Annotated in this window: 59 protein-coding genes and 4 riboswitches; of the genes, 17 read left to right on the top strand and 42 right to left on the bottom strand. The window is 43.6% G+C overall.

All coding sequences use genetic code 11. The features are described from left to right. A partial coding sequence (locus tag H525_RS0108425) for a hypothetical protein (protein ID WP_211236966.1) occupies positions 1-314 on the top strand: 314 nt, incomplete at its 5' end. A 41-nt stretch (positions 315-355) separates the two neighbouring features. On the opposite strand, the gene H525_RS23330 is transcribed toward H525_RS0108425, so the two are convergent. From H525_RS23330 to H525_RS23345, 10 genes are all read right to left on the bottom strand, one after another. Next, positions 356-1,267, bottom strand: coding sequence for a cation diffusion facilitator family transporter (locus H525_RS23330; RefSeq protein WP_051330902.1), 912 nt, complete (start codon positions 1,265-1,267; stop codon positions 356-358). A 241-nt stretch (positions 1,268-1,508) separates the two neighbouring features. Further along, the gene (locus tag H525_RS23335; RefSeq protein ID WP_051330903.1) at positions 1,509-2,078 is read right to left on the bottom strand and encodes a ribonuclease H-like YkuK family protein; all 570 of its coding nucleotides are present in this window, start codon (positions 2,076-2,078) and stop codon (positions 1,509-1,511) included. 231 nt (positions 2,079-2,309) lie between these two features. After that, positions 2,310-3,101, bottom strand: coding sequence for an enoyl-CoA hydratase/isomerase family protein (locus tag H525_RS0108440; protein WP_027415851.1), 792 nt, complete (start codon positions 3,099-3,101; stop codon positions 2,310-2,312). A 32-nt stretch (positions 3,102-3,133) separates the two neighbouring features. Then, on the bottom strand, positions 3,134-3,574 hold the full coding sequence (locus tag H525_RS0108445) for a universal stress protein (RefSeq protein WP_027415852.1): 441 nt from the start codon (positions 3,572-3,574) through the stop codon (positions 3,134-3,136). Between the two features lie 194 nt (positions 3,575-3,768). Further along, on the bottom strand, positions 3,769-4,107 hold the full coding sequence (locus tag H525_RS0108450) for an ASCH domain-containing protein (RefSeq protein ID WP_027415853.1): 339 nt from the start codon (positions 4,105-4,107) through the stop codon (positions 3,769-3,771). Between the two features lie 232 nt (positions 4,108-4,339). Next, on the bottom strand, positions 4,340-4,621 hold the full coding sequence (locus tag H525_RS25475) for a hypothetical protein (protein WP_027415854.1): 282 nt from the start codon (positions 4,619-4,621) through the stop codon (positions 4,340-4,342). 422 nt (positions 4,622-5,043) lie between these two features. Further along, positions 5,044-5,691 (bottom strand): spore cortex-lytic enzyme, encoded by a 648-nt coding sequence (gene sleB / locus H525_RS0108460; protein ID WP_027415855.1) that lies wholly within the window; start codon positions 5,689-5,691, stop codon positions 5,044-5,046. A 100-nt stretch (positions 5,692-5,791) separates the two neighbouring features. Then, complete coding sequence (locus H525_RS29420) at positions 5,792-5,926, bottom strand: CorA family divalent cation transporter (RefSeq protein WP_155837200.1); 135 nt, start codon at positions 5,924-5,926, stop codon at positions 5,792-5,794. A 551-nt stretch (positions 5,927-6,477) separates the two neighbouring features. Beyond that, positions 6,478-7,404, bottom strand: a complete 927-nt coding sequence (locus H525_RS0108465; RefSeq protein ID WP_027415856.1) for a manganese-dependent inorganic pyrophosphatase — start codon at positions 7,402-7,404, stop codon at positions 6,478-6,480. 268 nt (positions 7,405-7,672) lie between these two features. After that, positions 7,673-8,206 (bottom strand): undecaprenyl-diphosphatase, encoded by a 534-nt coding sequence (locus tag H525_RS23345; RefSeq protein WP_051330904.1) that lies wholly within the window; start codon positions 8,204-8,206, stop codon positions 7,673-7,675. A 214-nt stretch (positions 8,207-8,420) separates the two neighbouring features. Between H525_RS23345 and H525_RS29425 the strand changes: the two genes are divergently transcribed. Continuing rightward, on the top strand, positions 8,421-8,570 hold the full coding sequence (locus H525_RS29425; protein WP_425387668.1) for a manganese efflux pump: 150 nt from the start codon (positions 8,421-8,423) through the stop codon (positions 8,568-8,570). On the opposite strand, the gene H525_RS26145 is transcribed toward H525_RS29425, so the two are convergent. The 4 genes from H525_RS26145 to crcB (H525_RS0108495) form a co-directional block, all read right to left on the bottom strand. Next, positions 8,567-8,692: a hypothetical protein gene (locus H525_RS26145; protein WP_425387667.1), complete on the bottom strand. Its 126-nt coding sequence runs from the start codon at positions 8,690-8,692 to the stop codon at positions 8,567-8,569. The genes H525_RS29425 and H525_RS26145 overlap by 4 nt on opposite strands. A 77-nt stretch (positions 8,693-8,769) precedes the next feature. Next, a complete protein-coding gene (locus H525_RS0108485; RefSeq protein ID WP_027415857.1) occupies positions 8,770-9,426 on the bottom strand; it encodes a DUF190 domain-containing protein in 657 nt (218 codons plus the stop codon). Between the two features lie 21 nt (positions 9,427-9,447). Continuing rightward, the gene (gene crcB / locus H525_RS0108490; RefSeq protein ID WP_027415858.1) at positions 9,448-9,810 is read right to left on the bottom strand and encodes a fluoride efflux transporter CrcB; all 363 of its coding nucleotides are present in this window, start codon (positions 9,808-9,810) and stop codon (positions 9,448-9,450) included. 3 nt (positions 9,811-9,813) lie between these two features. After that, positions 9,814-10,212, bottom strand: coding sequence for a fluoride efflux transporter CrcB (gene crcB / locus H525_RS0108495; protein WP_027415859.1), 399 nt, complete (start codon positions 10,210-10,212; stop codon positions 9,814-9,816). A gap of 77 nt (positions 10,213-10,289) precedes the next feature. Further along, positions 10,290-10,351, bottom strand: a riboswitch (Fluoride riboswitch). 184 nt (positions 10,352-10,535) lie between these two features. Here crcB (H525_RS0108495) and H525_RS0108500 point away from each other — a divergent pair. The 3 genes from H525_RS0108500 to H525_RS27160 all read left to right on the top strand — a co-directional run bounded on the left by H525_RS0108500 (position 10,536) and on the right by H525_RS27160 (position 12,350). Beyond that, positions 10,536-11,726, top strand: coding sequence for an MFS transporter (locus H525_RS0108500; protein ID WP_051330905.1), 1,191 nt, complete (start codon positions 10,536-10,538; stop codon positions 11,724-11,726). Between the two features lie 100 nt (positions 11,727-11,826). Next, the gene (locus tag H525_RS29430) at positions 11,827-11,982 is read left to right on the top strand and encodes a hypothetical protein (protein ID WP_155837193.1); all 156 of its coding nucleotides are present in this window, start codon (positions 11,827-11,829) and stop codon (positions 11,980-11,982) included. 56 nt (positions 11,983-12,038) lie between these two features. Then, positions 12,039-12,350, top strand: a complete 312-nt coding sequence (locus H525_RS27160) for a hypothetical protein (protein WP_155837194.1) — start codon at positions 12,039-12,041, stop codon at positions 12,348-12,350. A gap of 66 nt (positions 12,351-12,416) precedes the next feature. On the opposite strand, the gene H525_RS0108510 is transcribed toward H525_RS27160, so the two are convergent. After that, the gene (locus H525_RS0108510; RefSeq protein ID WP_027415861.1) at positions 12,417-12,647 is read right to left on the bottom strand and encodes a hypothetical protein; all 231 of its coding nucleotides are present in this window, start codon (positions 12,645-12,647) and stop codon (positions 12,417-12,419) included. A 190-nt stretch (positions 12,648-12,837) separates the two neighbouring features. On the opposite strand from H525_RS0108510, the gene H525_RS23350 reads away from it, so the two are divergent. Both H525_RS23350 and H525_RS27165 read left to right on the top strand, forming a co-directional pair. Further along, a complete protein-coding gene (locus H525_RS23350) occupies positions 12,838-13,497 on the top strand; it encodes an MFS transporter (RefSeq protein ID WP_281172590.1) in 660 nt (219 codons plus the stop codon). Beyond that, positions 13,494-13,730 carry a hypothetical protein gene (locus H525_RS27165; RefSeq protein ID WP_155837195.1) on the top strand — a complete coding sequence of 79 codons (237 nt, stop codon included), beginning with the start codon at positions 13,494-13,496 and terminating at the stop codon, positions 13,728-13,730. The genes H525_RS23350 and H525_RS27165 overlap by 4 nt, the downstream gene beginning before the upstream one ends. A 747-nt stretch (positions 13,731-14,477) precedes the next feature. Here H525_RS27165 and H525_RS0108525 read toward each other — a convergent pair. Continuing rightward, entirely contained in the window at positions 14,478-14,738 is a 261-nt protein-coding gene (locus H525_RS0108525) for a hypothetical protein (protein WP_027415863.1), read from the bottom strand. Positions 14,739-14,793: 55 nt separating this feature from the next. Further along, on the bottom strand, positions 14,794-16,125 hold the full coding sequence (locus H525_RS0108530) for an MFS transporter (RefSeq protein WP_027415864.1): 1,332 nt from the start codon (positions 16,123-16,125) through the stop codon (positions 14,794-14,796). Positions 16,126-16,700: 575 nt separating this feature from the next. On the opposite strand from H525_RS0108530, the gene H525_RS0108535 reads away from it, so the two are divergent. The 6 genes from H525_RS0108535 to thiC all read left to right on the top strand — a co-directional run bounded on the left by H525_RS0108535 (position 16,701) and on the right by thiC (position 24,303). Continuing rightward, on the top strand, positions 16,701-18,062 hold the full coding sequence (locus H525_RS0108535; protein ID WP_027415865.1) for an Nramp family divalent metal transporter: 1,362 nt from the start codon (positions 16,701-16,703) through the stop codon (positions 18,060-18,062). A gap of 177 nt (positions 18,063-18,239) precedes the next feature. After that, positions 18,240-18,390: riboswitch (FMN riboswitch) on the top strand. A 200-nt stretch (positions 18,391-18,590) separates the two neighbouring features. Next, on the top strand, positions 18,591-19,718 hold the full coding sequence (gene ribD, locus H525_RS0108545) for a bifunctional diaminohydroxyphosphoribosylaminopyrimidine deaminase/5-amino-6-(5-phosphoribosylamino)uracil reductase RibD (protein ID WP_281172591.1): 1,128 nt from the start codon (positions 18,591-18,593) through the stop codon (positions 19,716-19,718). Positions 19,719-19,722: 4 nt separating this feature from the next. Further along, entirely contained in the window at positions 19,723-20,373 is a 651-nt protein-coding gene (locus tag H525_RS0108550) for a riboflavin synthase (RefSeq protein WP_027415867.1), read from the top strand. Positions 20,374-20,420: 47 nt separating this feature from the next. Then, positions 20,421-21,614: a bifunctional 3,4-dihydroxy-2-butanone-4-phosphate synthase/GTP cyclohydrolase II gene (locus tag H525_RS0108555; RefSeq protein ID WP_027415868.1), complete on the top strand. Its 1,194-nt coding sequence runs from the start codon at positions 20,421-20,423 to the stop codon at positions 21,612-21,614. A gap of 85 nt (positions 21,615-21,699) precedes the next feature. Continuing rightward, positions 21,700-22,167 carry a 6,7-dimethyl-8-ribityllumazine synthase gene (gene ribH, locus H525_RS0108560; protein ID WP_027415869.1) on the top strand — a complete coding sequence of 156 codons (468 nt, stop codon included), beginning with the start codon at positions 21,700-21,702 and terminating at the stop codon, positions 22,165-22,167. Between the two features lie 81 nt (positions 22,168-22,248). Beyond that, positions 22,249-22,360, top strand: a riboswitch (TPP riboswitch). A gap of 161 nt (positions 22,361-22,521) precedes the next feature. Further along, positions 22,522-24,303: a phosphomethylpyrimidine synthase ThiC gene (thiC, locus tag H525_RS0108565; protein WP_027415870.1), complete on the top strand. Its 1,782-nt coding sequence runs from the start codon at positions 22,522-22,524 to the stop codon at positions 24,301-24,303. Positions 24,304-24,617: 314 nt separating this feature from the next. Here the strand turns inward: thiC and H525_RS0108570 are convergent, their stop codons facing one another. The 3 genes from H525_RS0108570 to H525_RS0108580 all read right to left on the bottom strand — a co-directional run bounded on the left by H525_RS0108570 (position 24,618) and on the right by H525_RS0108580 (position 27,075). After that, positions 24,618-25,769 carry an MGDG synthase family glycosyltransferase gene (locus H525_RS0108570; protein WP_027415871.1) on the bottom strand — a complete coding sequence of 384 codons (1,152 nt, stop codon included), beginning with the start codon at positions 25,767-25,769 and terminating at the stop codon, positions 24,618-24,620. Between the two features lie 73 nt (positions 25,770-25,842). Then, positions 25,843-26,358, bottom strand: coding sequence for a DUF1003 domain-containing protein (locus tag H525_RS0108575; RefSeq protein ID WP_081413304.1), 516 nt, complete (start codon positions 26,356-26,358; stop codon positions 25,843-25,845). Between the two features lie 174 nt (positions 26,359-26,532). Further along, positions 26,533-27,075 carry a YkoP family protein gene (locus tag H525_RS0108580; protein WP_035100437.1) on the bottom strand — a complete coding sequence of 181 codons (543 nt, stop codon included), beginning with the start codon at positions 27,073-27,075 and terminating at the stop codon, positions 26,533-26,535. Positions 27,076-27,286: 211 nt separating this feature from the next. On the opposite strand from H525_RS0108580, the gene H525_RS27170 reads away from it, so the two are divergent. Together H525_RS27170 and H525_RS0108585 are read left to right on the top strand one after the other, a co-directional pair. Then, a complete protein-coding gene (locus tag H525_RS27170) occupies positions 27,287-27,430 on the top strand; it encodes a hypothetical protein (RefSeq protein WP_155837196.1) in 144 nt (47 codons plus the stop codon). Positions 27,431-27,520: 90 nt separating this feature from the next. Then, positions 27,521-28,546, top strand: coding sequence for a cation diffusion facilitator family transporter (locus tag H525_RS0108585; protein ID WP_245590435.1), 1,026 nt, complete (start codon positions 27,521-27,523; stop codon positions 28,544-28,546). Positions 28,547-28,612: 66 nt separating this feature from the next. On the opposite strand, the gene H525_RS0108590 is transcribed toward H525_RS0108585, so the two are convergent. The 10 genes from H525_RS0108590 to H525_RS23365 form a co-directional block, all read right to left on the bottom strand. After that, a complete protein-coding gene (locus tag H525_RS0108590; RefSeq protein WP_027415875.1) occupies positions 28,613-28,936 on the bottom strand; it encodes a helix-turn-helix domain-containing protein in 324 nt (107 codons plus the stop codon). 249 nt (positions 28,937-29,185) lie between these two features. Beyond that, positions 29,186-29,650 carry a hypothetical protein gene (locus H525_RS27175; RefSeq protein WP_155837197.1) on the bottom strand — a complete coding sequence of 155 codons (465 nt, stop codon included), beginning with the start codon at positions 29,648-29,650 and terminating at the stop codon, positions 29,186-29,188. A gap of 211 nt (positions 29,651-29,861) precedes the next feature. Next, entirely contained in the window at positions 29,862-30,761 is a 900-nt protein-coding gene (locus H525_RS0108595) for a cation diffusion facilitator family transporter (RefSeq protein ID WP_027415876.1), read from the bottom strand. A gap of 372 nt (positions 30,762-31,133) precedes the next feature. Next, positions 31,134-32,111: an HD-GYP domain-containing protein gene (locus H525_RS0108600; protein ID WP_342664279.1), complete on the bottom strand. Its 978-nt coding sequence runs from the start codon at positions 32,109-32,111 to the stop codon at positions 31,134-31,136. A gap of 132 nt (positions 32,112-32,243) precedes the next feature. Continuing rightward, positions 32,244-32,329, bottom strand: a riboswitch (cyclic di-GMP riboswitch). Positions 32,330-32,397: 68 nt separating this feature from the next. After that, entirely contained in the window at positions 32,398-32,700 is a 303-nt protein-coding gene (locus tag H525_RS23355) for a GAF domain-containing protein (RefSeq protein WP_081413305.1), read from the bottom strand. A 140-nt stretch (positions 32,701-32,840) separates the two neighbouring features. Then, complete coding sequence (narI, locus tag H525_RS0108610; RefSeq protein ID WP_027415878.1) at positions 32,841-33,545, bottom strand: respiratory nitrate reductase subunit gamma; 705 nt, start codon at positions 33,543-33,545, stop codon at positions 32,841-32,843. A 13-nt stretch (positions 33,546-33,558) separates the two neighbouring features. Continuing rightward, complete coding sequence (gene narJ, locus H525_RS0108615; RefSeq protein ID WP_051330907.1) at positions 33,559-34,113, bottom strand: nitrate reductase molybdenum cofactor assembly chaperone; 555 nt, start codon at positions 34,111-34,113, stop codon at positions 33,559-33,561. Beyond that, on the bottom strand, positions 34,064-35,587 hold the full coding sequence (gene narH / locus H525_RS23360) for a nitrate reductase subunit beta (RefSeq protein WP_051330908.1): 1,524 nt from the start codon (positions 35,585-35,587) through the stop codon (positions 34,064-34,066). Before narH ends, narJ begins: the two co-directional genes overlap by 50 nt. Further along, entirely contained in the window at positions 35,577-39,263 is a 3,687-nt protein-coding gene (locus tag H525_RS0108625) for a nitrate reductase subunit alpha (RefSeq protein ID WP_027415880.1), read from the bottom strand. Before H525_RS0108625 ends, narH begins: the two co-directional genes overlap by 11 nt. A gap of 237 nt (positions 39,264-39,500) precedes the next feature. Then, the gene (locus H525_RS23365) at positions 39,501-40,697 is read right to left on the bottom strand and encodes an MFS transporter (RefSeq protein WP_051330909.1); all 1,197 of its coding nucleotides are present in this window, start codon (positions 40,695-40,697) and stop codon (positions 39,501-39,503) included. Positions 40,698-41,174: 477 nt separating this feature from the next. Here H525_RS23365 and H525_RS0108635 point away from each other — a divergent pair, with 477 nt between their 5' ends. Further along, the gene (locus tag H525_RS0108635) at positions 41,175-41,789 is read left to right on the top strand and encodes a DedA family protein (protein ID WP_027415881.1); all 615 of its coding nucleotides are present in this window, start codon (positions 41,175-41,177) and stop codon (positions 41,787-41,789) included. 12 nt (positions 41,790-41,801) lie between these two features. Then, positions 41,802-42,965 (top strand): FtsW/RodA/SpoVE family cell cycle protein, encoded by a 1,164-nt coding sequence (locus H525_RS0108640; protein ID WP_027415882.1) that lies wholly within the window; start codon positions 41,802-41,804, stop codon positions 42,963-42,965. A gap of 109 nt (positions 42,966-43,074) precedes the next feature. Here the strand turns inward: H525_RS0108640 and H525_RS0108645 are convergent, their stop codons facing one another. The 12 genes from H525_RS0108645 to H525_RS0108700 form a co-directional block, all read right to left on the bottom strand. Next, a complete protein-coding gene (locus H525_RS0108645) occupies positions 43,075-44,049 on the bottom strand; it encodes a metal ABC transporter solute-binding protein, Zn/Mn family (protein ID WP_027415883.1) in 975 nt (324 codons plus the stop codon). Between the two features lie 19 nt (positions 44,050-44,068). Beyond that, entirely contained in the window at positions 44,069-44,902 is an 834-nt protein-coding gene (locus H525_RS23370) for a metal ABC transporter permease (protein ID WP_051330910.1), read from the bottom strand. A 14-nt stretch (positions 44,903-44,916) separates the two neighbouring features. Beyond that, on the bottom strand, positions 44,917-45,720 hold the full coding sequence (locus H525_RS23375) for a metal ABC transporter ATP-binding protein (protein WP_051330911.1): 804 nt from the start codon (positions 45,718-45,720) through the stop codon (positions 44,917-44,919). A gap of 231 nt (positions 45,721-45,951) precedes the next feature. Continuing rightward, on the bottom strand, positions 45,952-46,392 hold the full coding sequence (locus H525_RS0108660) for a Fur family transcriptional regulator (protein WP_027415884.1): 441 nt from the start codon (positions 46,390-46,392) through the stop codon (positions 45,952-45,954). A 409-nt stretch (positions 46,393-46,801) separates the two neighbouring features. Further along, complete coding sequence (locus tag H525_RS27180; RefSeq protein ID WP_155837199.1) at positions 46,802-46,942, bottom strand: hypothetical protein; 141 nt, start codon at positions 46,940-46,942, stop codon at positions 46,802-46,804. Between the two features lie 39 nt (positions 46,943-46,981). Further along, complete coding sequence (locus H525_RS26150; RefSeq protein ID WP_081413307.1) at positions 46,982-47,263, bottom strand: TIM barrel protein; 282 nt, start codon at positions 47,261-47,263, stop codon at positions 46,982-46,984. 307 nt (positions 47,264-47,570) lie between these two features. Next, positions 47,571-47,852 (bottom strand): putative quinol monooxygenase, encoded by a 282-nt coding sequence (locus H525_RS0108675; protein ID WP_027415885.1) that lies wholly within the window; start codon positions 47,850-47,852, stop codon positions 47,571-47,573. 47 nt (positions 47,853-47,899) lie between these two features. Then, a complete protein-coding gene (locus tag H525_RS0108680; protein WP_027415886.1) occupies positions 47,900-48,862 on the bottom strand; it encodes an ROK family glucokinase in 963 nt (320 codons plus the stop codon). Positions 48,863-48,970: 108 nt separating this feature from the next. Continuing rightward, positions 48,971-49,951, bottom strand: a complete 981-nt coding sequence (locus H525_RS0108685; protein ID WP_051330912.1) for an ABC transporter permease — start codon at positions 49,949-49,951, stop codon at positions 48,971-48,973. Then, positions 49,932-51,428, bottom strand: coding sequence for a sugar ABC transporter ATP-binding protein (locus H525_RS0108690; RefSeq protein ID WP_027415888.1), 1,497 nt, complete (start codon positions 51,426-51,428; stop codon positions 49,932-49,934). The genes H525_RS0108685 and H525_RS0108690 overlap by 20 nt, the downstream gene beginning before the upstream one ends. 128 nt (positions 51,429-51,556) lie before the next feature. Then, positions 51,557-52,729, bottom strand: coding sequence for a levoglucosan dehydrogenase (locus tag H525_RS0108695; protein ID WP_027415889.1), 1,173 nt, complete (start codon positions 52,727-52,729; stop codon positions 51,557-51,559). Between the two features lie 56 nt (positions 52,730-52,785). Beyond that, on the bottom strand, positions 52,786-53,979 hold the full coding sequence (locus tag H525_RS0108700; RefSeq protein WP_245590433.1) for a substrate-binding domain-containing protein: 1,194 nt from the start codon (positions 53,977-53,979) through the stop codon (positions 52,786-52,788). Between the last annotated feature and the right edge of the window lie 327 nt (positions 53,980-54,306).

The raw sequence follows: 54,306 nt of genomic DNA on the forward strand, positions 1-54,306 counted from the left end.
TGCCAAGAACAAATAATGATCATGAACTTTTCTTCCGTACCATAAAGCGTAGGCACCGTCGTATAACGGGGTTAAGATCTTGGAATCGTTACATAATGCGGCACGGTGAATATATCGTTTTTGCTGAAGATGCAATTTCAGATCCTTGTATTCTCTCAAGATTAGCTACTGTACCTTTTGATGCCTACATCAATGAAATGAAAAAATGGGAAGAAAGAACAAAAGAGCATATTCAACGATTTCAATTTAAAAGAGATCCAGACCAATACCTTAAATGCGTAGAAGAAAAATGGCTTAATCAACGATTGTGTTAGTTAAGCCGTCTAAGAAAAAAAATGAACATTCCACTGGCATGTTAATGTACCTGTGGAATGTTCATTTTTTTACTCTGGTTTCTGTAGATGCCCTCGGTCTGAAGCTGTATCGTTGTGTGGGCTATTTTAAACTCTTTAAATAGAACCTCTTCAATATGGTTTAACAGCGCTGCCGTGTCTTTTACCTCCATATTTGCAATCTGGATATGGGCGCTGAGAGACAGATGTTCGTTTGAAAGGCTCCAAATATGCAGGTCAAGAACTTTCTTGATATCCTCTTCCTGCAGAAGGCGTTCCTCTACCTCTTGTATCGATACTTCCTGCGGGACAGCTTCCAGCAGAATAAGGCCGGCTTCTCTTGTAATTGTCCATGCATTTTTCAAAATAATAACGGCAAACAGGCTGCTTAACAGCGGGTCAATCCAGGTTAAGCCGGTAAGCCCAATGAGCAACCCTCCGGCAAGAATTCCGAGGTAAGAAAATACATCTCCCAAAAAATGGAGAAGGGAACTTTTTACGTTGATATTGTCCCCCCCGCTCTTTAACACGAGCACAATAATAAATGTGCCAATAAAACCAACGCCGGCGAGCGCCATCATTCCCGCGGAATGAACCGGAGCCGGGTGCAAAAACCGGAGTACCGATTGGTACACAATGAACAGGGAAATGCCAATCAGCGCAAGTCCATTGATAAGCGCAGCCAAACTTCCAAACCGATGGTACCCGAATGTATGTGTATCATCCGCCGGTTTCATCGTTTGCCGTATGGCATACCAGCTAAGGAAAAGAGCAAGCATGTCGCTCATCAGGTGCCAGGCGTCCGACATAATCGCGAGGCTGTTTGTCACAAGCCCGCCAATTAATTGGCTCACAAACATGAACACGGTAATCAACGCAGACAAACGAAGACGTTTTTCATTTCCCTGTGGCGTATAATGCGCATGATCCTTCATTTTTTGAATTCTCCTCTTTTACGTTTTTCCTATCCCGTCACTATCTTAATCGCTTTTTCAAAAGAAAACAAGAGTAAATTTAAGATATGACAAGATATACAGAGATAATGAGTATCAGTTTCTATAAATGGGGTTATTTAACCGAAAATGATAGTTATTATCGCTAAAAATGCGAATCGTTCTCATAAAAAACAAAACCGTCGACTAAACCTCCGTCAACGGCCTTCCATTCTATCTATCCTCACATATTCGAACTGACTTTAAGCCCGGACTGAACCTTGGTAAACCGGTTCGCATAACTTGAGGCAACATACGACTCCGGTTTTATCTTCGCGGTAAATCCGATCGCGTTTATCCGGCTAACCATCTCTTTAATTAAGTCTTTCGTAGCTCCATTTGTCCCAATGTCAAGATGAATCGAAAGACTAAAATCAGCCTCTTTATCGACATAAGGCAGTAATATATCAGTAATCGCATCCAACCTATCCGCTGTGAAATAACAGGCAATTTCCTCGCTTAGCGTTGTTTCCAGCGATATTTTCTCACGAAGGCTTTTCATTTTCCGGGGTACAATGTAATCCCGCAGGCATCCCCACGCCCCCCTTCCCACTCGATGGACAAGAATCGCTGAGGTAAACTTTGTATACTTCTGATACACTTGAGAATCTGTTCCAATCGCCATCGCATAACGGGCGGCCGGTTCCTGCTCCACAAATCGCAAAATCCGCTGAAACACTTCTTCAAATCCGATAAAGCGCTCGCTTGTGTTATAGAAAGCACCTTCCTCCGGACAGGGCCGTTTGCTTCTCATCAACAGACAACCTCCTGATCCAAGTATTAGGTAATAAAAAAGACCATCCCCACTGCGTTTGGGAATCGTCTATTTTGTCAACAAGAGGGGGATCAATCTTTACCCATTAGGCTTTCCCTCTCTACAAGCTCACCGATAATTCGTCTTGTATATATTCTATGTTTTGCAGATTGAAAGAAGTTAAACGTTTTATAAAGATTTTACAAATGTTTTCAGGATAGGCAAAGCCGTTTATTTCGTAAACCGCGGTTCACGTTTCTGGATAAAGGCCGCTACCCCTTCCGGAAAATCCACAGGGTCGACATACTGTGGAAATCCCCGGTGCCCGAAAGCCACTTCCGTAAAGGGGACGCAGCGGGCAACCGATTCTTTGGCCGCCTGAAGTGAATTAGGGGAAGCCTTCTTCATGGTTTCCGCCAGATTCAGTACAAAATCCGTCACGTTTTCTTCAGCCGTTATATAATTGAGCAAACCGAGTTGATACGCTTCTTCTCCTTTAAAAAAACGCCCGGTAAAAATCAAATCCTTTGTCCGGCTGGGTCCAATCAGATTGACCAAACGCTGCGCAAACCGCTGGCTGATCGTAATGCCTAAACGGCCAATCGGAATCCCCATGGTCGCTTCTTTTGTCCCAACCCGCAAATCGCAGGATAGGGCCAGTTCCAGCCCAGCTCCCAAAGCCGGACCGGTGATCACGGCTATTGTGGGAATACGTAAATACTCGAAGGTGGTAATCGCCTCCTCCATATACCCAAAAGCCGCGTCCGCCTCCTGAATCGACATCGTGTGAAAGGCTTTAATATCCGAACCGACTGTAAATTGCTGTCCTTCTCCACGGAGAATGACGACCTTAATTTTTTTATTGTCTTCAATTTTTCGGCCAATATTGGCGAGTGATTGCCACATGACCGGGGTCATTGCATTTTTTACGTTTTCCCTCTTTATCGTAACAATCGAAATTCCTGCTGTTTCCTGCCAGACAATTTTAGCTCCATCGTCGAATACAATATTTTCAATTTTCAAGTAATCACCTTGTTTCTTTGTATCATCAATTTTTATTGATTGGAATCAGACGGCACAATCATAACCGGACACGGCGCTTCATGGAGCACCCCATAGCTCACACTCCCTAGCACACCGCCTATAACCGGAGTCATTCCGCGTGAGCCCATAACAATGCAGCGGACATCCCCATCCCTTGCTTCGCCGCATATTTCATCTTTTTCAATCCCGATACGCACCTTAGAAGTAAAAGGAACCCCGGATTGCTTTAGCGTTTCAATGGCAGATTGAAGAGCTTCCTGGCCCAAATCGGCCTCGTACTCTTCAATTTCTTTATCGGTAACAAATCTCCCTGTGTGAATCATCGTATAATCCGATTGAACGGTCAAAAGTATGATGCTGTCGCGAAACGCCTCTGCCATAGCAATGGCAGTTCGAAGCGCGTGATTTGCGTGTTTCGAACCATCTGTTGGAACTAAAATATTTTTCGCCATTTCTTTTATCCACCTCAACTGTAATAATGTAATATACCCATTACCAAGAAGTATGCACGTATACTCATAATACTCATCCATACTTTATTCTACATTCGGCCTTTTAACCCTTTAACAGGTTTATCATCATTAACAAAAGCCCGTTTCCTCAACAGGAAGCGGGCCTCGCACCATTTGGGCAATGGTGAAAAGAATCAATCATGTCTTTCTTCTTCAAATTCATGCACCCACATCGGCATTTGCGGCATCCACGGCATTCCGGGGTGCATGGACAATATGTATTGTTTGTATGTCTCCACGTCTTGATAACCTTCCCGCTCTGCATCCGCATCGGTAAGTTCGCCAATAAGCTGCCGATATACATTGGTCACTTTGTATCTTTTTCCCCCCAGCTCCATAATTTCACCAGGGTCAGCGTAACGGCCGTTTCGGCGCGTAGCGGTTTTCTTTCCTTCCATCACAAGCTTAACATCCTCAAGCTGCGTAATCATACGGTCAATCGAACACGTTTTCGGCGGTAAATTTTCACTCATAGAACACACTCCTATTTTAAATAACATTTATATCTTAATTATACGTTAAAAACCGTTTAATACCTGTGCTTTATTGCTTCATTGCTTTAGCTGCTTTGAAACGGATGTGAACGTATCACGAACCAGTGCCCCGGGAATCGTCAGTTCCCAATTGGTATGCCCTGAGAAGAAGATCACTTCTGGATGCCTGGAGAAGATGCTTTTTAATTTGGCATGCTGAATAACTGCCCTTTTATTTCCCCAAACAAAAAGAACCTGAAACGGTGTCGGGTAACGGCTGATGCAGAAAAATAAAGGTTGGCCGCTTCCTATCTCCTTCTTTAAGCTTTGTCCGCAGCCAATCTAACTGCTCGTCCGATAAGTACGCATCTTCATAATTATATGGATTGGACTGCCTGTATTGTTCGGACCCTAAAAAAATAAAATGGTAGCCTTTGATCCACTTATCATAGAACAATTGATGATACCCCGCAAAATCAAGGAATCGTCGGATCGAATCCTGCTCCGTTTCCACGTTTGGGAAAGCTTTCTCATTTCTTTTTCCTGTCTCATCGAACCAGGCTTTATGAAATTCATGATTGCCAATTGTATAAAATGTATTCTCAGGTTGCTGTTAGTATGCCACAACGCTACGGGACGCATCGAAATCCGTTGTATTTTTGCGAGTTTTCCCTTGCGGGGAAGCGTTGACTGTCCGTGCTTCTCTTTCGTTTGGGGACAGGGTCTCCCTTTTTGGCAGAACACGGACAGATTAGATTACACTTACCCGTAAGGAAAGATCTCGCAAAAAAGAAAAATGGCCCATTCCATGAACGTTGAGGGTAAATCAAAAAAGATAGCCCGTCATCACTATAGAAGCAAAAGTGATACGGGCTATCTTCGTAATGAATTGTCAAAGTTAATTTGGGCTTGGTTCGCCACATTGGCATATCGTTTTCAGCGGGCAAAAATATGGTGCCCAATTCTCACTGTCTGTGGACGGGACCAAATCCAACCGGATGTGGCTGTAGCCGGATTAAAATAATACAGCGAATGATGGGAAGGGTCCCATCCACGAACAGCTTCTAATGCGGCCTTATAGGCTTCCGCATTAGGTGTAAGCCAGTATTGGCCGTCATCAACCGCGGTAAATGCCCACCGTTGAAAGATTACACCTTTCACAGATTCAGGGAATACGTGGGACTGAACGCGATTCATGACGACAGATGCTACAGCTACTTGTCCTACAAACGGTTCACCACGTGATTCGCTGTAAACAAGCCTGGCGAGAGCATCTAATTCCGATGCATTCACAGAAACTTTCTTTAACTTATCCCGCATTTGCGGACCGGCTATTCCATCGATTCTCAGCCCGTAATTGCGCTGGAAATTACGAACCGCTGCCGCCGTGCGTGTATCATAAACACCTGTTATCTTCCCGGAGAAATACCCGCGGGTACGTAAGCGAAATTGCAGGTCCCAAACATCTCCTGATTTACTTCCGTAGCTGAGAGCAGGCGTGGCAGCTTCCACTTTACCAATGGGAATAAAAGAAAAGGACACTAACAAACCCAATAGAATAGGGACCAAAGTAAATTTTTTCATTTTGCTCAGACCTCCTTCTATCTTTCCTCATTTTATAGAGGACAAAATACGGATTCAATCTGAGATCATAGGAAAGAAAGGAAGTACATGCTATTCGGGTTCACCACCAACCTTTTTCCTTGAAATAAAGGACAATCGAACGACCGACAGTCAGAAGCAGAAGGAGGACATAAGCATAACCAAACCGCCATCTTACTTCGGGCATATCAAAATTCATGCCACCCTGCGTCTTCATTAATAAAAGGAACGTCGGAACGGCCAATTTTCTTTATCACGATTTCTTCCGCCTCAACGATCTGCCTTAAATTATGTAATCTTCCCTTCCATTCAAAATTTTATCCCAAAGGTATCTGCGCTAATGTTTGCGGGCAATGTCGTTATACCTAATAGTCGGTATGCAGTTTCCACGTTTATTGTCAGGTACTATACGAGTACTATACGAGCCTTCGGTTGTAGCATAATATAGTCCTATTGTTTCTTTGCTTAAGCCCAGTACAGTACAGTAGAATAGAAAATAGGTAATATCGTCTGTATCATATCTTGACCTAAACCATTGAAAAAGGCTATCCAGCCTAAAAGTTTAATTCATAATTAATTTGCGGGTGGTACAAATGTTGGCGATACCCCTACTTAGGATCTGCTGAACTGTCCAGTTAATGAGATTGCTTGTTTAACAGACACTAAATAGCTTACCATAAATGAAATTAGATATTTTTCCTACTTTTCACCCATGCTTTTTTGAACAACTTTATTTTACTAGAGAAGGAGTTTATTTAACGTATACAGTTAGTTCAAAATATTGGTTAGTACAGGCACAATTTGCAATTTGCGCGATACAACGCCTTTTAGAAAGGCTTTGTTTTCGACCAACGTAACATTGAAAGCTTTCTCAACAACATCTGCTGCGCGGCCAAGAGCTAATGCAACAGAATCATTATTTAAAATATCTGTCACAACGAAGACAAATAAGTCTAATCCCTTCTCCGAGATAAGATTTGAAAGGGCTTCCTCCAATTCTGATTGGCGTGCAAGAACATCTTTCGTATCCACAGCATTTACTTGCGCAATTTCAACCTTGAAGCTGCCCATTTGGAATGCTTTGCAATCAAGGGAAATCAGTTGGCTAATCGTTTTATTGCTTAAATCGGCACCGGCTTTCAGCATGTTTAAACCGTAGCTTTCGGCATTCACCTCGGCGATTTCAGCCAACTCACGAGCTGCCACCACATCTTCTTCGGTACAAGTCGGCGATTTGAATAGAAGAGAATCAGAAATAATCGCAGATAACATTAAACCGGCAATTTCTTTTCGGATAGTAATCCCGTTTTCCTTATATAATTTTTTTAGAATCGTCGCTGTACATCCGACCGGTTCCGCACGATAATACAAAGGACCACTTGTTTCAAAATTTGCAATACGGTGGTGGTCAATTACTTCTAACACGCGAACTTGATCAATATCGATCGCACTTTGTTGGCGTTCATTGTGGTCGACGAGAATGACGGCATTCACTTCATTTGCTACCGTTTCAACAAGGCGAGGTGCCTCTACCTGGAAATGGTCCAATGCAAATTGCGCTTCCCCATTAATGCTCCCTAAACGGACAGGTTCAACATTGAGTCCCAACCTCGTTTTTAATTCGGCGTACGCAATGGCAGAACAAATCGAATCTGTGTCTGGATTTTTATGCCCGAAAACAAGTATCTTCTCCATCATTTTTCTCCTTATTCATTGTTTTAGCGAAACCATATTCCATAGAAAGTTATTTGCAAATTAGATTATACCGTGAAATTTTCAATATTCCCATTCATTTAATGGGAATATTGTGCACTTTTGCGTAAATTCTAATTATATTTAATACATCAAAGCCCTCTCTGCTACAGACCAACCTGCCGATTGTCCCATGTTCTTGCTAATAACATTTTAGGATTTGGAAGTACTTCAAGAACATAGGGCAGGGAAAATAAAACGACCTCGGACGTCAACCCTCCAAATAAGCCTTTCTTCTTTTCATTAAATTGGAGAATACTTGCAAGGTAATCTGCGCCGAGATTGCCCCAACTACAAATCCTCCTATTACATCTGTAGGATAATGGTGGCCAACAAATATACGTGAAATTCCAATCATGATCGAGATAAATAAACATATTTTTCCTAACATCGAATTAAATCGCCATAAAGCAAATGTAATTGCGAAAGCCCCTGTGGTATGGTCACTCGGAAACGAAGAATCAGGTGCATGGGATAATAAAAGATGAACATGATGTGTTATAAAAGGACGGGAACGATAAAAAATATGCCCGATAATAAAATTTGCCCCCAATCCAATTACTCCAGAAACACCCCCGATTAATCCGGCTATTCTCACTACTTTGGATTTCGAAAAGACAATCATGACAAGTAATATCAGCGCAAATACATAAGGGCCATAAGATGTGAAGCCTTTCATAATCCCATCCGTAATACTATTTTTCCCAGCAAGACCGTTTATTAACATAAATAAATGATAATCCATAATTTCCTCCAACCATCTTTAAACTCAATTCTAATAAAAAGACTAATGAATGACTCAAGAAGTTCATTAACTCATAAAAAGTTTTTATTTTGGTCTCATTTTGAAGTTAGCTTCAAAAGGATAAGACGAATGATGGAGGTCTTTGGAAACAATACTTTCCTTTTCCGTCGGGCTAAGATTAGGAACCTCTCATAGTCCGGTGTAAATTACAATTATCTTTTTTGGTGTGTCAAGTGGATTGTTAACGGCAACCGGTCTTTATATCGGCAAGAAAATTGGCCGATTTTTCGGAAGCTATGCTGAAGTCATTGGGGGTATAATAATTTTATGGGTACGGCAAAGATGGGAATTTTATTCAATTTAATAAGCAAATGGATGATCGAATCGTAAAGAATTTAACTCTTCTTCGATTCGTAAAAACTGATTGTATTTTGAAACCCGCTCGGAACGAGCCACAGCCCCGGTTTTAATTTGGCCAGCGCCCATTCCGGTTGCAAAATTATTTTACCATCCTTTTTGTTTTAGTCTACGTCAAATTTTACTGCTAAGTATTGCCCAGCCGTTCAACTATCCAATTCCACATCGACCGGAATGGTTATCACTAGTCCGTCTTTGATTCTCTTCTTAAGTTCAGGGATTAGCTTTTTAATCACATCGGTTTTTCCTACCGATTCAATTAACACCGGAACCTGTGAGGATAAGGAAAATAATGAGGATTTATGAATGACATGATCTCTGCCGAATCCCTCGATTCCACGGCTTAAAACTGACCATCTTAAGTCGTGTTTTTGCAAAAACTCAAGAAGTTCCTCATACAAGGTTCTTCCCAACCAATTAGACTTTTCCTTCACATAAATTTTCAGCATAAGAAAATCATGATCTTGCATCGAATCCTCCTCCTCAAAAAGGCTATAAGCGGGCATGATTACTATTCGGCCATGAAACCCTTTATTTTTTAACTTTGGTAAAACAGCCTGAATCTTATCCTGATTCTCGAAAGTCTCAATGACAATGGGAAGATTATTAAATGAGATATTTTCTAAAACTAAAGAGCGTAGGCGATTCTCTTCATCAAGTCCTTCATCCGCACGACAAGCGGTGAGGCCGGAAAAGCCCTCACGCCATAACAGTTGGACAATATCCTGGTATAACAACCTCCATTGTGTTTCACCTTCTTGAAATTCACCCAGCACCACTTTCAATAAAGCCGATTTCGTCATTTTTATTCCTCCCTCGCCTCCCTATTTTTTCAATTCATTTCCAAGAAAAAACCCGAGTGCCGCCAATAAAATCCCGGCTATCACACTGACCCCCACATAAAGAAATACAGTTTTCCAATTTTTCTTTTTGCCCAATTGAACATTTTCGTATTGAAAGGTGGAAAAAGTAGTGAACGCCCCTAAAAACCCAGCTCCTAACATTGCTGTTACATGGTGATTAAGTTTAGTGCCGTAAAGAAACCCCAGCAAAAATGAACCGATAAGATTAACCGTTAAAGTTCCAAAAGGAAAGGGCGATGATGTTCTCTTCCCCACACTTTCAACAACAACAAAACGACTGATGGCGCCGATAAAACCACCGAGGCCAATTAAAAATATATCCATTTTCTACTCACTTTCCTGTCGTATTTCCGCTTTTTCATACTCGCCTAATGAAATTCCCAAAAATGTAAATAAATAACCTCCGAGCAGACTTGCCGCTATGTAGACACACGCAGTTAAATAATGGCCGGCAATAAAGAGTGTGTTGGTCTCCTGGCTAAATGTAGAAAAGGTAGTGAAGGAACCAACAAACCCTGTGCCAAACGAGGTTCGAAAATGCGGATGGACCGTAATTCGTGTAGTGGTGAGTGTATAGAAAAAAGAAAGAACAAAACAGCCTATCAGGTTAATAACCAACGTAGGAAAGGGAAAAGAATAGTTTTCGTGCCCCCCAACCCAGGCTCCCAGCAAAAATCGGCAAATAGCGCCAATCACTCCGCCAATCCCAACAAAATAATAAATCATGTGCAATCACCCTTCTTATTGTCGACAACATGTTTGTAAATGTTACCCAAAAATAAACAAACTCCTACCAGAAAAATGATCTGGTAGGAGTCATTAGCTAAAATTAGCGGTTATGGCGAACTCCATCACCTATAGGTTTATGCTAATAATACCCAAGTACAAAAGAAAAATCAATTACAGATTATATTTTTACGACTTTCAAATTAAAATAAGTTCAACCCCGATGTCTGCTCTTGACAAAAATTAAATCATCTCATACTCTTGGTTACATTCAAAGTAAGGGAAATAATTTATAGCAGTTAATTTAAGATATGAGGTAAACCATGAAAACTGACACAGAAAACGGACAAAAGGGGATTTTAGGCATCCATCCAGTCGTTTTTGTCACCGGCTTAGTAAGTTTATTTACCGATCTATCCAGCGAGATGATTGTTCCCATTCTCCCACTATTTCTTACTTCCATACTCCACGTTCAAGTCTCAGAGGTTGGTATCATTGAAGGAATTGCAGAAAGTACTGCGAGTGTACTCAAACTGTTTTCCGGCTGGATTTCTGACCGGCTTGGGAGAAGAAAGCCCCTCATGATAGTAGGCTATGGTTTCTCCAACCTCGTAAAACCGCTTTTCGCATTAAGCACGTCCTGGGGACAAGTTCTTGCGGTTCGATTTGCTGACAGGTTTGGGAAAGGAGTACGCGGTGCTCCGCGGGATGCGCTTATCGCAGACTCAGTGACCAAGGAAGAACGCGGTAAAGCCTTTGGTTTTCACCGGGCCCTTGATACACTTGGAGCAGCCGTTGGGCCTTTTACGGCATTTTGGATATTAACATGGTTTCACAATAATTATCGTATCGTTTTCTGGATATCGGCGATTCCAGGGATTTTGGCCATTATTCTACTCGTTTTTTTCTTAAAAGAAAAACAGAAACAGGTACAGCGGAAAAGCAACTCCAGGCTGCCGAAGATTGGCTTTAAGGGGTTAGGCAGGCGTTTTATATGGTTTACTCTGGTGTCCACACTCTTTGCGTTAGGAAACTCTTCTGACGCTTTTCTCATTCTGCAATCACAAAATGCCGGAATGGCGCCAAGCTTAATTCCACTTGCATACTTTGCCTTTAATCTAACCTACAGCCTCTTTGCTATGCCTGCGGGAATATTGTCTGATCGTATTGGCAGGCGTTCTGTTTTGGTAGCCGGGTATTTAATTTTTGCCCTCATTTACTTTGGATTCGGCATTGCGAATAATGCTACTTGGATTTGGGTTTTATTTATTATATACGGACTTTATTATGCTACAACAGAAGGAATTCAAAAAGCTTATATCGCCGATTTAGTACCAGAAGGACAAAGAGGAACGGCAATGGGTACTTTCAATGCCTTAACAGGGATAGCAGCATTACCGGCAAGCATTGCCGCCGGTTTTTTGTGGCAATCTTATGGCCCCTTGGCTACTTTTGGTGTGAGCAGTTTGTTTGCGATTGCAGCTGCTATTTTGATGGTAGTTTTCCGAATTTAGACGGATGGTTATTTGTGATGATTGCATGGGGCTGTCGAAAAAGTCATGAGAATAACTAAGGAGTCGCTTTTTTTTTCCCAAAGGACAGTATGCCAAGGCATTGACGAAAAATATTCCACAAGGCTATGTCAAACTGCAACACTACTTTCTCGACGGGACAAAAATCGAAGCCGATGCCAATCGGTATACCTTTGTTTGGAAGAAAGCGGTGAAGCAAATTCGCAAGGACTTCCTTTCTGCACAAAGGCGGCAGTAGACCAAAGCCGAAGAGCAGTCGGGCAGAAATAACTCTGTGCCCGACTGTTTTTTTTTTTGCGAAGTGAGCAAAAATTAACGAATGAGAGGCTACCCCCCAGTAGAAAAACTACTTTTGGGACAGCCCCACTGAGAAAAACTCGCGGGCGTTGCCGCTCGTCCTTTTTCTGCAGGGAAGCGAAACGGCCGCTTAGTGACCGGAAGGTCGGACCGACAAAACATCCGGGTACCTCAATGATGGAGACAATTGTCGGTCTGATCGACCTTCCGGCCACACGCTCCACATCGAAAAAGCAACGTTCGGCACACTCCCGCGAGTTTTTCTCAGGTGACCCATGGAGGAAAGTATATGTTGCTTTAACACTGTAAAGCAACATATACTTTCCTTAACGTTAAAAAAGGTGGGGTTAATTTCTCCCCACCTCTCTCCGATTATTAACGGTATGCAATATGATGATTTAACTTTTTCTGAAGTTCCTGTTTCGTCACGCTACTCGGTTCACGAAGAGAAGGATCCTTATCAATCGCCTCTTTTACCATATTAAGATAATCTACGTAAAAAAATCCGCGTGGATCTTTGAGCAGCACTTCCTGTAGAATTTTCACTTCCGCTTTCATCGCCATCTTTTGATGGTCCCTAGTCCGGGTTGACATATTCTCCTCCACCTTTGCAGCCTCCTTTATTTGTCGATAGTCTGAATGCTAGTATAGTACCCTTTCCCGTGTTGAAATGCAAACCTGGATTTCACACATCCGGCTTTTTTCAAGGGCTTACTAATAATAAATTAAGCAGAAAAAAGACACTGAATCAAGTCATGGCTCAAACGCGTCTACCATACCTGCCCATTTTTCCCGGGTGCCAAATATACCAGTCACGCTTCAGATTATCTGTAGAAGAACCTTCCTATGCGGATTCGCATCCGGTTTTTGGTCTATGTTTTTATTTCGTTTTCTCGCAGGAATGAGTGCTGCCTTCACTGCCCCACAGGTATGGGCCGCGATTGCTACCTTAGTTCCTCCCGATAAGATGGTAAAAGCAATGGGAGTGGCAACGGCAGGTCTTGCTGCTTCGCAGGCACTCGGCGTTCCTATTGGCAGCTACCTGGCCGCAGCCCATTGGCCCACTCCTTTTTTTGTTATTGGATGCGGGGCAATTATTCTCGTTATTTTGATCTTAGTTCTTATACCTCACTCACCTCCCGCACTTCAAAACCGTAAACCTGCTATTTTTAAACGTTACCGCACACTGGTGGCCGATGGAAGAGCAAAAAAAGCCTTCCTTGCGTATTTTGTGTTCCAGACAGGAAATTTTGCCGCCTTCTCGTTTATTGGCCCATGGCTATCCGACAAATATGAATTAAGCAGTGCAGGAATAGGAACGGTAATGATTTTTCCAGGACTCGGAAACACAGTGGGAAGCTTCTACGGTGGAACTTTCACGCAGAAAATTGGGCACTGGCGGGCGTTGACTGTCGGAATTCTACTCTCGCAATTATATACATACTTGTTCCCTTGACGATCTTGCAATCACTTTCCGTCCAATCACGAGGGACGATCGCCAGCCTTGCCAGCGCCGCCATGTACGGAGCCACAACGTTAGGGGCTTATATTGCCGGAATACTTTATACCAACATAGCCGGTTTCCTGTCCATCAGTATTTTTACAGCCTGTTGTTATGTACTGTCCCTGCTGCTGTTTATGAGTGGAAGTTTAATTGGCAGAGAAATTTCCGGGCAATTAAGCTCATAATCCTCACCATATTTTTCATACAAAAGGAAGCATTACATTTTTAGTATTATAAACCGTTTTTTAGTATATGTCTTGAAATAAATCTATGTCTTTTTGAATTTAAAGATCAATGGAACTATGATAACATTATGTGGTAAAATAGTAAAAAAAAGGTGGTTACATGATTTGGAGGAAGATAAAAACTCAAAGTTCACTAAACCGGGGCATTCATTTAAAAGTTTAAGTACCTTAGCTAAGTTGACTGTTATATGTGGAACAGGACTGGTTATATTGTTTGCCATTAGTTTAGTAAGTTCCCTTTGGTTTTTTTTAATTAGTGGTGCATTCAGTATATTAGATATCCGTATTAGAACTTGGGATTCATTCACGTGGTTTGTTTGTATATTTTTAGTTATCATTTGTTTTATCAGTTTTATTACATTAATTTTGAGGTTAATGAATAAATTTTGGTTTCCCAATATTTCTCAATTTTCATATAATTTTTTTATTTACTTGTTACAGTTTAGTGTATGTTTTGGGTTTATTAAATTAACAATTGAAAATTTGAAAGGTATTGAATTCGAAACCTATCCATACTAATTCTAAGCGCTATTGTACCTATTTTAGATGTATTGGGTAATTTAATTACACATAAGAAAGAAAAAAAGTAAGATTACTACCGCTAATCAAAACTCAAACTTTATACGTTACCCTTGCTATATGCTAAAACAACCAACCAAAATTTAGGTTGGTTGTTTTAGCATATAATTAAAGTAGAGATACTAAGAATTTTGCAATTTCTTTTGCTACATCCGGTGGAGCACCAAGTTTTTGTATTCCAGAAGCCAGAGCATTTTCAGTCCAAGTAACGGTTGTATCAAGAAAGTCTGCTAGTTTAATAGAGTTATATCTGATCCAAATACCCGTCCTTGGACTAAACCAGCTAACTACTTCACCAAGAGCTGCACCCCCAGCTCTTAAAGCTACTTTTAAAGCCTTTATGGAGGAAAGTATATGTTGCTTTAACACTGTAAAGCAACATATACTTTCCTTAACGATAAAGAAAACCCCCGCGAAGCGGGGGTTATTCAACAACTGTATAGGAACCGTTGATCTGTTTGTTTACATATGTTTTCCCTGGTCTCACAAAAACCATGCAAAGCATTCCGATTGCGGCCGCAATAGCAGCCGCAATAAACATTGCTTTATACCCGCTGCCTGCGACAAGAACACCTGTTAAGGTCGGTGCAACAATCGTCGCAATATTGGTAAAGAAGTGAGTCACTCCACCGAATGTTCCCGCTTTAGATGGCTCTGTATCAATAATAACGGTCCAATATACGGAGTTCGGCAGGAAGTTAAACGCATTTCCGATAGCCATTAACGTGAGAACCGCTCCAACACTATGAACGGTCGGGATAAACAGGAAGCAAACAGCGGTTAACAGGAGAGAAACAACCGCAAGCCCTGAACGCGCAATCCGGAGGCTTCCCGTTTTGCGCCGCAGCGCGTCCGAGACTTTTCCGCCGATAAGTACTGTAAATACTGCACCGATCCATGGGATCATACCTAAATACCAGAGAGAAGCCAGTTTAAAATGAAACACGTCCTGCAAATATTTCGGCGTCCATGTAAGAATCAGGAAGTTTACATATTGAAAAGAAAAGTAACCGATTGCATTAAATATCAGCGTCGGATTTTTAAAGAAATCATACCAGGGAACATGAGCTTCTTCCGATTCTTTAAGCGTTGTTTCCGACTGCAGCAAATCTTTGGACGAGCGAATTTCTGCAAGCTCTTCCCTGGATACACTCGGATGTTCTTCCGGCAAATTTGTAAACAATTTGCCCCAAACCAATACCCAGATAAGTCCGATGACCCCGAGAATCACGAACATAATTTTCCACGTTGTAATAGAAAGAAGGGCAACCGCAACAGGAGCCGTTAATAACGCGCCAAGAGGGGTGCCGAGCAAACCGACAGAAGCGGCAAATCCTTTTTCCTTTGGGGCCGCCCAGTTAGCCATCGTACGGTTAATAGTAGAAAATATAGGTCCTTCCGACAAACCAAATAAGATACGAAATAGTGCAAAACCAGCTAAAGCGGAACCACCGAATAAGGCAAGCCCTATATTCCCGGCAAAAGCGGTTCCAATCTCAAAAATCGACCAGGCCGTTCCTGCCAATAACCAGACAAATTTAGGTCCCTTTCGATCAGAAAGCGCTCCCCCAAATAAAGCACCGAACATATATCCATACCCAAAGTATCCTAAAACCTCTCCCCATGACTTTGGATTAAGATGAAACAACTTAATAATAGATTCCTGGGCATAGGAGATAGCTCCACGGTCAATATAGTTAATAACGGTCATAAAAACAATCATGCCCATAATTAAATGGCGAAAATTACGTTTCATTAATTTGCCCCCTCACTCTTTCTATCTACCTTCTACTTACCACTCCCACAAACTACCCCAATCTTTTAATCTTTAACTCATAAAACAAATCGCATAACGAATCAAGATTTACACAGATGTATTTTCTCTTATCCCACCCTTCAATTGGTAAAATTTTCGGTCAATTACAAGAAAAATGACATGTCATTTCTTGTATAGTATAACCTTTTTAGTTTTACAAATCAATTATTAGTGTTTTATATGTATAATCCATAATTTAATCATCCTAATACACTGTCATATAGACCAATTAGAATTTTCTATTTGCACAGTGTAAAAAAGTTATTTATACGGTAATGGCTATTTTCTCATGCGTATACCTGTGCTATACTTTAGATAAGGATTTTTCGAAATGTAACCATCTCCTATTTCCCTGCATAGTAATGTAGAGAAATATTTTTTTAGCAAAATGTTTCCCTTGGGAAACATTGATAGCTGAAACTAATTTCTTTGGTTTAATAGAAAACTTGTCCAGTGCCAAGCTAGAGCGCTAACGAAAGCCGTAGTTACACTTATGTCTTAAGGAGGGGATAGCTATGTTAGAACTGACCGGGAAAAAAGAACATCTTTCTCTTCCGGAACAGAACGCCTGGAGAAAAGAAAACTCCGCGCCAAGCCTGCAAGATGTGCATAAAAGCGTACCCGTCCCAAACAAAGTGGGCTTTTTTCGCAAACTGTTAGCTTTTGCGGGACCGGGATATTTGGTTGCCGTTGGCTATATGGACCCGGGAAACTGGGCGACCTCGCTCGCTGGCGGCTCGATGTATAATTACACTCTGCTGTCTGTTATCCTGCTATCAAACATAATGGCCATTGTTTTACAAGCGCTGGCTGCCAAACTTGGCATTGTGACAGGACGGGATTTGGCGCAGGCATGCCGCGATCATTTCAGCAAACCAGTCTCCTTCTTTTTATGGATCATTTGTGAACTGGCCATTGCTGCCTGTGATCTGGCGGAAGTTGTCGGCTCCGCAATAGCACTGAATTTATTGTTTGGCCTTCCGCTTATTTATGGAGTTTGCCTCACGGCATTTGATATTTTGCTTATTCTACTGCTACAGAACAAAGGATTTCGCTATATGGAAGCGATTGTCATCGCTCTTATTTCCACGATTGCGGGCTGTTTTGCCGTCGAGTTATTTTTGTCCAAACCGGAGATGAGCAGCATAATACAGGGCTTCATTCCCAGCTCCAGCCTCATTTCAAACCCGAGTATGCTGTACATTGCACTCGGGATTCTGGGAGCCACTGTTATGCCGCATAACCTCTATCTCCACTCATCGATCGTGCAGACCCGAAAATACGAAGATACACCGGCGGGAAAACGCACAGCGATTAAGTTTTCCACTCTCGATTCCACCGTTGCCCTTACGCTTGCACTTTTCGTTAACGCGGGGATTCTTATTTTGGCTGCCTCTACCTTTTACAAGACCGGCCATACGAGTGTAGCTTCCATTCAAGACGCCTACCTGCTGCTCAATCCCCTGATTGGCAGTGGAATAGCTAGTGTTCTGTTTGCCGTCGCCCTGCTGGCATCCGGGCAGAACTCCACGTTAACCGGAACACTTGCCGGGCAGATTGTAATGGAAGGATTTCTTAACATTCGCTTACAACCGTGGTTGAGACGTTTGATTACCCGGCTGATTGCCATTGTTCCAGCCGTTATTGTCACTCTCCTCTACGGGGAAAAAGGGACGGGAGATTTGTTGATATTAAGCCAGGTGATTTTATCACTTCAACTTTCCTTTGCGGTCATCCCTCTCGTCATGTTTACAGGAGACAAAAAGAAAATGGGTGAATTCGTAAACCCCCTGTGGCTGAAATCGATCTCCTGGTTTATTGCCATTCTAATCGCGTGCCTCAACGTATTTTTACTGTGGGGCACATTCTTCCTGTAATCTATAAAACGCAAACAAGCAACCGGTTAAGAGAGGCAGACCGGCTGCTTGTTTATTTTCATTCCTTGTGAACGTTTAATTGGCTATTTTAGATAGTTACACTGTTCTTGAATTTAAATCATGTTCAATTGGACACTTACCGGTTCATGAGCTATACTGAAAATACAATTTCATTGTAGTATCCTTCGGGGCGGGGTGAAATTCCCCACCGGCGGTGATAGAGGAGCGGCCATGCTGCCTCTTTAGTCCGTGAGCTGCGGTTTATAACCAATGCTGACCCGGTGCAATTCCGGGACCGACAGTATAGTCTGGATGGGAGAAGGATTATTGCTGCAGGCGGGAAAGAGCCGTTTGTTTGTGTTGCCAGCGTTATTTGCACTGCCATTTTACGGCAATTCAGATAATCCGGTACACAGGCAGGTCTCCACGCAAACGTCAACGGCAATTTGTCTTTTCACAAATAAAAGGGCCCTGAAAGCGGAATAATTTCCGTGCTTCAGGGCCCTTTTTTATAGGGGTGGATGTATATTGGCTGAAAATCAAAGCCCTCAGCATAATCGGTATGAAAACGATGAGCATTATATGAAGCTTGCTCTTCAGCTTGCTGAAGCAACAAGGGGGCAAACCAGCCCTAACCCGATGGTTGGTTGTGTCATCGTGAAGGATAGAACGATCATAGGGGTCGGAAGCCATTTGAAGGCCGGAGAAGCGCATGCGGAAATTCTTGCGCTCGCCATGGCCGGAGACAAGGCTCGGGGGGCAACCGCCTACGTTACGCTCGAACCATGCAGCCACCATGGCCGAACACCGCCGTGTGCTGAAGCGCTTATTCGCGAAGGTGTGAGCCGGGTGGTTATCGCTATGCTGGACCCGAATCCCCTTGTAGCGGGACAAGGAGCACAAAAACTGGAGGAAGCAGGCATTCAGGTTATTACCGGCGTCTGTGAAGCCCAGGCCAGGCAGTTAAACGAAGTGTTTAGTAAATTTATTACGACCGGACTTCCTTTTGTTACGGTTAAGACAGCGATGACGCTCGATGGAAAAGTGGCGACAGAAACCGGAAACAGCCGCTGGATTACAGGGGAAGCGGCCCGCCTTGATGTACACCGGATACGACACGAACACGATGCCATCCTCGTGGGGATCGGGACCGTGTTACAGGATAATCCTCAGTTAACGACACGACTGCCAAACGGCGGAAAGAACCCGCTGCGGGTGATTCTGGATTCCGCCCTGCGCGTGCCCCCGGAAGCCCATGTCGTTCGGGACGGACAGGCTCCTACATGGATTTTCACGACCAGCCGGGCCTGTCCGGATAAACGGAAATTACTGGAGAGACAAGGTCTCCGCGTCCTATCAGCAGGGGCCGGGGATCAAGTCGACATCGCAGAGGTGATGCGAATACTTGGCAAAGAAAATATCACGTCTTTATTCGTGGAAGGAGGAAGCCAGATCAACAGCGCCTTTCTCCATGCCCGGGCCATTGATAAAGTGATCACATATGTAGCCCCGAAAATCGTAGCCGGACAGACAGCCCCCTCCCCTTTTGGCGGCCCGGGTATTGAAGAGATGTCCCGCGCTATTTCGCTGGCTGATATCACAGTAGAAAAAATTTCCGAAGATATTAAAATATCGGGATACCCAGTCTGGAGGTAGGGCATTGTTTACAGGAATTATTGAAGAGATTGGCTATGTCCGCCGCATTACGCGCGGTGATAAATGGTGTGTCCTGGAGATATCAGCGGCCAAAGTCCTGCGCGGTGTTAAGCTTGGAGACAGCATCGCCGTCAATGGTACGTGTCTGACCGTTACGCAGTATTCTGACCATCACTTTTCGGTGGACGTCATGCCGGAAACGCTTGATAAAACGAGCCTTTCCCTTCTCTCTCCCGGTTCACCCGTTAATTTGGAAAGAGCTCTGGCAGCGGGTGACAGATTCGGCGGCCATTTTGTTTCCGGCCACATTGACGGAACAGGAACCATTACAGCAAAGAAACCATACGGGAATGCGGTATTGTTCGAAATTGAAGCACCGGAAGAAGTCCTGCGCTATATCCTTCCTAAGGGATCGATAGCGGTTGACGGAATCAGTCTGACGGTTGTATCGACGACAGATTCCCATTTTACGGTGTCCATTATTCCCCATACTGTAAAAGAAACGTTGCTGCAGTATAAAAATCAGGGAGATATCGTGAACCTGGAATGCGACATGATCGGAAAATATATCGAACGGTTTGTCAGCGCACGGGAACACGAAAAGAGGAAGGCACCGATCACGATTGACTTTCTTAGTGAACACGGCTTTGCGTAAAGAAAATTGCTATAGTGCTAAAAGATGTAAGGAAAGGTGTGCAGGATATGTTTCATTCAATTGAAGAGGCGATTTACGAACTGAAGCAAGGACGGCCTGTTATCGTCGTGGACGATGAAAACCGGGAAAATGAAGGTGATTTTATCACTCTCGCCGATAAAACAACCGCTGAAACGATCAATTTTATGATTACGCACGGCCGCGGACTCGTATGCGTGCCGATAACAGAAGAACGAGCAGCCGAATTACATTTAACTCCAATGGTTGAACATAATACGGATAATCATGGAACGGCATTTACCGTATCGGTGGATGAAATCACAACAACTACCGGCATCTCCGCGCATGAACGGGCATTAACGGTGCAGGCGCTGGTTGACCCTAAGAGATCCCCGGCAGATTTCCGACGGCCGGGCCATATTTTCCCCCTTGTGGCGAAAAAAGGAGGCGTTCTGCAGCGAGCGGGCCATACGGAAGCAGCGGTTGACCTGGCTGTGTTATGCGGTTCGTATTCTGCCGGTGTCATTTGCGAAATTATCAAGGAAGACGGTTCCATGGCCCGGGTACCCGATTTGGAGCAAATCGCTGCGGAACACAACTTGAAGATGATTACTATCGCCGATTTGATCCACTATCGGACAAGCAAAGATCAACTGGTTACTCGAGAGGTAGAAGTTCAACTGCCAACCGCTTATGGAAACTTTCGTCTCATTGCTTATTCCAATGAAATTGACAATAAAGAACACCTCGCCCTTGTCAAAGGAACCATTCGTCCGGATGTTCCCTGCCTTGTCAGAGTCCATTCCGAATGTCTGACAGGTGACGTATTCGGCTCACACCGCTGTGATTGCGGGCCCCAGCTGCACGATGCTCTGCGCCAGATAGAAGAAGCCGGAACCGGTGTTCTTCTCTATATGCGCCAGGAGGGCAGAGGGATTGGCCTGATGAATAAGCTAAGAGCTTATAAATTTCAGGAAGAAGGCTACGACACAGTAGAAGCGAACGAGAAACTCGGCTTCCCACCCGATTTGCGGGAATACGGAATTGGCGCTCAGATTCTTTGCAATTTGGGAGTGAAGAAGATGAAATTGCTCACCAATAATCCGAGGAAAATCACAGGAATTGAAGGATACGGACTGGAAGTTGTGGAACGCGTCCCCCTGCAGATTGGCCGCGTCCCGGAAAACGAAAATTACTTACGTACCAAAAAATCCAAACTTGGCCATATGTTAAACTTGTAAAGAAAACTTAGGCTATTGCGAAGTCATAGGCGCAGGCAAATAACCCTAATGATACTTATGTTCGAACACAAAGGGAGGAAGTAAAATGGGAAAGCAATATGAAGGGAATTTAATAGGAACGGGCTTACGAATCGGTGTGGTTGTCGGGCGTTTTAACGAATTTATTACGAGCAAATTGCTCGGCGGAGCCCTTGATGCCGCCAAACGGCACGGAATTGCGGAAGAAGATGTGGATGTAGCCTGGGTGCCGGGGGCGTTTGAAATCCCGCTCATCGTAAAAAAGATGGCGGAATCCAATAAATATGATGCTGTCATCGCCCTTGGTACCGTCATTCGCGGATCTACCCCCCACTTTGACTATGTGTGCAACGAAGTGGCAAAAGGAGTGGCAGCCGTTGGACTGCAAAGCGGCATACCGGCGATTTTCGGGGTTTTAACAACGGACTCGATTGAACAGGCGATTGAACGAGCCGGTACAAAAGCTGGAAACAAAGGATGGGAAGCAGCTTCTGCCGCCATCGAAATGGCCAATCTCGTCAAGAACCTCGGATAAAAAAATAAACATTCTCAGATGTGTATTTTTATTTGACAGGTTATATCATTCGGGATAATCTAATAACATACAATTAAATATGCCAACTATGCGGGAGCTTGGAGAACCAGGCTGAGAGGATAGCTACTCTGCTATCGACCGTTGAACCTGAACTGGATAATGCCAGCGGAGGAAGACATACAATAAGAGTCAATTTTACATGTACACAACAACATGTATGCAGACGTGTATGGAGAGACCGCCAATTTTCCCGTGGCGGTTTTTTTATTACACGTTGCCCTCCGCCTCCATGAGAAAGGTTCGATTAAAAATGTTACATCTAACTTTTTATCAACCAAAGGAGGTATACTTACCATGTCAAAAAACACCGAAGTACAGCTTACCGTCCCTACCTTATCCGCATTTCCCGGGAGTCAGAAAGTTTATGTCGAAGGATCGCGGCCGGACATTCAAGTCCCTATGCGGGAAATCAAGTTAAGCCCTTCTTCCGGCACATATGGCGAGGCGGAAAACCCGCCTGTTCGTGTATATGATACGAGCGGCTTATATACCGACCCTTCTTATCGTTCAGATATCCGAAAAGGTCTTCCTCTCCTTCGCCGGAATTGGATTCTAGAGCGCGGGGACGTAGAAGAATATGAAGGGCGCGAAATAAGACCGGAAGACAATGGCCTTCGGGGGGACGATACTGGTGCAACCCTTGATTTATTTCCCGATTTAACCCGCAACCCTTTGCGAGCCGTAAAGGGAAAGAACGTAACCCAACTGCACTACGCCCGTCAGGGAATCATCACTCCCGAGATGGAATTTATCGCGATACGGGAACATGTCTCTCCCGAATTTGTAAGGGATGAAGTCGCCCGCGGACGCGCCATTATCCCGGCAAACATTAATCATCCCGAGAGTGAACCGATGATTATCGGGCGAAATTTCCATGTGAAAATTAATGCGAATATTGGAAACTCTGCTGTTACTTCTTCAATTGAAGAAGAAGTCGAGAAAATGACGTGGGCTACGCGCTGGGGTGCAGATACAATCATGGACCTTTCCACCGGGAAAAACATCCATACAACCCGGGAATGGCTCATTCGAAATTCACCGGTTCCAATTGGAACCGTACCGATCTATCAAGCGCTCGAAAAAGTAAACGGAAAAGCTGAGGATTTAACGTGGGAAGTTTACCGGGATACACTCATTGAGCAGGCAGAGCAAGGCGTCGATTATTTTACAATCCATGCAGGCGTGCTTTTACGGTATGTTCCGTTAACCGCAAAACGTGTTACCGGCATCGTTTCCCGCGGCGGATCGATTATGGCTGCCTGGTGCCTCGCCCATCACCAGGAAAACTTCCTCTATACTCACTTTGAAGAAATATGTGAAATTATGAAGGCATACGATGTTTCCTTTTCACTCGGTGACGGGCTTAGACCGGGTTCCATTGCGGATGCCAATGATGAAGCCCAGTTCGCAGAACTGGAAACACTCGGAGAATTGACTCAAATTGCCTGGAAGCATGATGTGCAGGTCATGATCGAAGGGCCTGGGCACGTTCCAATGCACAAAATTAAAGAAAATATGGACCGCCAGCTTGAAGTATGTCAAGAAGCGCCCTTCTACACCCTCGGACCACTGACGACTGATATTGCGCCAGGGTATGACCACATCACCTCTGCTATTGGGGCAGCGATGATCGGCTGGTTTGGAACGGCGATGCTCTGCTACGTTACTCCGAAAGAACATCTGGGCCTTCCAAACAAAAACGATGTGCGCGAAGGGGTTATCACCTATAAGATTGCCGCCCATGCGGCGGACCTTGCAAAGGGCCATCCCGGAGCACAAATAAGGGATGACGCGTTATCGAAAGCCCGTTTTGAATTCCGCTGGCGCGATCAATTTAATCTGTCTCTCGATCCTGAAAGAGCGATCGAGTACCATGATGAAACGCTGCCAGCTGAAGGAGCAAAAACCTCTCACTTCTGCTCGATGTGCGGCCCTAAATTTTGCAGTATGAGGATTACGCAAGATATACGCGAATACGCAAAAACAAATGGCCTCTCTCTTGAGGCTGCCATTGATGAGGGATTCAAAGAAAAGTCAAAAGAATTCCGGGAAAGCGGAAGTAAGATTTATAAATAGACGGGAGAGCGTCCTGCTGCGCCTCATACCTGGCTCAGACACGGACGCTCTTTTCTAGCTCCGCAGAAGAAAAAAGCAAAAATAGGACTCCGGGGTAATCTTTTTATATTTGTACTGTATATTTTATGGGTAGTTGTTATTGGTTTGATATGGGGAAGGCCCTAAGGTACAACTGTAAGAAAAAGTGCGGATGCTTGTCCCAAAACTTTTTTCCACCCCGGTATAAATTGAAATCACAAAAAATGTTATGTTTATAGCCCCAAAAAAGAGACAGTCAGCGCCATTCATCGGTATGACTGTCTTACTGGTTACACTCATGCCTCATTAGCCTGAGTTTCCTCGTCAGATACATTCTGTAATATAACATCCAGAGCATCAAAAACAGCATGTTTCTGATTGATTTTTTTGGCATGATTCCTCATCAAAGCCAACCTTTGAGGATCGGCCAGCATCTCGGAGAGCTTTGTCAGCATATCGGCGGTATTTTCCGTTTGAAGAGCCACTCCGAGTTCGAGTAGCAATCGGGCATTATCCTGTTCCTGACCGAGCAGCGGTTTATACAGTAGCATGGGCAGTTCCATAGCTATGGCTTCGGAAACGGTCAATCCACCGGGTTTTGTGATAAGAATATCGGATATCGCCATTAACTCATGAATATAGTTCACATGCCCTGTAATAAGCACCCGGTGTTTGGAATATTTTAATGCCTTGTCCAATTGCTTTTTCAATCTGTGATTGTTCCCGCAAACAATAATGAGCTGGACTGGTTGGGGTAATTGATCTAAGGCGAGAAAGCTTTCTATCCCATCTCCCATAATCCCCCATCCGCCACCCATCATTAACAATGTCGGCACACAGGGGTTAATGTTATATTTTTGCATTAAAGCTGTGGAGCGATAGGACATGCCGAACGCAGGCCGAATTGGTATTCCGGTGACAGAAATGTTAGCATCAGATATGCCAAGGTGTTTTAAATTCTGTCCAACTGTTTCCGAACCGACAATATAATGGTTAGTGTGAGGATGTATCCATGAGTTATGCTCCGTATAATCAGTAATAATCGTGACACTGGGAATGTTCGTTAGCCCAAGCTCCTTCAATACAGAGACCGCCCCGGCAGCTAATGGAAATGTATTAACGACCACCCGGGGACGCAGTTCGTGTATCATTTCATACATTCTTTTAATCCCAATATAATTTAATTTTCTCAGGAGAGACGGCAGGACATGCCCGCTGTGTGTTCTGCGATAAAAATACCTATATATTGAAGGAAACTTTTTGACGCCTTGATTAAAGAGTGAACGGCTAAGAGGGTAAACAAGCGGATGTGCGATTTCCATATAATCTTGAATAACGGGCTCCAGTTCAAAATGGCGTAACTGTATCGCTTCGGAAATTGCGCGAGCAGCTTGTTGATGTCCCTCCCCGTAATTCCCGCTAAGAATGAGAATTTTTTCTCTTTTCATGGACGTATGGCTTCCTCTCTTTCCATGTAAAATACTTAGTATTTTACTTTACCCCATTAATGAAAAGGTGATACTAACGAAGCAATTTCTTAATTTCTTTAAGGTCTTCTTCGATTTCATGCAAATGATTTTTTACGCTGCGAATTTCCTGTTCCGCTTTGTAATTGATCGCATAGTCTATGATAGCCTCATCCTTATCCCGCAACGCCTGCCGATTCTGGGTCATCATAATAACGGGTGCCTGGAAGGCTGAGATAAAGGAGAGCATTAAGTTCAGTAATATAAAAGGAGCTTCATCAAAATGCTTTGTAAAGCTTAGGCTATTCCAAATAATCCACCCGAAAAGAAACGCGGTGAAGCAAATGATGAATTTCCAGCTCCCGCCGAATGATGAAAGTTCGTCGGCAAGGCGATCTGACCAGGTTGTATTCTTATCATATTCATTATCTATGCGGGCCAGTATATTTTTCTTATAATTATCCACCAAAAAATCAATTTGATCGATACGCCGTTTATTGGACTGAATTTTTTCTTCTTCTGTAACAAACACGTCCGTTTTTTGCAGCTTCGATCCCGCTTTTTTTTTCAAGACTTCCACCTCCCTTGCTTTTCAAAAATGTAAGATACTATAGAATATGTAAAGTTGCATAATTATGAATTAAACAGGTGACTTTATAAGGAAAAAAACACACTTGTCCATCCTATACGCGAGCAAGCCTGGCTAGCATCAAAAAAGCCTCCTTAGCTTTAAGGGGGCTTTAACTTATAAATACTTATTCAATAGCTGTTCTTTGGAGAGGACTAAAATCTTAGGAATTAAATTTTTGTTTTTCCAAAACTTCTTCTTATCCAGATAACATAAGATGAACATCGGTTTCATATACAATTGCTTTAACTTCTTATAATAAGGGTTAGTGATGTCCTTCACTTCGAATCCAAGACGGCTAACTCCACGCGATAACAGGGTAATCCCGATAACACCTCTAATAATGTCTTTTTTCGGATGGCGGGAAATAAATACCGCCAGCCCGGGCAGTGATGTTTCCACCCGACTGTATACATAAAAAGCACGTTTAATATCATTTTTTATATTGACCATTTCTTTCATAAGCAAGCTGTTATGCAGGTGGATTTTAAGGAGCACATCATTGGGATGGATAAAGGCCCCGTTTGATAAGCAGAGGCTTTTTCCACGATAGGTGATAAGTTTGACGCGGAAGATATTTTTTTCCTGTCTGTTTACATAAGATAAATTGGAACAATAAAAATAAAGCCAGTCTAACAGGGACCAAATTTTTGTAAACATTTTCAATTTGGTTGTTTCCTTTCATCATGGTATGTGATGATCGATGCAGTTTTATTTATGTGTATTTACTTCTACAAGTATGTATTTCTTTTCATTTTGGTTCCGTAGTGCAGGCAGCAGATGATGACACTCAAAAAAACCGTACCCACTGTAAAAGTGGAACAGTCTATTTATTACCGCTCGCCTCCCAACGCTGATTATCGGGGGAGCGGTGTCCGCTATCGATAATCATATACGGCAGGCAATTTTTAACCTTCGCTCTCTTCCCGATGATTACTGGCTTACGTATCTGGAAAACCGCGTACAGTTAGCTGCTTATGCTGTCCGGCACGGTTTAACTTCAAGTAAACCATAATGTTATGTAGAAAGTAGAACTCATATATTATATGATACAAGAAGGCGTATTCGGCGCCATCCATTAACAGGGAAGGAGAAAACATTCTTGGTGGACAATCACGACCCTAAAAATTACGATGATACGGGTGAACATTCTTTTACCATAAGAGACCACCATCATTCCCACGATTCTCATGATCATCATAGTCACGATGACATTTTCCATTCGCACGCACCCGTGGGAAAAATGAAGTGGGCTTTCTTTCTTACTGTCATTATTTTGCTTGTTGAACTTGCGGGAGGTTTCCTATCCCACAGTCTGGCCCTTTTGTCCGATGCGGGGCATGTGTTCACCGATATTATAGCCATTGGTCTTTCCTGGTACGCTTTGAATTTAACATTAAAGCCCCCGAGCGAAAACATGACTTACGGGTATCACCGTTCGGGAATCCTGGCCGCCTTTATCAACGCCGTTACCCTTATCGTTATCGCCCTGCTGATTGGGTGGGAAGCTTATCACCGCTTTCAACACCCACAACCTGTTGAAAGTACATGGATGTTCGTAAGCGCAGGCGTTGGATTGGTGGTAAACCTCTATCTGGGCCTTGGACTTACGAAAGAAGATAATATTAATGTAAGAAGCGCGGTGCTGCACATGCTGGGGGATGCTGCCGCTTCCGCAGGCGTCATCATCGGCGGGATTATTATTTCGCTGACCGGCTGGTACTCCGTTGATCCGATACTAAGCATTCTGATTGCCGTCCTCATCGCTTTTGGAGCGTGGAAAATTGTGAAGCAGACCCTTGTAGTATTAATGGAGGGGACACCACAAGGTATTAACATTCAAAAAATCGCGGACAAAATTCGTTCCATCAAAGGAGTCGATAATATTCATGATCTGCATATCTGGAGTATTACAAGCGGCAAGAATGCACTTTCCTGCCATATCGTTCTCGACGGGAATATGACCCTGCGTGAAAGCCAATTAATTCTGCGGGACATTGAACATGAGCTGATACATCTGGGGATTAGCCACGTTACCATCCAACCTGAAGACAAAAGTCATTCTCATAAGGAATCTTTGCTCTGCTGTGATGACGGTTCCGATACCCATGTGCACCATCACGAGCATTAAATGTAGAGAAAGCCGGCTATTGAATTTCCCTGGGCCGGCTTTCTTTATATAAAAATGAAAAATCGCTTATATACGTGCGTTAACATTATGGGTAAGAACTAAATGTTTCTCCCGTAAAATATGTGTAACAGGAAGTAATTCATAGTAATTTTTGTTTTTATATTTATGAATTTTAATAACGCCCTTTTCCTCTAGACTCTTGATTTTCTTTTCAGCCGTATTCTTGTTTATATTACAAACCGTGGCAATTTTCCTGATGGTAGAGAATATTTTCGCATTTCCATCGTTAAAAATCTTTATTAAATAACAGTAGATGACAAACTCAGTCGGATCAAGACCTAATGAGAAGATATCATCCGACAATTTAAAAACCTCATTAAGTAAATCCATACGTTCCTCCCTCTCATTTAGTTTAAATCACTTAATATTTCGCACAAAAAAATAATAGCATCCCCTTTATTATATCAATTTTTTGCCGTTTACAAAATCCTTTACAGGGGTGTTATCGGTTAAAAACGATAATTTTATTTTGAATCGACTCCATATCGAAGTACCGCTGCGATCAAATAAAAGCCGATGAATGACTAAGAAGTAGCAATTCATCGGCTTCCAATACTTCTACCATTAACCCATTAACCATTAATAACGTCTGAAAAATAATCTGCCTATCACCTTAAACACGATCCACAATATGATAAGGTCAACCAATAAGCCTATGAGGGAGAACGAGTGAAATCCGCCCATCCCGTATCCATACCCACCGCCAAATGGATGAAGCATGCTGCCAATGAATGTCCCTGCTCCAAAAGCCGCTGCATGGGACCAAAAGCCACCCGTTGTCCGATTCGAGTTGTTTGAGTAATTGTAGCCGTTATTGTTTAAACTGTTGCTGCGCCCTACGTTTGAAGAGGGAGAGCGGTATCCTGAATGGTACGTACCACTTGAAGAGCTTCCACTGTGGATCGAGGAAGACCCTCCACTATAACTCCGGCTGTATGAACTTCCTTTGCTGTATGACCCACCGCTAAATCCCTTTGCATAAGCGGAAGCGGGAGCAAGCACCATCACGCCTATTATAATAAGGGACACCCATTTTTTAATCAACGATATACCCTTCTTTCTTTCTGTCTTTCATTCTATTCTACTTTATTCATCAAACTCGGAATGGTTTCTCCCATCCTATGAATCATAGGCAAACAAATGAGGAGCGCTCATTTGCTTATATCGATATTTTACTCAAACATGATCAATATTTCAATATGGTGACGGTTTCTAATGATTACATACCCGGCAGTAAGGGGTAAGAAACCGGTTCTCACTCCGCATCCTCGTCATACCAGGGATTCAAGTGGATGAGTACTTCCTGCACATCTTTGTCAGCCTCCATAATTTTATATTTAATCTGCCGGCTCACATCATGGCCCTCTTGAATCGTAAGGTTGCCAGGAACGCTTACCCGGACATCCACAAGGACATAATGCCCGTGTTCGCGTGCCCGAAGCCGGTCAATCCTTTTTACCTGCGGAATATCGCGGACGAGCGCCGCAAATTCCGCCATTTTTTCTTCCGATATGATTCCTTCCATCAGGATATCAATCGATTCTTTCCCCATGTTCATCGCCAGTTTGATAATAAAGAAAGCAACGATAATCCCTGCAATCGGATCCCCGTAGGAAGTAAAAGGTATATATAAATAATTACCAACCAATGCTATTCCAATCCCGAGCACGGCAGCCAAGGAGGCATAAACGTCAGCAAGGTGATCATAAGCTGTAGCGAGCAGCCCTTTACTTCTAACTTTTTTCCCCACGCGAAACGTGTACATGTAGAGAGCCTGCTTCCAGGCCAGTGAGATAAATGCTGCAACGAGGGCAAGGATACTTTCTGTTACAGCCGGTTTAAATAATGTCTCTATAGATTTATATGCAATCATAACGGCAGCAAGCGCAAGAATCACAGCGACAATACCGGAAGCAATCACTTCCGCTTTACCATGACCATACGGGTGATCTTCGTCTGCAGGCCTGCCCGATATTCTCATGGAGCCAAGAGACGCGATCGATGCTGCCACATCAGCCGCATTGTGGACTCCGTCTGCTACAAGCACCTGACTATTAAATAGAACACCTACCCATATCTTAATAATGGTAAGAAATATATTGCTGATTAAACTAATCCATCCCGCCACCAGTGAAGCTTTTTTATCTGCGCCCAACGTTCTTCCCCCTCTCAATCTTTCTTTCCCAAGGGAAAGAAAATAAATAGCCTCCAACCGTGAGATTGGAGGCTATTTTTTGTTCTTGTATAGGGCCGTGGCTTTTTATTTTCATAAAATCACTCGCTTATAATCCGTAATTTTGTGTAGGGTGAGTCTCATGAGGGCGTTGTATAATACCAGAATATAATTATAAAGCTTTTTTTATCTTTTTGTACATTGGAAACAGCATGTTCCCGTTACAATTATTTTAACATTCTATGGCATCTCTAATACATACAAAAACAAAGTCACAATTGATTATATAATGAAAAAAGTCCTGCAGGAAGAAATAAACGTCCCTGTTGCGAAGAAATGTGGCTGACGCCGCGGTTACACACTGTGCGCCAGGCCTTTTACCACGATGGTCGGATTGTCAGCGAGGGAGATTTCTTTATCGGTGGAAAAAATCCGTACAACCGGACGCTGCATATGTGTGGTAATCTGTGTGACGATCGCTTCTTCACCATTATGCAGCAACAGTTTTGTTCCCGGCGGATAAGCTGGAACTTTTCTCACAAAAGCTTCAATAATAGATGGCAGATACGCACTCCCACTCAATGCCATGATTCTTTCAATCGCCTCATGGGGCGGCATGTGCTGAACCGAAATAAAATTTTCAAAAAGGTTGGTCACTGCGCAAATTTGGGCAAATTCAAGAAATTCTTCCCCACGAATGCCGCGCGGATATCCTTTTCCATCCATCGTTTCATGATGCTGATAGGCAATGTGCGCGGAAAGCAAACTAATTTCCCGCATTTTTCGCAAAATAGAAAATCCCGCTTCACAATGTTTTTCCGATTCACGCCCGTGTGCCTTGCCGATATCATGAAGCAAACAGCCGATAGCCAAATCGTGCAGCTGCAACTCGTTGTATTGTAAATGCCTGGCGACCTGCAAAGAGAGCAGTGTAACATTGACAGCATGGGCATAAGGAAATAACTCAATCGGAAGGGAGGAGGTAGGAAATAATAGAATAATTCTTCTTTGTTTGACTTCAGCTACCAATTTACTTACCATTTTTTGAATTGCTACGAGAGGAATTGGTTTATTGGATGCAACGTTTTCGTATACATCCCGGACAATTTCGATGGCATCCATCCACGTGGGCATGTCCACCATTTCTTCCAACGTAATACCGGTAGACTCCATATCTTCCACGATTAAAGTCGATATTTTCAACTCTTTCAGCTTTTCTAAGTACACAGGATGAATTGTTCTGCCTGCCGCCAAGAGAATTCTTCGTTTTCCGTCGTAGACCGGTTTTGCCAACTCCATCTTATTCTGGTCATATTGTGAGATATGAATCATTCGCACGTTTTTCCACCCTTTTCCCTGTCTTACTAGTATTAGTCATGTAGAACCGGACAAATATAAAAAAGTGGCTATTCAAGAAGAGAATAGCCACCGGTACCTTTCATACTAACAAAAAAGTATTACTTTTTCGGTAACCCGGCTGTCATAGTCCGCATAACCTTAGACCCGTGGCTTTGCGCCCTTACCTTTCAGTAAGTTTGCCGTTATCGATGTAAGTATAATTTAAAGGACTGATTATTACAATCATCATACCTCGATATAGATGCAACTTCAATCACTTTTACTCGAAATCAAGCATCAGATCCACCACTTCCGCATCAAATAATCTGGCACTTCTGCATCCGATGAGAAGAACTCCTAAAACGCATTCGTGGAACATAATCGGAACCCCTACGACGGATGTCAGGTTTTCCGCGAGAAGAATGGGATATTCCCGCGGGTCATCTCTACTTTTGGGCGAGAAGGAATCGAGAACAATCGGTCTTCCGGAGCGCATCACTTCCCCGGCTATCCCTTTTCCCGGCCGAAGTATGATGCGTTTATAGCGCTGATTTCGATTTCCGGATACGTATTTCCACCGAATGGTTTAATCATTCTGATTCAAACTGGCAACGCCACAAAGTCTGCGGCAGTCAAACGTCTAAGTTCACTGAGTTCCGACTCAATATTCTCTAGACTTTCCATTGTTTATTCCTCCAAACGTTTGACATCCTGCCGGTTCTCTCACTTGACATGAAATACTTTTTCAGGGTTTCTGCTCCGGTATACAATATAGCTTCTCCGAAAGTATTCAATAGGAAAACTCCAAACATGGACCAAACGGGTAAATGGCCAAATCCCAAAAATCGCAAACGAAAAGATAACGTGCATCTTAAAGAATAACGGTGCTCCGTCCATAAGAGAAGGATTCGGAGTAAACGTCAGTAGCCCTCTAATCCAGGGTGCAATCGTTTCCCGATAGTCATATTCTCCAACAAGTAAATTATATCCCAACGTGTTATATACACCCATCCCAATCACGATAAGCAGCAACACCGCTACCAAAATATCACTGATGCTGCTGGTCACCCGGACGCGTGTAACTGTCACGCGCCGGAATAGCAGTATCGCAATGCCCGCCAGTGTAACGATCCCTACCAGACCTCCGCCGTATACAGCACCTTTGTGGTAGAGTTCTTCGGTGACGCCCATGTTTTCAAGCGCCCATTTTGGAACGAGCAGCCCCACAAGGTGACCGCCAAGCACAAGGAAAATGCCGATATGAAACAGCATGCTTCCCAACCGCAGCTGTTTCTTTTCCAAAAACTCGCTTGATTTGGCGGTCCATGAAAGCTGATCTGTCTTATACCGATAAATATGTCCTACCAGGAAAACGGTTAGCATCAAATACGGGTAAACGACCCATAGAAATTGGCTCCCATAATTCATAGTCCCACCCCCATTACTTAATCATTTGGTCGATCGCAATCAGGCATGCTTGCATGACCTTTGAATACGGGCTTTTCGCTGTTTCCAGTTCGGACTGCAAGATGTCCAGCGGCCCTGTAAAGTCCTGTAACATGTCACGTGCCATTTCCAAAGGTGCAATCGAAATAAACTCCAGAAACAATGGGACATAATCTGAAAGTTCACTTGTTGTCATATCGAAGCCGGCTTCCGCGTAAATTTCTTTGAGCGAAATGAGAATTTGGCCTCTCTCTCTTTCTTCACCGGCGGCTAAATACGTTAAATAAAGATTTGTTTTCGCGTTGAAATCAAACGTTTCGACATAGTTTATCGTCAACTCTTCCAAACTGTGAGCTTCAAGATAGTCAACAAAGCCGTTAAGAAGCTGCCGGATATCCTTATTTACCAGACCGTTTACTTCTTCGCGTACATCATCTGCGCCCAACCACTCTTCAGACGGATATTGCAGCAGCAATGAAATAAGCTGAAGGGTACGCTGGCTATCTTCCGTCTCTGGTGTTAAATGAAGGATAGAAGAATTCGTTGTCACCCTCGTAACCTCCCACTTCACAGGACTGGCATCCTCCAAAATCATAGCCGGCCATTCCCTGTTGATAGTACAAATCCATTCCATTTTCTTTATGAGCAGGCGGAATGATAAAGCGGTCTTCATATTTGGCAATCGCAAGCAGTCGGTACATTTCTTTCAGTGTTTCTTCCGTCATGCCAAGGGACGTAATCATATTTAAATCGGCCTCTTTTCCTGTGCTGACCGCACGTATATAATGGCGCATCGCTGCCATTTTGCCTAATACAAGACGAATCACTTTCGTATTACCGGCGGTCAACAAATTAGCCAAGTACTCGACGGGAATCCGCATCTGGTCAATCGCCGGGAAAATCCCTTCCCAGTCAAATGCGCTGCCTTTTCCTTCGAATACATTCATAATCGGGCTGAGCGGCGGAATATACCAGACCATCGGCAGCGTCCTGTATTCCGGATGCAGCGGGAGCGCAACGCCGTATTTAATGGCCAGCTTATATACAGGTGACTTACGGGCCGCTTCCAGCCAGTCGTCAGGAATTCCATCTCTCCCTGCCTGTTCAATCACAACCGGGTCTTCCGGATCGAGGAAAATACTCAACTGTTCCTTATACAAGTTCTTCTCATCCTGTGTGGATGCGACTTCCTCGACACGATCCGCATCATACAGCAGCAGCCCAATGTATCGAATGCGGCCGGTGCATGTTTCGGAACAAACCGTTGGCAATCCGGCTTCAATCCGTGGAAAACAGAAGGTGCATTTTTCCGCTTTTTGCGTTTGCCAGTTGAAATAAATTTTCTTGTACGGGCAGCCAGACATACAGAAGCGCCAGCCGCGGCATGCTTCCTGGTCAACGAGTACGATTCCGTCTTCATCCCTCTTATAAATGGCTCCGGAAGGACAGGAAGCCATGCAGGACGGATTTAAACAGTGTTCGCAAATCCTCGGCAAATACATCATAAATGTTTGCTCGAACTCCAACCGGATGGACTCTTCCATCTTAACAACGTTAGGATCACGCTGTCCTGTTACATTCCCGCCGGCGAGGTTATCTTCCCAGTTAGGTCCCCACTGAAGATCCATATATTCGCCGGTAACGACCGACTTCGGGCGGGCGACCGGCTGGTGTTTTTTCTGCGGGCTGTTTATTAATCTTTCGTAATCATATGTCCACGGCTCATAATAATCATCCATCGTCGGCAAATCAGGGTTGTGAAAGATGTTCGCCATCTTTGTCATCTTATCCCCTGCACGCAGTTCCAGCTTTCCATTTTTAAGGACCCAGCCGCCTTTGTGCTTCTCCTGATTTTCCCATTCGACAGGGTACCCGACACCAGGTTTCGTTTCCACGTTGTTAAACCAGATGTATTCTGCACCCGGACGATTTGTCCAGGTGTTTTTGCATGTCACACTGCATGTGTGACAACCGATGCATTTGTCCAGATTCATGACCATTGCCATTTGCGCTTTAATCTTCAAGCCAGGTCACCTCTTTCATTTTCCTCACCACTACATACAGGTCCCGCTGATTTCCAATCGGTCCGTAGTAATTAAATCCGTAACTTAACTGTGCATATCCGCCGATCATTTGCGTCGGCTTCAAATGAATTTTGGTCGGGCTGTTATGCGTACCGCCGCGTTCATTTGTAATCGTCGAACCCGGTACGTTAATGTGCCGGTCCTGCGCATGGTACATATAGACGGTACCGCGCGGCATCCGGTGGCTAACAACCGCCCTTGCCGTTACAACCCCGTTGCGGTTGAACACTTCAATCCAATCATTATCTTTAATACCGGCTGCTTCGGCGTCTTTATTATTGATCCATACGTTCGGCCCGCCGCGGAACAGGGTGAGCATGTGCAAATTATCTTGATACATGCTGTGAATGTTCCATTTTCCATGGGGAGTCAAATACCGCAGCACGATATCTTTTTCTTTGGACTCCGGCTGACGATCCTTTGGCTCAAACACCGTTTTCGGCAGCGTCGGTTTATAAATCGGGAATCCTTCGCCATATTCCAGCAGAATCTCGTGGTCCAGATAAAAGTGCTGGCGCCCTGTTAACGTACGGAAAGGAACCAAACGTTCAATGCTCGTGGTAAAAGGCGAATACCGCCGTTCTCCTTTATTGGAACCGCTGAATACAGGAGTTGGGATGACCTGTTTTGGCTGCACCGTAATATCAGCAAACGTAAAGTGTTCAGCAGCCCGGTCTTCCGCCAGATCCTTTAATGGAACTCCTGTTTTCTTTTCCTCTGCCTCCCAGGCTTTCATGGCAATTTTGCCGTTCGTGGCGCTGGAGAGCCGCAGCATCGTTTCCGCCGCATCACGGCCGGTTTCAAGGCGGGGCAGCCCCTGGGCAATTCCTTCCTTTTCAACGGTTCCGTTGATTTTCTTCAATTCTTCATATTGTTCTTTCACTGAAAATGATATCCCGTGCGCTCCGATTGGATTTTTCTCTACCAGCGGCCCCACCGATGTATACTTGTCATAAATTTTCGTGTAATCCCGTTCGACAAACACGAGCTTCGGCATGGTCTTTCCTGGGATCGGTTCTACTTCTCCTTTACTCCAGTCAAGCACTTTACCGAATGGCTGTGCTAATTCTTCCGGTGAATCGTGCATCAATGGAACGGTTACAATGTCCGTTTTTGGTTCGGGCAAATAGTCTTTCGCCATATCGGAAAAGCTTTGCGCAAGTCCTTTGAAAATGTCCCAATCGGATTTTGCTTCCCATGGTGAATGAATGGCCGGATTGAACGGATGTACGAACGGGTGCATATCGGTACTGCTTAAATCGTGTTTTTCATACCAGGTTGCAGCAGGCAAAACAATGTCGGAGTGCAGGGCGTTTCCGGCCATCCTGAAATCTAAACTCACCAGCAAATCCAGCTTTCCTTCCGGTGCCTTTTCATGCCATTTGACTTCGGTCGGCCTGTGTTCAGTGTTCTCCTCAGACAGCACACCGTTCGATGTTCCCAGCAGATGCTTAAGGAAATACTCATGTCCCTTCCCCGAACTGGAAAGCAGATTTGAGCGCCATACAAACAACATTTTGGGATGGTTCACCGGGTTATCCGGGTCTTCTACGGCAAAATGCATGTTTTTCTCTTTTAATTCGTTTACGATATACTGCGTTACTTCTTCCGGGTGTTTGGCTCCCTGGCTCTGTGCCTGTTCATACAAGTCGAGAGAATTGCGGTCAAACTGTGGATAAGAAGGCAGCCAGCCCAAGCGCACCGCCATTACATTATAATCGGCAGCATGCTGGTATCTTGGTTTGTCCACAGTAGCGGAAGAAAGTTGATTCATCGGAAGCTGGTCATATCTCCACTGGTCTGTTGCAAAATAATAGAACGAAGTCGCGTTTTGGTGACGGGGAGGCATTGACCAATCACGGCCGAAAGCAATGGTTGACCAGCCTTCAATCGGACGACATTTTTCCTGGCCGACATAATGGGCCCAACCGCCCCCGTTGACCCCTTGTGAACCCGTTAACAAAACGAGATTTAAGACGGCACGGTAAATGGTATCACTGTTAAACCAGTGATTGATGCCCGCTCCCATAATAATCATCGAACGACCTTTTGTATCCACAGCGTTCTGGGCGAACTCACGGGCAATTTGAATAACAAGGTTTGCGTCAACGCCTGTTTGCTGTTCCTGCCATGTCGGGGTATACGGCTTCGGATCGGTATAACCCGCCGGATAATCTCCCGGTAAGTTCCGATTCACCCCATAATTGGCCAGCATTAAATCAAATACCGTGGTCACATATACGGTATCGCCTGCACGGTCGATTTGCTTGACCGGAACACCACGCTGTATAGTTCCCCGCTCTGCGTCCTCAAAATATGGAAAATCGACAGGTAAAACGTCATCTTCCCCTCCAAGCAATGAAAGAACAGGTCGGTAAATATTCCCATTATCATCTTCTTGTTTGAGATTCCACTTCCCATGGTCTGCCCAGCGGTGTCCGATACTTCCATTCGGTACGACGATTTCGTTTGTATTTTCGTCCAGGACAACAGGTTTCCAATCGGCATTTTGCAGTGACATGCCAAGATCACTCGACAGAAGGAAACGGTCTGTGACAAAGCTGTTTCCTTGCTTCTTCAATGTAATTAAGTAAGGTAAATCGGTATATTTCTTTGCGTAATCCGTAAAATACTCCGTTTCCTGGTCAACATAGAATTCTTTAAGAATGACATGCGTCATCGCCTGTGCCAGAGCTCCGTCCGACCCCGGATTTGGTGCGAGCCAGTTGTCGGCGAATTTCACGCTTTCCGCATAGTCAGGGCTTACGGAAACCACTTTCGTTCCTTTGTAGCGCACCTCTGTCATAAAGTGTGCGTCCGGCGTACGCGTCAACGGCACGTTTGAGCCCCACATCATAATATAGCCGGCGTTGTACCAGTCGCTGCTCTCCGGCACGTCCGTTTGATCGCCCCAGATTTGCGGGGAAGCCGGAGGAAGGTCCGCATACCAGTCATAAAAACTAAGCATCGGAGAACCGACAAGAGAGAGGAAGCGGGCGCCTGCCGCATAACTGACCATGGACATAGCCGGGATCGGCGTAAAGCCGGCAATCCGATCCGGACCGTATTTTTCAATCGTGTAAATCATGGAGGCGGAGATGATCTGATTAACTTCGGCCCAGGACGCACGGGCGAACCCACCCTTACCACGAACTGATTTATATTGTTTTGTTTTTTCCGGGTTTTCTACGATGCGTTTCCATGCTTCAACCGGATTATTGGTCTCCTTCAGCGCTTCCCGCCAAAGATTCAGCAGCACTGACCTGATATACGGGTATTTAACGCGCAGCGGACTGTAAACATACCAGGAAAAGCTGGCGCCACGCGGACATCCACGCGGTTCGAAATCAGGCATATCGGGCCCTGTTGTCGGATAATCGGTTTGTTGATTTTCCCAGGTAATAATCCCACCCTTCACAAACACTTTCCAGCTGCATGAGCCGGTGCAGTTCACGCCGTGGGTGGTCCGAACGACTTTATCATGCTGCCAGCGGCGGCGGTAAACTTTTTCCCACTCGCGATCTTTAGGCGATAATTCACTCCATCCATCCGAATAATGTTCACGGGGTTTAAAGAAATTTAATTTCTTCAGAAAAGGGGAGGATTTTTTTTTCATAATCAAGATTCCTTTCCTAAATCTATCTGTTTTCATCAAATCTATTTTGGTTTCTATACTACAAAATCTATCTATTACCGACGATTTTCGACATCAGGGAACTCCCCGATATCCTTAGGGAAGTTCCCTGATTTTAAATTCTTCATGCAAAGCGGGCTTATACCGAGTGAGCACTCACCTGATTGATAGAGCTCACTGGAGTTTATCTAAGAGTTTTAGTTAAACATCATTTCTGTTTCACACGGCTTTGCTTTTAACAGCAGTGGTGCTTCCGTTTCTACTCTTTGAGTCGAAAAATCTCTTATTCAATAGCAAGCAGAAAAGAGCGAAGGCAACGAAGAAGATAAATCCCATAAAGTAATTTCCCGTCATATCTTTTACCGTCCCCATAATAAGCGGTGGGAAATAGCCGCCCAGACCGCCTGCTGCGCCAACAAATCCGGTGACAGCTCCTGTATTTCCAGGAAATACAGTCGGCACGATTTTAAACACGGCTCCGTTACCCACACCGGCAAGAACGGCAATCGCAAGACATCCGACAGAGAACCCGACCATACTGCTTGGTGTAAATGCGATGAGTACTCCGCATACAGCCATGAGAAGAAAGATAATGGTAAGGATACGTCCGCCGCCGATTTTATCTGCAAGGTTCCCCCCGACAGGACGAAGCAAGGTTGCAATGATGACAAATCCTGCAGCGCGCAGACCGGCATCCACCGGGGATATTTTAAATAAATCCTGCAAAAGAGTCGGCAGGTACATACTAAAAGCAACAAAGCTGCCAAACGTTAAGAAATAGAAAGCCGAAAGAATCCACGTATTTTTAAACTTCACTACAGACAATGCCTGCTTGAACGTTTTTACCTCGGCAGGTCTTGGCAATTCCTTTGTGGTAAACCAAAAGATTAATGTTGTAACAAAAACGGCAACAGCAAGAACAAGAAATACGCTGTGAACGCCATACGCTTTCGCAATGGAAGGAACGGCAAACCCTGCTATCGCGGTACCGATATTCCCCATCCCTGTAATCCCTAGCACAGTTCCCTGCTTTTCAGCCGGATACCAGCGAGATACATACGCGATGGCAATGGCAAAACTGGTGCCGGCCATCCCAATAAAGAAGGCCCAAAACAAATAAGAGACATAACTGTTCGCCAAACTGATGCCAATGAGCGGAATAAGGATGAACAACATTAAATAGGTGTACATTTTCTTTCCGCCAAACTTGTCGGTCATAATTCCCAGTGGAATCCTCATAACGGAACCGAGTAAAACCGGAGTCGCCACAAGAACGCTTTTTTGAAATCCTGTCAAATGAAACAGTTCTTGCAGCTGGGAAGCTATAGGAGATAAACTGGCCCAAACAGCGAAGGCAATCGCCATCGCAACGGTCGACATAACAAGAGCTGATGTTTGACCTTTCTGATTTATCATTGTACATACCCCTCTTCCAAAGGTTTTTTTCTCTCTGCTACTTTAAGGCCTTGGACACAACTACTACTTGATGCTTTTTGTTATTGTCATTGTAGAGAATTATGCAAGAGAAAAATGTGATTTATTTCACTTAATCAGTAAGGTTCAAAATTTGTTCACAGGTTAAAAAAACATATTAACTTCTTTATTTACCAGAATTACAATATGATGTAGTGATAAAAGAAAGCAATACAATAGTAAGTTCCTAAACGGTAAATGTTAGCAAAACCAATGCAAACGGATTAAATAGACCATCCCAGTTCATACTGACTACGCCCCCCCTGTTTATTCTGACAACCATCCTTTTTTTGGATTATCCATATAGGGCGAACTTTCCTCCCCTATTTCAAGTCCCTTTACTTGATTGCGTTGAAACACTTAAATTACACCAAAGAAAACTTGGCACTATATTTTTAACAAGAAGGGGAGAACAGTAAATTGCATCATTTAGTGGAAGGACTTACATCCTTTGTCACACATATCATTTCATCGTTTGGTAATATAGGCATCTTTCTGTCAATGGCTCTAGAAAGCGCCTGTATTCCTCTTCCAAGTGAAGTGATCCTGCTTTTCGGCGGGTTTCTGGCTGCACGCGGAACATTAACGTTCTGGGGTGTTGTGTCAGCCGGCGTTCTTGGCAATGTAGTCGGTTCTGTCTTAATCTATTGGATTGGCTCCTATGTCGGCCGGGCTTTTCTTGAGAAGTATGGCAAATATGTTTTACTAAATGTTGGCCACTTGGCGAAAGCGGAGAGTTGGTTTGCACGGTACGGTGAATGGGCCGTCTTTTTCGGCCGAATTTTACCGGTCATTCGCACGTTTATTTCCCTACCGGCAGGCGTCGCACGGATGAATTTTTCTAAATTCCTGATGTTTACCCTGTTCGGGTGCATTCCCTGGAATATTGCTCTTACGTATTTCGGGCTAAAACTCGGACAGAACTGGCAATCAGTCGAGCCGTATTTCCATCCCGTAAGTTATGTCATTTTGTTTATCGTGGCCGTTGCCATTCTACGTTTTTTCTATAAACTCGTTCGCACCCGCACATCTTAATAAAAAGGTGAAATGATGAAAACACATACACCATTACAGCGCCGCCTAAGAAAAGTGGATATAATCCTGCTGTTCTCGTTGATTGGCATTTCTATCTTTTGCACGATAGCCATTTATTCAGCGACCATTACGAGAACCGGCTTGCAAAATACGTATATCAAGGAAATAATCTGGCAGGTTTTATCTTATATCGTAATGATTGCAGTGATGCTATTTAATTATCGAGCCCTGAAAAAAACGATACCATGGGCGGGGTATGTCCTCAGTCTTGTACTGCTGCTTGTCGTATTTGCCTTTCCATCGGTCAATGGATCGCATAGTTGGATTATTATTTCCGGATTTCAAATTCAGCCGTCTGAATTTGCAAAGCTTTTTATTATTATGGTCATATCAAGTTACATGGAAAAGGCGAAAGAGAAGAATGAGAGTTTCGGGTGGAAGCATTTCGGGTTCATTATGCTTATCGTTGGAGTTCCCTTTGCTCTTATTTTAAAGCAGCCTGCGCTGGGCCAGGCTCTCGTGTTATTGGGCATCGTCGGTTCCATGATGATTCTATTTCTGGAAAAACGGCAATTTATCCTTTTTCTTGTTATCGGATTCATTCTCGGAAGCAGCCTCTTTCTGGCAAAAGCCGTATTTCCTGATCAATCGATTCATTTCATTGATAAGCTGCCGATAAAAAGTTATCAAAAAGGACGACTGGTTACCTTTATTAGCCCTGAGGCGTTACAAAAGGGAGCAGGATACCAGGTAACACAGGCAAAAATTGCGGTTGGCTCCGGCGGATTATTGGGAGAAGGATTGTTAAAAGGAACGCAAACACAGGGGAACTGGATTCCCGAACAGTGGACCGATTTTATTTTTTCTGCGATAGCTGAACAATTCGGTTTCATTGGCTCAAGCATTCTCATCTTCCTTTTTTTCTTACTGCTGCAGCGAATGATTTTGGTCGCCACCCATGCGGCTGATTATTTTTCCAGTTATTTTATCGCCGGAGTGGTGGGAATGTTCTCCTTTCAAATCTTTGAAAACATCGGGATGAACCTGTCTATTATGCCGGTCGCCGGTATTACCCTGCCTTTTGTTTCTTACGGGGGCAGTTCGCTCTTAACGAATTTCGTTCTGGTTGGCATTGTTCTCTCGATGGAGATATGGCGGAATCCCCTGACCTTTTAACCGTCCTATCGATTCACACACCAATAGAAGTTCTAAGTTAAAAATCCACAGTTACAAAAAGCCGGTGACCATCTATATGTTTTAGAGTGGTTTGCCGGCTTTCTTCTTATTATTTTACATTTAGAGCTTTCTCAACGTCCTGTAACTGGCCTACCATCCATTGAAGATAATCCTTACCCATGGGTTCTGTTTCCGTCACCTGTACGATTGGAACACCGGAGGATTTTGCCAAATCAACAATCGTTGATATGGTAGAGTTTTGCGCCTGGCTGTTCACAATAAACATCTTAACTTTTTTCCCTTGTATATCACTTTGTATTTGGCCGATATCTCTTGGAGACGGGTCGTTCCCCTCTTCAATCGATTTTGCAAAGGTTGGGTTGTTCACTTTAAAATTCAACGCTTTAGCCATATAATCGAATACCGGTTCAGAGACATCAATTGAAACGCCCTCTGACTTTTTGAGTTTTTCCACCTGGTTTTTCAGCGGGCTTAATGAAGCAATATATTGATCTGCTCTTTGCTTAAATGAATGGGCCTGGCCTGGGTTAAGTTTAGCCAAATCGTCGGCAATAGCGGCAGCTACCTTAGGTATGGTATTCGGATCGTACCATACGTGAGGATTATCTCCCTCTTTCTTACCCGCTAAGTCACTTCCTACATTAATGATCGACTTTCCTTTTGAAGTAGAGCTGGCTTTTAGAAGTTTATCCATCCAACTGTCGTACCCAATCCCATTATAAATAACAAGCTGGGAGTCATTTACGGTTTTTGAAGCGTCGGGTGTCGGTTCATAATCATGCGGATCCACGTTTGGATTCGTTAAAATGGACTGGACCTCAACCTGATCCCCACCTACTGCTTGTGCCACTTCTCCATAAAAATTCTCGGCAGCAACAACTTTAATTTTGCCATCGGGCGCTTTAGATGAAGCAGATTGAGGAGAATTCGCTGCTGAGGGTTGTTTCTGATCGCCGGTATTAGGCGCGGTAGATTGTCCGCATCCGGACAGGGGAAATACCGCAGTCAAAGTCAACAAACAACCGGTTATAAACCTAATGAAGGTACGATTTTTCTTATCCATTAACGATGATTCCTCCCCATTAATTTGTTTTATTTGCTTTATTTGTTTCAGGTACAGTCATACGTTCGCGTAAGCGATCCCAACCTAAGGCCATAAAATAAATGACACCTTCAATAGCTGTAATAAAGAAACTCACAGGAAGGTTTGTATAATATCCCAATGAAAGTCCTCCCCAGACCCCGACCACAGCTATAAAAGAAGAAACAAGAATCATTTTGAAAACAGATTGGGTTAGATACCGGGCGGAAGCTGCCGGTATGGTCATCAATGTAAATACAAGAAGCGCGCCGATAATCTGAACGGCCTCGGAAACAGCGATAGCCATCAGCAGCAGAAAACTAACGGAAATAAACCGTACAGGCAATCCGGCCGCCTGTGACCCAAGCGGGTCAAAAGAATCAAAAGTAAGCATTTTAAAACCGATGATAAGAAAAATAAGAACGCCAATTGACAACCCCGCAATTTGCCGTACGTCTTGCGCGCTAATCCCTACCACACTACCAAACAACAGGGAAAATACTTCCGTGGATTGTTTATTGGTCATAGATAAAAATAATAATCCTAATCCTAAACATATACTAAGCACCACGTTTATGGAGGCATCCCTTCGAAAAACCTTGACCCCAAGTTGGCCAATCGTCAGCGCGCTGGCACACGTAAAAAAAAGCAGGCCATATAAAGGATTCCAGCCTATGTAAACAGCGAATGCCGCACCTGAAAATCCAATATGGGAAAAAGTATGGGCGATAAAGGAAAGCCCTCTGGCGATAACATATACACCGATTGCACCGCACATAATAGCTACGGCTGTTCCTGCCAAAAACGCATGCTGCATGAAATCATATTCAAACATCGTCTCATTTTCTCCTAATTAACTTCGTGATGGAAACAAATTGAGGGAACATTTTCTGTAACATCCGCTGATGACATGAAAACTTTTGATCCGATTTGGACCGTCTCAATAGGAAAACCATATAATTTCGACAAAACGGGAGCCTGGATGATTTCATCTGCCGTTCCAAGTGCATAATGCCCGGGAGTGAGATATAGTATTCGATCAGCGTATTGTCCAACCAAATTAACATCATGACTGACAAACAAAATGCTAATTCCCTCTTCTCTGCAAATACGGTTTACCACCGCCGTAACCTTCTCTTGAGCGGCAGGATCCAAATTAGAAGTCGGTTCATCTAATAATAAAATTTTAGGTTTTTTAACAAGTGCTTGCGCCAAATATAAACGCTGCCTCTCTCCGCCGGATAATTTTCCAATCGGCTTATAAGCATATTTCTCGGAATCAGTCAGTTCCAAGGCATTCTTTACAATCTTCCGATCCTGATCGGTCAACCAGGGCCTGAATTTATGAGGCAAACCAAAACTTACGAAGTCCCACGCCCGTAACGGGGTTTCAGGGTCAATTTGCCGGGACTGCGGAACATATCCTAAAATAGAACCCTGGTCCGTTTTGTCCGCTTCTATAATCTTGACCGTTCCAGTTTGAGGGCGCTGCATTCCCAGCAGTACTTTAAATAACGTTGACTTCCCTGCTCCGTTCGGACCTAAAATTCCCATAAATTCACCTCGCCGGACGGAAAACGAAAGATTCTGTAAAATGTGTTTTCCGCCCAGGTACACATTGATGTCTTTTACCTCTAGCACATTACTATCCATCCGCTACCTCCTTTCTCTGCCACTACAATATCGATTTTTACCAAAAAGCCGGCAAAAAATGCGTTTTTCTTTCTCTATTACTATGAAGCCAACAACTAATTAATTCGTAATGATTCCAGTTAAAAACGCAAACTTTTTCCAAGAAACCTATCATCCCACTTAAAATAATACTTACTCTTATTTTAAATGTCAATCTGCAGCTATATTTAAAAAGAGAATCATTCCGTTTTATCACGGTTGATGTGTATGAGGAACGCCTTTATTTGAACATGCTTCACACTGCCCATAAATCTCAAATTTATGTCCTGTAATATTAAATCCCGGGGGCGTTCCAAAAATTGAGCTCATCGGGCATAAATCTAATTTCTGCGTTTTACCACAAACGGTACAGATAATATGATGGTGGTGGTGGGATTCAGGACAGGAAAGACTATATAATCTCTCCCCCTTAAACTCAGTTACCTCCAGTATTCCCAACTCCTCGAACAGAGAAAGATTCCGGTACACTGTATCAAAACTGAGCTGAGGATAATCTTTTTGCATAAGTTTCAAGATTTCCTTGGCAGACATATACCGGTTTTCTCTGGCAAAGGCACGGACCATAGTTTCCCTCTTCCCTGTATATCTATATCCTTTGTCCTTTAATAAATTTAAAGCTTCACTTACATTCATCTAACCACCTCAACCTATTGCTAAAAGAATAAGCGTAAATAAATTTAGTTTCCATATCCCTAATCGTAATCATTTCGATTCTATTAATTAGCTACAGTATAGATAGTAATGGATTTTTTGTCAAATTCAAATAATAATAAACACGATTTTCAGTTCAGCCAATAGCATGTTTCTGCTAATGAACACATATTCATATCCTACATAAAATTATTTTTTTATTAGTAAAGAGAGGAACGGTCATGCTGCCAGTTAAATGGAATGCTCCGCGATTTATCCAAAGTTTAATCCTGCTTAGTTTTTCCGTGTATCTTTATAAATTAACTCACTTTGACTATATTTACCGTCTTGTTTCAACGAACATCGCTTTGCTGGTAAAAGTCATGTGGTATGTGGTATGTACTTTGCCCTCTTACACTATATAAGCTTTATTACGTCCTTTTTCCCGATTCACAATAACGAGAAAGAGATGTGCTGCAATCACGACCACACGGTAACCCCACGTTGGCTCGATTGCAAGAGTGATCCCTTTTTTCTCCGCATAAGAAGCCACTTCTGCCAGCGCAACCTCTTCCCATTCTAACGCCTGGTCTTATGCAGTACCGAACACTGTCCAGCCGCCGAGCCAGATTACCATAGGACAATTTAAATCGTGAGCAAGATCAATGCATTCCTTGTTATATACGATGGATGCTTCGCGTTCCCTCTCAATCGAACTAACCGGATTGTATCCCGGTCCGCCGCCATATGCCGGGCATATAGCAGACACGACCATATTTTGTTCTTTTAGCAACTGGCGGATGCGCGTGAAGTCACTTTCGGATAAATAGCAGGAAAAGCCTGGGGAGCGGCGGCCCGATTTCAATCCCATCATATCCAATCTTAGCTAATCTGCTAATCACTTCCTCTAACATATAAGACGGAAGCCAGCTGGGAAATGAATTGTACACCCATGTGTTAAATGAAAATTTCATGATTGATTCTCTCCTTACTTGATATATCCGGCCTGTGTAAGAAGCTGGGTAACATTAGATGCAGCCTGGTCAAGGTTAGATTTCAATCGCCTTTTCCTGTGACAATATTGTCACTTTTTGCATCATCATAAACGGAGCGGCGTGTTGGATGAAGCTGTTCTTTTAACATAAGGGATGATCAACACAGTTTACGATTTATATCTTTCTTTATACTTCATATTTTTCTACATGAATGGGTTCAAGCTGATAGTCTGGCAGGCAATTTATAAAGTTGATAAAATGAGGAGTCTCTTCATGTTCTTCAATGGCTGTTTGATTTTTCCATATCTCTAACATAACAAAAGTATTGGACTGTTCGACATCTTCATACAATTGGTAGCTAACATTTCCTTCCTCAGCTTGAGAAGCGGCCGCTGTTATTTTAGACAGTTCAAGAAATTCTGTACGGTGTTTTGGATCCACCTTGATAAATGCATGAATGATGATCATGTTCACTCCACCTTTTTTAATCCTTTTGAATCTACCACAGAAGAAATCTATGCTTCGAGGGCTAATTTCGCCGCACCAATTACCCCAGCATCATTGCCCAACTTCGCCGGAACAATTTGACATGCCTCAATCACCCGCGGCAGTGCCCCTTGTTCAAATCCCTTTCGGATGAATTCAAAAATGATTTCTCCGGCTTTTGATACACCACCGCCGATAACGATTCTTTGTGGATTCAATGTGTTTCCTATATGCGATAAGGCAATACCAAGGGTCTCCATTGCCTGTTTAACAATGGCATAAGCGACTTTATCATCTAAACGAGCTGCATCTATTACATCCCGCGTAGTTAAACTATCGAGTGCGAATTGAGATAATGTGGTCTGTGCCCCTTCGCGAACTGCCTCTCTTGCGCTTCGTAACATAGCGGTTGCTGAGCTGATGGTTTCTAAACATCCATGTTTTCCACAATTGCATAAACGGCCATGCTCCCGTTCCATTAACAGATGCCCAATTTCTCCGACCATCCCGTTTGCGCCTCGAACAATGTGGCCATTAATGATAAAACCACCTCCAATCCCAGTCCCGATCGTAGCAACAGCAACATGATCAAACCCTTGACCTCCACCAACCCAGGCTTCTCCAATAGCAGCAGCGTTTGCATCATTATCAAAATAAACCGGTATGCCCATACTTTCACTCAGAACGGAAATAATCGCGGTATTCTTCCAACCAAGGTTAACAGCCTGTTCAACAACGCCTGTACGAAAGTTTAAAAACCCCGGCAGTCCAATGCCCATTCCAGTAACTTCCGCCCAATTCCATCCGGCCTCTTCTGCCACTGTATAAGCGATTTTCTGGAGCCTGTTAATGACATGCTCCACACCCTTATCTGCCTCTGTGGCCCACTCTACTTTTGTGACCACTTGCCCCGTTTTTGTAATCGCGGCAGCTTTAATGTTTGTACCACCGAGATCGACACCAATCACACGTGCTTCTCTACTTTCTCTCACGTTAAAACCACCATCCTTTACTTTCTTATACGCGAAAAATAAGGGGTGTTGAATCCATTTATTCAACGACCCCGTATATATTTTTCATTTATTATACCCACCCTGCTCTTAACGGGATTTCTTACCGAAGGCTACAGCTAAGATGATAATTGCACCGCTTACAACCATCTGCTGGCTAACATCCAGTCCCATAATAATCAAGCCATTATTAATGGTACCAATCATCAATGAACCTATCACCGTACCAATAATCGAACCATTGCCTCCGTTTAAACTACTGCCCCCTAATATGACAGCTGCAATTACATTCATTTCATCGCCTTGTCCAAAACTATAACGAGCGCTTTGCATCATGCCGCTGTACAACATCCCTGCAATGGCTGCGGCTATACCGGTAAGTAGAAGCGCCGTAAACTTAATACGCCCTGTATTCACCCCGGAATATTCTGCCGATTGACGATTCCCCCCGGTTGCGAGAATTTGGCGTCCGAAAGGGGTCTTCTTTAAGGCGAAATGCCCTATAATCAAAATCACTATGGACCAAAAAAACAGCGAAGGAATCGGTCCCACATTACCAGAACCAAATATATTATTAAAGGGCATATTGAGAATAGGAACCGGGTTGGTATGCGTAACCCACATATCCACACCCCGTACCAACTGCATCATCCCTAACGTTACAAGAAAGGATGGAATGGCTACTTTGGTGGTGAGAAAACCATTTATCGCTCCCACCACTACCCCTGAAATTAATCCGACTACAACCCCGCCAAAGAAACCGAAACCTGCTTGCATGGCTAACGCAGACATTAATGCGGCTAAAGCCGTTGTAGACCCAACCGATAAATCGATTTCACCGGATGCAATCACAAATGTCATGGCCACTGCCATGATTGAAATCATGGTTGTTTGCCGAACGATGTTCAACAAATTCGAGGGTAAAAGGAATCCCTGGTCTCCCAAAGTAATACCGAAGAAAATTAACACAATAACAAAAGCAAAATATACAATATAGTTACGCCAGTCAAGTTTTTTATAACTCAATTTCGTCTTCATATGGGTTTTTTCATCAATAGCCTTGGATAGCATGATGAAGCTCCTCCTCGGATTCAATATTCTTTCTGTAGATTTCTTTGAAAATCGTTCCGTTATATAAAACTAAAATTCTATCACTAACCGCAAGTAATTCCTCTAGCTCCGACGAGATAACCAAAATAGCCATCCCCTCATTCGCCATGGATCGGATAATTTCCACAATCTCAGATTTTGCTCCAATATCTACGCCGATTGTCGGTTCATCCAAAATTAATACCTTAGGATGTTGAGCAAGCCATTTGGCCAGCACTATTTTTTGTTGATTTCCTCCGGAAAGGAGCTTAACAAGCTTAGAAACTCCGTCTGTTTTAATGTTTAATTTTGCAATGAATTCTGCAGTAAGTGAATTACCTCTACTATCGTCCACAAACAATCCTTTAGTCAGCTGTTTTATCATAGGCAGCATCATATTATCGCGGACAGTATGGTCTAAAACAAGTCCCTGTTTCCTTCTATCTTCCGGCACAAGAGCGATCCCGTTACGAATCGCATCTTTCGTGCGTTTTACTCTGTTTCCCTCTATTAAAACTTCGCCTGAATCCGGATGATTCATCCCAAATAAACATTGGGCGATCTCCGTCCGGCCGCTCCCCATTAATCCGGCCATTCCCACAATTTCCCCGGGATATAGCTCAAACGATACATCTTTCACTCGGTGACCATATGACAAGTTTTTCACTTCAAGAATAGGGCGATCGGGTCTGTCGAAAGTACGCTCAATCCATTCAAAGGACTTTCCGGCTTCAACCCCCATCATGCTTTCTACCACTTTATCCATCGTGAGATTTTTACATTCTTCCGTTAAAATGGTACGCCCATCTTTTAACACGGTTACCTTATCACATATTTCAAAAATTTCCGCCATTCGATGCGAAATATAAACAATGGATATGCCGCTGTCTTTAAGCTGCTTAACGAGTTTAAACAGAGACACCGTTTCTGATTCTGATAAGGAAGAGGTCGGTTCATCCATAATTAAAATTTTAGCATTTTTAGATAAGGCCTTGGCAATTTCAACCATCTGCCAATATCCGACACCTAAAGAGTCGACGGTTACATTCGGGTCAATATCCACGTTGAGTTTTTTCAGGATATCCTCTGCAGCCCGAATACATTCTTTATCATTGATGAATGTTTTACCTGTCCGGGGTTCTCGTGCCAAAAAAATATTTTGAGCTACCGTTAACGTTGGTATTAAACTAAATTCTTGGAAAATCATCGCAATTCCATTTTTCTCAGCATCCTGAGTCGAATTAATCTGCACACTATCGTTGTCAATGGTAATCGTGCCATCGTCTTTCGTATAAACACCGGTTAATATTTTCATTAAGGTAGATTTACCAGCACCATTTCCCCCGCATAGTGCGTGTATCTCCCCTTTAGCCAAGAAAAAGTCAGCCTTTTTTAAGACAGGAACTCCATTGAATGATTTTTCAATATTCTCCATCTTTAAAACATAGTTTTCACTCATGTGGTCACCTACTTTGAAGGGTTGAATTGGAGCAAACCATTTCAAAAACTATCCGTATGACTTACTCCAATTCCTTTTTTAGTTAAAAGATTAGAAAAACCTTATCCCATAACCCTTATCTTTCGTTCCTATTCTATCGAACTGATTTTAACCCATTCTTTCCGTTGACCTGATTCTAAGACCGCATCGCAAATTCTTTCAATTTGATACCCATCGTAAAAGTTTGGTGAAGGTTGAGTTCCGTCAACGATTGCCTTGAAGAAATCGTAACACTCTACGATTTTGGTTTCACTATACCCGATTCCCAGTGCCGGGATTGGCCATAGACCTTCACCATAAGGATGAGCCGGTCCCGTATAAATGGTTCTAAAACCTTTCACATCCGCCGGATCATCCGCAAAGCAAACTTGCAGCTCGTCTCTTCTTTCGTAATTGAAGAAAATGGAACCTGTTTCTCCGTGTATTTCAAACGTGATATAGTTATTACGTCCATGAGCGTTACGTGTAGATTCAATACTTCCGATTGCGCCGCTCTCAAAGTTAATCAAAAAGCTAACTTCGTCATCCACATCTACAACGCCTTTAGGGGTATCAGCAGAAGATTTAACCGTACCTAACTTATCCAATCCACCTTGCTGGATCGGCCGTTCGGGAATCCACGTTTTAACCATGGCGTTCACACTTTCGAACTCCCCAGTTAAATAGCGGGCCATATCGATGACGTGAGCAGCTATATCCCCAAGTGCACCCGAACCTGCAATATCTTTTTTAAAGCGCCAGGAAAGCGGTGATGCCGGATCTGCTGACCAATCCTGTAAATAAGTCCCCCGGAAGCTGAGAATTCGGCCAATTCGCCCTTCTTCTATAAATTTTTTAGCTAGCTGTACGGCTGGAGTTCGGCGATAGTTAAAGGCAACCATATGAATCACACCAGCCTTTTCTACCGCATCCAACATAGCTTTTGTTTCTTTGGAAGTACGAGCCAACGGTTTTTCACATATAATGTGTTTACCAGCTTTCGCAGCGGCGATTGCCATCTCGGCGTGAACATTATTCGGTGTAACAATGTCAACAATATCAATTTCAGGGTCAGCAATCAGCTCTCGCCAATCCCCATACGCTTTTTCAAAGCCAAATCTATTTTTAGCATCTGTAGCCAGTTCCAAATTAATATCTGCCACTGCCTTACGTACGGGTATGGCAGGTGCAGGCCAGAAAAACATCGGCATTGTAGCATAAGCGAGTGAATGAGCCTTTGCCATAAATCCTCCACCGATTAAACCTACATTTAACTGTTTCATATTTGATTCCCCCTTGTTTAATTAATCATTTCCATTCCATAAACATTCCTGACGATTTACTTCAGTGCATTGGTAACATCTGCAGGCGGAGCGGCATGATAAACCGTTTGATAGGATTGGGCTAAATTCGATCGATCTACAGCTAATGAAGCAACTGCAACATAGGGATGTGTCTCTCCGCCAATAAGTGCTAATGCCGCTTCTTTGGCCTCAGCTACTCCCTGATCGTAAGGACGTTGTGCTCCCAACCCTTTAACAAATCCATTTTGCGCCATATTCAATGCTGCTTCATGACCTAGATCTTCACAGACAATCTTAAAATCACTCGGATTCTTACCGGCAATCCTGGCTGCGGAAACAGCTCCCATTGTTGGAATATCCCATGCCACCCATAATCCTTGAAGATTAGGTTGTTTTGTAAGCAGAGCGGAAGCGACACTCTGCGTTTGGTTTGGATCCTGGAATCCTTCGGTAGCAACAAGATGAATGTTGGGATATTTTGCCTTGAGACGTGTTACAAAACCTTCATAGCGCTGGTTTGTCACATAGAAATTGGAGGCATAATACAAAGCGGCGATATTTCCTTTTCCATCTAACGCTTTGGCTAATTCATCGGCCGCTACCATACCATTACCGAAATTATCAGCAGACACAACCGAAACATAGTCTTTTCCAGCCGTCATTCCAGGTACGGGCTGGTCCATAAATACGATCTTCACTCCGGAATCAGCAAGCTTTTGATAGGCGCTTTTTTCAGTTTTTGCATCTACAGGGATACTGACGAGAATGTTAGGTTTTTTCGCTGAGATCGCCTCTAAATCGGCAACTTGCTGTGTATTCTTGAAGTTGGCATCGGTTACGGCGACAATCGTAATACCCAGCTTTTGAAATTCGGATTTTAGTCCCTCAATTTGCTGCTGGGACCAGTCATTGCCTGAATAATGCATCGAGATAGCGGCTGTATAATGACCGGCTTTAATTTTGGCCAACTGTTGATCTGTGATCTTAATTTGTTCAGCAGGAAATGCTTTTTCTCCATTCGGCCCGCTGCTTAAAATCACACCAGCGACGGTATCTTGCTGCGCTTGCTTTAACTGATCGGCGGTAGGCTCCTGGTACCATGCAGGTTGTGCAACACTTGCCGAGTTAGATCCTTGATTGGCTTGTGTTCCACATCCAAACAGCGAAACTGACAGTAACGCCGTTGCCGCCAAGGCGCCTACTTTCCTAATGCTCCCTTTCTTTTTCACGTATTAACTCCCCCTTGTATATTAAGAGCAGCGAATGATTTGGTTAACATAAAACCGAATTGTCGTTGCTCTTTTTAGATTTTTGATCTTTGAAAACATAATAGAAAATGTGGATTTAAAGTCATGTCTAGTGGTGGAGGATGTAGCCCCGAAGGGAACCGAGGAACCGAAGGTTCCGAGTGTTCACAAAGGGGGAACAAGCGTAGCGCGTGGCTTGTTTCCATCCATCACCATCATCAGTTAAAGGGTTTACGATCTTGGGCTGTCTTTGGGAAAATGGCCTTAGGTGTCTACCAAGGGAAGGTTCCGTTTCCCCCTGTTGCCCCT

Source organism: Aneurinibacillus terranovensis DSM 18919 (assembly GCF_000430625.1).
In the GTDB taxonomy this organism is placed as follows: domain Bacteria; phylum Bacillota; class Bacilli; order Aneurinibacillales; family Aneurinibacillaceae; genus Aneurinibacillus_B; species Aneurinibacillus_B terranovensis.

Bases quoted from the DNA above. Each gene is read 5' to 3' on its own strand.
- H525_RS0108450 (WP_027415853.1), bottom strand. From the start codon at position 4,107: ATGAGTGAAAATTTACCGCCGAAAACGTGTTCGATTGACCGTATGATT.
- H525_RS0108485 (WP_027415857.1), bottom strand. From the start codon at position 9,426: ATGACGAAATCGGCTTTATTGAAAGTGGTGCTGGGTGAATTTCAAGAA.
- sleB (WP_027415855.1), bottom strand. From the start codon at position 5,691: ATGAAAAAATTTACTTTGGTCCCTATTCTATTGGGTTTGTTAGTGTCC.
- H525_RS0108580 (WP_035100437.1), bottom strand. From the start codon at position 27,075: ATGTTTACAAAAATTTGGTCCCTGTTAGACTGGCTTTATTTTTATTGT.
- H525_RS23330 (WP_051330902.1), bottom strand. From the start codon at position 1,267: ATGAAGGATCATGCGCATTATACGCCACAGGGAAATGAAAAACGTCTT.
- thiC (WP_027415870.1), top strand. From the start codon at position 22,522: ATGTCAAAAAACACCGAAGTACAGCTTACCGTCCCTACCTTATCCGCA.
- crcB (WP_027415858.1), bottom strand. From the start codon at position 9,810: ATGGATATATTTTTAATTGGCCTCGGTGGTTTTATCGGCGCCATCAGT.
- H525_RS0108445 (WP_027415852.1), bottom strand. From the start codon at position 3,574: ATGGCGAAAAATATTTTAGTTCCAACAGATGGTTCGAAACACGCAAAT.
- H525_RS0108535 (WP_027415865.1), top strand. From the start codon at position 16,701: ATGTTAGAACTGACCGGGAAAAAAGAACATCTTTCTCTTCCGGAACAG.
- H525_RS26145 (WP_425387667.1), bottom strand. From the start codon at position 8,692: ATGGGCGCTGGCCAAATTAAAACCGGGGCTGTGGCTCGTTCCGAGCGG.
- H525_RS23365 (WP_051330909.1), bottom strand. From the start codon at position 40,697: ATGATAAATCAGAAAGGTCAAACATCAGCTCTTGTTATGTCGACCGTT.
- H525_RS23335 (WP_051330903.1), bottom strand. From the start codon at position 2,078: ATGAGAAGCAAACGGCCCTGTCCGGAGGAAGGTGCTTTCTATAACACA.
- H525_RS0108530 (WP_027415864.1), bottom strand. From the start codon at position 16,125: ATGAAACGTAATTTTCGCCATTTAATTATGGGCATGATTGTTTTTATG.
- crcB (WP_027415859.1), bottom strand. From the start codon at position 10,212: ATGATTTATTATTTTGTTGGGATTGGCGGAGTGATTGGCGCTATTTGC.
- H525_RS0108695 (WP_027415889.1), bottom strand. From the start codon at position 52,729: ATGAAACAGTTAAATGTAGGTTTAATCGGTGGAGGATTTATGGCAAAG.
- H525_RS0108675 (WP_027415885.1), bottom strand. From the start codon at position 47,852: ATGATCATCATTCATGCATTTATCAAGGTGGATCCAAAACACCGTACA.
- H525_RS0108645 (WP_027415883.1), bottom strand. From the start codon at position 44,049: ATGGATAAGAAAAATCGTACCTTCATTAGGTTTATAACCGGTTGTTTG.
- H525_RS23345 (WP_051330904.1), bottom strand. From the start codon at position 8,206: ATGGATTATCATTTATTTATGTTAATAAACGGTCTTGCTGGGAAAAAT.
- H525_RS0108590 (WP_027415875.1), bottom strand. From the start codon at position 28,936: ATGGATTTACTTAATGAGGTTTTTAAATTGTCGGATGATATCTTCTCA.
- H525_RS0108570 (WP_027415871.1), bottom strand. From the start codon at position 25,769: ATGAAAAGAGAAAAAATTCTCATTCTTAGCGGGAATTACGGGGAGGGA.
- H525_RS29420 (WP_155837200.1), bottom strand. From the start codon at position 5,926: ATGAAGACGCAGGGTGGCATGAATTTTGATATGCCCGAAGTAAGATGG.
- H525_RS0108690 (WP_027415888.1), bottom strand. From the start codon at position 51,428: ATGAGTGAAAACTATGTTTTAAAGATGGAGAATATTGAAAAATCATTC.
- H525_RS0108500 (WP_051330905.1), top strand. From the start codon at position 10,536: ATGAAAACTGACACAGAAAACGGACAAAAGGGGATTTTAGGCATCCAT.
- H525_RS0108465 (WP_027415856.1), bottom strand. From the start codon at position 7,404: ATGGAGAAGATACTTGTTTTCGGGCATAAAAATCCAGACACAGATTCG.
- H525_RS23370 (WP_051330910.1), bottom strand. From the start codon at position 44,902: ATGTTTGAATATGATTTCATGCAGCATGCGTTTTTGGCAGGAACAGCC.
- H525_RS0108685 (WP_051330912.1), bottom strand. From the start codon at position 49,951: ATGCTATCCAAGGCTATTGATGAAAAAACCCATATGAAGACGAAATTG.
- H525_RS23375 (WP_051330911.1), bottom strand. From the start codon at position 45,720: ATGGATAGTAATGTGCTAGAGGTAAAAGACATCAATGTGTACCTGGGC.
- H525_RS0108660 (WP_027415884.1), bottom strand. From the start codon at position 46,392: ATGAATGTAAGTGAAGCTTTAAATTTATTAAAGGACAAAGGATATAGA.
- narI (WP_027415878.1), bottom strand. From the start codon at position 33,545: ATGAATTATGGGAGCCAATTTCTATGGGTCGTTTACCCGTATTTGATG.
- H525_RS0108555 (WP_027415868.1), top strand. From the start codon at position 20,421: ATGTTTCATTCAATTGAAGAGGCGATTTACGAACTGAAGCAAGGACGG.
- ribH (WP_027415869.1), top strand. From the start codon at position 21,700: ATGGGAAAGCAATATGAAGGGAATTTAATAGGAACGGGCTTACGAATC.
- H525_RS0108625 (WP_027415880.1), bottom strand. From the start codon at position 39,263: ATGAAAAAAAAATCCTCCCCTTTTCTGAAGAAATTAAATTTCTTTAAA.
- H525_RS26150 (WP_081413307.1), bottom strand. From the start codon at position 47,263: ATGATGGGATTGAAATCGGGCCGCCGCTCCCCAGGCTTTTCCTGCTAT.
- H525_RS0108640 (WP_027415882.1), top strand. From the start codon at position 41,802: ATGATGAAAACACATACACCATTACAGCGCCGCCTAAGAAAAGTGGAT.
- H525_RS0108600 (WP_342664279.1), bottom strand. From the start codon at position 32,111: ATGATTCATATCTCACAATATGACCAGAATAAGATGGAGTTGGCAAAA.